Origin of the sequence: Novosphingobium sp. 1529, from assembly GCF_040544855.1 — a bacterium.
GTDB classification, from domain to species: Bacteria; Pseudomonadota; Alphaproteobacteria; order Sphingomonadales; family Sphingomonadaceae; genus Novosphingobium; species Novosphingobium capsulatum.
This window is the reverse complement of the sequence record NZ_JBEPKW010000002.1, coordinates 227165-283050: the sequence shown is the minus strand read 5'-3', so window position 1 is coordinate 283050 and position 55886 is coordinate 227165. Positions and strand designations below refer to the sequence as shown.

Below are 55886 nucleotides of genomic sequence, written 5' to 3'. Positions count from 1 at the left end.
AGCCAGTGGCTGGTGCTGCCGGCCGGAGAAGCGACCAAATCCTGGGACAGCCTAGTGCGCGTGGTCGATTGGCTGCTGGGCCTGGAGATCGAGCGCAAGGACAACGTGGTGGCGCTGGGCGGCGGCGTGATCGGCGATCTGACCGGCTTTGCCGCCTCGATGGTCAAGCGCGGTTGCGGCTTTATCCAGATGCCCACCACGCTGCTGGCCCAAGTCGATTCCAGCGTTGGCGGCAAGACCGCGATCAACACGGCCATGGGCAAGAACCTGGTGGGCGCGTTCCACCAGCCCAGCCTGGTGCTGGCCGATCCCCTCAGCCTCGATACCCTGCCCCTGCGCGATGTGCGCGCCGGCTATGCCGAAGTGGTGAAGTACGGGCTGATCGACGATCCCGAATTCTTCTTCTGGTGTGAAGCCAACGCTGCCCGCCTGCTGGCCGGCGAGGCTGAGGCGCGCGAGCACGCCATTGCGCGCAGCGTGGCAGCCAAGGCGCGGATCGTGGCCGCCGACGAAAAGGAAACCACCGGCGTGCGCGCCCTGCTCAACCTGGGGCACACGTTCGGCCACGCGCTCGAGGCGCAGACCGGCTTTTCCGATCGCCTGCTGCACGGCGAAGGCGTGGCGCTGGGCATGATCCTGGCCGCGCGCTATTCCGCGCGGATCGGCCTGATGAGCGGACAGGATGCTGAGCGCGTGGCCGCGCATATCGCTGCCGTGGGCCTGCCGGCTTCACTCAAGGCGCTGGACATGAATTGCGACGGGCAGACGCTCAAGAACCACATGCTCCACGACAAGAAGATGGACGCCGGCACCCTGCCCTTCCTGCTGATGCGTGGGCTGGGGCAGACGTTCCTGGCCAAGGATGTGGACCTGGCGGATGTGGCAGCTTTCCTTGACGAGGAACTGGCGCGCTAGGTGCCCCGCCACCACCGGCTTCGCTGGCGGTTCCCCTCCCCACTTGTGGGGAGGATTTTGAAGGTCCTCCCCACTTGTGGGGAGGGGAACCAGCCGCAGGCTGGTGGAGGGGCGATGCCTCAGACTGTGTCGGGCACCAGATCGACCGCGGCAAACTCAGGCAGCATGGCTTTGCGCAGCAAGGTGCGGTGGCATTCGTGCGCGGCGCGTTCATAGCATAGCAGCGCGACGCGCTTTTCCTTGGCCAGGGCGTGCAGTTGCGCCCCGGCAGCCATCGCCTCGGGCAATTCAAGCTGGCCGGCATAGATGCGTTCGAGCGCCGCGTGATCATGCGCGCGGGCAGCGGCGCGGCCATCGGCGGGCGTGCCCAGCGCCTTGAAATGGACGTATTGGATGCCGGCCTGAGCCAGCGCTCCGGCCAGCGCGGTCTTGGAAAAGCCGGGCCGGCGCGACAGCGGCAGGGCGCGCACGTCGGCCAGCACGTCGACGCCGGCGGCTTTGAGCGTGCCGATCACGGCATCGAGCGTCGCCTGCTCGTAGCCAATGGTCCAGATCGTGGGCGCGGTCATAGCAGGCGGGCGCCGTTCGGCACGGGCCGTTCGGGACTTGCGAGCACCACGCGGCCTTCGGGATCGGCGAAGCCGAGCGTGAGCACTTCGGAAATTGCCTTGCCCACCTGGCGCGGCGGGAAGTTGACCACGGCGGCGACCTGGCGGCCGACCAGGCTGGCCGGATCATACAGCGCGGCCACTTGCGCGCAGCTTTTCTTGTGGCCCACGCCGGGGCCAAAATCGATCACCAGCTTGATCGAGGGCTTGCGTGCGCCAACCAGGTCTTCAGCGGACAGCACGGTGCCGATGCGAATGTCCACTTTCAGGAAATCGCTGAAGGCAACCGTTTCTTCGGGCTCGCTGGCGGGATCGTGAATAACATGCATGGGCCAATTGTGCCCCGGCCGCCCCGCTTGTGCAAGGCGGCCGGTGGCCCGATCAGTCCTTGTTGGCCTGGGCAAAGGCAGCAGCTGCGCCAAACAGGCCCGGCTGCGGATGGGTGATCAGCTTGACCGGCATCTGCGCCATGATCTGCTCGAACCGTCCCTTGGCGCGGAACCGCTCGGCAAAGCCCGAACGCACCAGGCAATCCTTGATGCGCAGGCCCAGCCCGCCGGCCATGACCACGGCCGAGGCACCATGGGCCAGCGCCAGGTCGCCTGCTACGCTGCCCAGGCTCAGGCAGAAGCGGTCGATCGCGGCGGCGGCCAGGCTGTCTTCGCCGCTGCTGCCCAGCGTCCAGATCGCCTTGTCGTCACGCGGGATGAACGGCGCGCCCTCGATCAGCGCCAGCGTTTCATAGATATCGACGATGCCAGGCCCGGCCACCACGCGCTCTACCGAAACGCGGCGATGACGCTTGCGCAGGCGGGCGAGCACCGCGTCCTCTATCCCGTCAAGCGGGGCATAATCGATATGTCCGCCTTCGGTGGGCTGCACCTGATAGCCATGCGCATGGCGCCACAACTGGGCCACGCCCAGCCCGGTGCCCGGCCCGACGACGCTGAATACGCCATGATCGGGCAGCGACACGTCGGGGCCAGACAGATGGATGAAGTGTTCTTCGCCGGCCTGGGCCACGGCATGGGCGACGGCGGCGAAATCGTTGACCACCACATAGCGTTCGGCGCCCAGCTTTTCCGGGATCAGCGCCGGCCGGATGATCCACGGGTTGTTGGTGAACTTGATCACCTCGCCCCCTACCGGCCCCGCCACGGCTATGGCGCAGGCCTTGGGCACGGTGCCACCGTTCTGGCGGGCGAATTCCTCCCACGCCAGCTGGAAGCTGGCATGTTCGGCCGTCTTGAGTGTGACGGCCTCGCCCAGATGCGTAACCCGGCCATCTTCCACAGTGGCCAAGGCAAAGCGCGCGTGCGTACCGCCGATGTCTACGGCTACGAGTTCCATGATATCCTCTCCCCCGAATGCCGAACGTTACAGGCCTGCTGCGGCCAACATGGCCGATCCGCCGCGCTCGGCCGGATCGGAATAGTGGCGCATCAGGGCAAACAGCTCGCGGCCCACGCCCATCGCCTCGGGCGGGGCCACCATATCTTCACGCGCAGCCCATTCATCAGCATCGACCAGCGCCACCAGTTCGCCGGTCTGCGCGCAGACGCGCACGATATCGCCATCGCGCAGCTTGGCGAGCGGGCCGCCCAGCTTGGCTTCGGGCGAGACGTGGATTGCCGCTGGCACCTTGCCCGATGCGCCCGACATGCGCCCATCGGTGACCAATGCCACGCGGAAACCGCGATCCTGCAACACGCCGAGCGGCGGCGTCAGCTTGTGCAGTTCGGGCATGCCATTGGCGGCCGGACCCTGGAAGCGCACGACCACGATCACATCGCGTTCGAGTTCGCCGGCCTTGAACGCCTTGAGCACGTCGTTCTGATCGGCAAAGACGCGCGCGGGCGCCTCGATCGTCCAGCGCGATGCATCCACCGCGCTGACCTTGATCGTGCCACGGCCCAGGTTCCCCTGCAGCAGGCGCAGGCCGCCTTCGGGCTGGAACGGCGCGGTGACGGGGCGCAGCATGCTGTCATCCCCGCTCTTCACCGGGGCGGGGTTCCACGTCAGCGTGTCGCCATCCATGACCGGTTCCTGCGCGCCATCGGCCAGCGAAGCGCCATAGACAGTGCGGATGTCGGCATGGGCCAGTCCGTTGTCGAGCAGTTCGCGGATGACATAGGGCATGCCGCCAGCGGCGTGGAAATAGTTCACGTCGCCCGCACCATTGGGATAGACGCTGGCGATCAGCGGCACCACGCGCGACAGCTCGTCCATGTCGTCCCAATCGATCTGCACACCAGCGGCGCGCGCCATGGCCGGAATGTGGATGACGTGATTGGTCGAACCACCCGTGGCGAGCAGGCCGACCACCGCATTGACGATGGCCTTCTCATCCACGCAATGGCCCAGCGGGCGATAGTCATCGCCATCCCAGCTGATCTGCGCGGCGCGGTGCACGGCGGCGCGGGTCAATTCCTGGCGCAGCTTGGTGCCGGGCAGGACGAAGCTGGAACCGGGCATGTGCAGGCCCATCATTTCCATCATCATCTGGTTGGAATTGGCCGTGCCATAGAACGTGCAGGTGCCGGCCGAGTGATAGCTTGCGCTTTCAGATTCGAGCAGTTCGTCGCGGCCAACCTTGCCTTCGGCATAGAGCTGGCGAATGCGCACCTTTTCCTTGTTGGCCAGGCCCGTGGGCATCGGGCCCGACGGGACCAGGATCGTGGGCAGATGGCCAAAGCGCAGGCCGCCGATGATCAGGCCAGGCACGATCTTGTCGCAGATGCCCAAGAACAGCGCCGCCTCGAACATGCCGTGCGACAGCCCCACCGCGGTGCTCATCGCGATGGTGTCGCGGCTGAACAGCGACAGTTCCATCGAATCCTGGCCCTGCGTCACCCCGTCGCACATCGCCGGAACGCCGCCCGCCACCTGCGCCGTAGCGCCCACTTCGCGGGCGAAAACCTTGATCTGTTCGGGATAACGACCATAGGGCTGGTGCGCCGAAAGCATGTCGTTGAACGCGGTGACGATGCCGATGTTCAGCGCCTTGCCATCGCGCAGCGCCAGCTTGTCATCCCCGGCGGCGGCAAAGCCATGGGCCAGGTTGCCGCAGGTCAGCTTGGGGCGGTTGACGCCTGCCTCACGCGCGCGATCGATGAGATCGAGATAGGCGGCGCGGGTATCGCGGCTGCGTGCCACGATACGATCTGTGACCTTGGCCACGGTAGGATGAAGGGCCATCATTCGCTCCAGTAGATGGTAACCGGCGGGCCATCGCTGCCGCGCAGGAAGTCGGAAACAGGGTAATCGGCGTTGCCGGCCAGCACGTCTTCGATCAGCGCCTTCTTCGATGCGCCGGTGACGACCAGGATCACTTCGCGCGTAGCCTTGAGCGCACGCGCGGTCAGCGTCAGCCGATCGAACGGTGCCTCGGGCGGCAGCGGGATGGGCGTGGTGGCAATCACCGTGGCGCCGGGTCGGACCAGCGCCTGCATGGTCGGAAACAGCGAGGCGACGTGGCCATCCTCGCCCATGCCCAGCCATACCAGATCGAACGGCGCCACTGCGGCGCCCTCTTCCAGGCGCTCGAACCTGGCACCGCTGTCACCCAGTGCCGCGTAAAGCTTGCCGAAATTGCTGGCGGGATGATCATCGGGCACGCGGCGATCGTCGGTCAGTGCCAAAGTGGTGCCCGACCAATCGAGCCCGCGATCCTTGAGCAGGGCAAAGACCTTGAGCGGGGTGGAGCCGCCGGTCATCGCCAGGCGCTTTTCACCCGGACGCGCCAGTTCAGTGGCGATGCGATCGGCCACGGCGGCAGCATCGCCGGGCGTGGCCCAGAGCACGCGCGGGTTGGCGGTCTCAGTCATTCCAGCTTCTCCCATCGCGCTCGGTCAGGGCAATGGCCGCGTTGGGGCCCCAGCTGCCGGCGGCATAGGGCTTGCACTCCATGTCACCACCGGCCCAGACCGCGCGGATCGCATCGACCCAGCGCCACTGCGCTTCCACCTCGTCACGGCGCACGAACAGCGTCTGTTCGCCCTCGATCAGATCGAGCAGCAGGCGTTCATAGGCAATGCGGCGGCGCGCCTTGGCAAAGGCCTGGGTCAGCGAGAGATCGAGGTTGACCTCGCGCAACACCACGCCGCCGCGATCGAGGCCCGGCTCCTTGGCCATGACCTGAAGCCGCACGTATTCTTCTGGCTGCAGGCGGATGACCATGCGGTTGGCCTGAAGCTTGCCGCCCCGGCCCGAGAAGATGTTGTGCGGCACCTGCTTGAACTGCACCACGATTTCCGAGCGCCGCTCGGCCAGGCGCTTTCCGGTGCGCAGGTAGAACGGCACGCCCTGCCAGCGCCAGTTGTCGACATGCGCCTTGATCGCCACGAAGGTTTCGGTGTCCGAAGGCTCGCCCAGGTCTTCCTGGTAGCCGGCCACCCCGCCGCCCTTCACCGCCCCGGCACGATACTGCCCGCGCACCATTTCCTCGGCCTTCACCGTGCGCAGTGCGCGCAGCACCTTGACCTTTTCATCGCGGATCGAGGTGGCATCGAAATCGCGCGGCGGCTCCATCGCGATCAGCGCGAGCAGCTGGAGCATGTGGTTCTGCACCATGTCGCGCAGGGCGCCAGTATCGTCGTAGAAACCCTTGCGCCCTTCCAGGCCCACGGTTTCGCTGACGGTGATCTGCACGTGATCGATATTGCCGGCGTTCCACTGCGGCTCGAACATCATGTTGGCAAAGCGCAGCGCCATCAGGTTCTGCACGGTTTCCTTGCCCAGATAATGGTCGATGCGGAAGATCTGGTCTTCGGCAAAGGCCCCGGCAACGGCATCGTTGATCCGGCGGCTGGAAGCCAGATCGTTGCCCAGCGGCTTTTCCAGGCCGATGCGCACGTTGTCATGCGCCAGGCCAGCGCGACGCAGGCCCTCGATCGTCGGCTCGAACAACGCGGGCGCGGTCGACAGGAAGATCGACAGGCCGCAGCTGGTATCGCCCAGCTTGGTGGCGAGATCGGCAAAGCCATCGACGTTCGATGCATCGAGCGTCTGGTATTCCAGGCGCGCCAGAAAACTGGCCAGCTTGGTCTCGTCCTTGCGGTCTTCCGGCAGGAATTCATCGAGCGCAGCGTGGGCAAAATCGCGGAAATCAGCGTCGGTGTGTTCCGAGCGTGCGGTGCCGACAATGCGCAGGCCCGGATCGATCAACCCGTCTTCATGCAGGGCATAGAGCGAGGGCAACAGCATCCGGCGGGAAAGGTCGCCGGTTGCGCCAAAGAGCAAAAGCGCAGAACAACTGCTGTCGGCCATCGGCGGATCTCCTTATCTTTCGCAACACGAATGCCGTGCGCGCTTGCATGGCAACGTGCGACCCCTTGGGTTGGGTCCTTGTCGATGCCTGCCCTAGTCGCTCATGCGGCGCGATGCACGTCGCATAAGTATGCAAGCGGGGTGGGCACTGCCAAGCACGTTTCCATGCCTGGCCATGGTAGCGCGCGCAATTTCCTGCCGCGCGCATGATCGCGCCGTTTTCGTGATAATTCGATTGCAAAGAGGTTGACCATACTGGCATCACGCCTTCAAGGACCGTCCGATTTGTCCGATCCAAAGGGAGAAATAATGCCTGCTGCCCCGCTCAACGGTGCCCCCCTGATCGGTGCGATCGAGGCAGGCGGAACCAAGTTCATCGCCGCACTCGCCACCCCGGAAGGCGAAATCCTGGCGCGCACGCGCATTCCCACGCAAACGCCCGAAACATGCTTCCCCGCGCTGGCCGATTTCTTTGCCGCCGCGCAGGAAGAGCATGGCCCCGTCGCCGCCTTTGGCGTTGCCAGCTTCGGCCCGATCGACATCGATCCCACCTCGCCCACTTATGGCACGTTCACCACCACGCCCAAGCCGGGCTGGCAGGGCGCGCGTTTCCACGATGTGCTGGGCAGCTTCGGCGCGCCGATCGTGGTCGATACCGATGTGAACGGGGCCTGCCTGAGCGAATGGATGAAGGGCGCGGGCCAGGGTTGCCGCACGCTGGCCTATACCACTATCGGCACCGGCGTGGGCACCGGCGTGGTCAGCCATGGCCGCTCGCTGATGGGCATTTCCCACTTTGAAAGCGGGCATATCCTGCCCCCGCACGACCGCACGCTTGATCCGTTCGCAGGATCGTGCCCCTACCACGGTGATTGCCTGGAAGGCCTGGCATCGGGTCCGGCGATCGAAAAGCGCTGGGGCAAGAGCCTGGACCAGCTGGCCGGTGACAGCGCGGCGATCGATCTGATCGGCGGCTATATCGCGCACCTCGCGGCAAGCCTGGTGCTGCTGCACATGCCCGATCGCCTGATTTTCGGCGGCGGCGTGATGAAGGCGCCGGGCCTGGTGGAATCGGTTCGCCGCCAGACCGAAGCCAAGCTCAACGGCTATGTCAGCCAACCGCGCCTCGATGCTGGGCTGGAAACCTACATCGTCACGCCAGGCCTGGGCGACGATGCCGGCATCACCGGCGCGATCGCGCTGGGCTGCCAGGCGCTGGACGTGGCCCTGCCGGGCTGATCTCGCCCACCATAAAGCGCGCACAAAAAGCCCGGCAAGGTCTGACCTTGCCGGGCTTTTTGCTGTTTATCTGTCACAAAAAAGGCGACCGGGAATGCCCCGGCCGCCCTCCCGTGGATCAGAACTTGTAACGAACCGAAGCGCTCATCGTGCGGCCCAGCATAGCGCTGTTGTCGAAGATCGCCTGGTTGGCAGACAGGCCGGCCGTGCCCGGACCCACCGCGATCGAACCGTTGTTTGCGCGATAGCCCAGCGTGTTGAACAGGTTGTTTACGTTGAAGCTCACTTCCAGCTTGTCGGCCGGGCGAACCTTGACGAAGCCGTTCACAAACGTGCGGCCCGGCGCGGTGTAGCCACCCGAAACCAGGAAGTTGGACTGGCCGCTGGCCGAGAAGCCGATGGCGGCAACACCCGCGTCATAGCTGGGCGAAACCAGCCAGGTCCACTTCGGCATGGCGACCGGGGTAGTCTTGGTGCCGACGTTTTCGGCATGGGTATAGACCACATAGCCGTCGAGCGAGAAGTGACCCGCCGACACGCCGCCCGAGGCTTCCACGCCATAGGAGTGGTAGATCGCGTCGATGAACGGGCTTTCCCCGCGCGAGGGAGCGGTGAAGTCGTAATTGCTTTCCTTCACCTGCGCCCGATAGAGCGTGACTTCGGCGTGGTAGCGACCGCCACCCACATTGCCGCGCTGCTTGAGGCCCAGTTCCTGCTGGCTGACATAGTTGACCGACAGGTGATCGCCACCGGCCGTCAGCTTGCCATCGGCAGTGAAATTGGCGTTGTTGTACAGCAGGCGATCGGCGTTGAAGCGACCACCGCGGCTGACGCGGACGAACACGCTGGTATCGTTGCTCACTTCATAGAGCGCGCCGAACGACCAGCTGACATAGCTCTTGGTGTAGTTCAGCACGTTGTCCGGGGTGGACTTGGTGTTGTAGGCCGGGATCGAGGCCGAGCCGAGCGCGTCGGTAACCGTCACGTTGCCCACGGCCTGCGGCGCATAGGCCGCACCCGATGCCTTCACGCTGTCATAGCGCACGCTGCCATCGAGGTTGAGGTGGCCAACCTGGCCTTCGAGCTGACCGTAGAGCGCATCGTCGGTGTAGCTGACGTCATACGAACGCCCGCCGCAGCAGCCGCCCCACTGGTTGTTGAAGCCGGTCAGGCCCTGCGCAGTCAGCTGGTTGCCGGCAGCATCGAACAGGTCGAGCGGCACGGGGTTGCTCGAACCGTTGAGGGTCTGCGTGGCGTTGTTGATGCGCCAATCCATCGCCACGGTCTGGCGCATATGGAACCAACCGGCGTTGGCCTTGACCTTGGCGCCGTCACCCACGTCGAACTTGCCGCTGAACGTCAGGTCGTTCACCAGGCTGCCGACATCCTTCATGTCGACATAGGCCTGCGCGCCGTTGCTGACGAAACGGCCGTTATAGACCTGGCCGGCGTTGGGGCCGGCAGCATAGCGCAGCGTGCCCAGACCCGCGAGCGAGGCAGCGGTGGCTTCACCGGTCCACTGGTTGGCAAAGGTGCCGCTCATCGAGGTCCAGCGGGCCTTGTCGGTCACGGTGAAGGCCGGGGTGAATTCGTAGTGGAATTCGCCGCCCAGCGCGGTGGCGACCGGGTGAATGCCTTCCATCGCCACGGTGCGCACGTTGCCGTTGGCATCGAGGATCTGGAAGTTCTGGTTGTAGATGCCGGTGGAGGCATACTTGCGCGCGTCGACACCATCGAACGTGCTGTAGCCGGTGATCTTGTTGCCCGAGAGCGTCACCAGGCTGGGCATCGAGGTGAACGTCGGCTCCTTGTCATCCAACCGCTTGAAGTTGAAACGGATGTAGCCCTTGCCGTCGTCAAAGTCCTTGGTGATGTTGCCCTTGATCTGATAGCCACTCTGCGCCTTGTACGGCAGGTGCGTCGGGCCGTTGCCATCGATCGCATAGCCGCCCAGGTGGAAGCGCACGCTGTCGGACAGGTGGCCGCCGTAATCGAAATCGACGCGGGTTTCGCGATAGTTGAGCGCCTGGCTCAGGCCGATTTCGCCGCCGTCATGCTCGCCGGTCTTGGACACGTAGTTGATGACCGCGCCGGGCGCCTGGCTGGAGAAGGTGGAGGCCGAACCACCGCGCACCGCTTCCACGCGGTTCACGTTGTTGTCAAAGCGCACCCAGTAGTCGTTGTTGCCGAACTGGATATCGCCGAACAGGGTGACCGGCAGGCCATCTTCCTGAAGGCCGACATATTCCGAACCGCCGGTGGAAACCGGGATGCCGCGCACGCCGATGTTGGCGTTGCCACCCGGGCCGGCGGTGTCCTGCACGTTGAGGCCGGGGATCGTGCGCAGCACTTCGGCCTGCGAACGCGGGGTGAAGTTGGTGACCGCTTCCTGGTTGATCTGCGACACCGAGATCGACGAAAGCTGGGCAGACTTGCCGCCGGCAGCGGCGGTCACCACGATCGGGGCGACATCGGCGGCGTCATCGGCGGGGGTCGCGGCCGGCTGGGCATCCTGCGCCAGGGCGGGCGTGGCAATCAGCGCACCGGCAACGGCGGCGAGCGACGCGCACGACAGAAAAGCGGACGGCTTCATCAGGTACTCTCCCATGAACACGTTCCCACATGCGGAGCGGGAATCGATAAATAGCCTGATACGCACCACTACAATCGTTTGCAATGCGCATTTGCACGCTATGCAATGGATTGCATCTTCAGCTATCACTTTGCCTCGGGCTGTGGCATCGCTGCATCACCCACCGCCTCGAAGCCCGGCGTTGCAGGGCTTTAAGTTGCCTGCTCCACCTTGCTTTCAGGGTTCCCCCAGCTAAAAGCGTGGCCATGACCGAAACGTCCAACGAAAAGACCGTAAGAGAGGCAAGCAAACCCAGGATCCGCAACATTGCGGAACTTGCGCGCATGGCCGGCGTTTCGGCCGGCACTGTTTCGCGCGCGCTGGCCGGCAAGAGCCTGGTCAACGCCGAAACGCGCGAGCGCATCCAGGCCATCGCCCGCGAGCACGGGTTCCGGCCCAACCAGATGGCCCGCCGCCTGCGCACGCAGCGCACCGGCGTGATCGGCGTGGTCATCCCGCTCGGCCACGAGCGCCGCCAACACATTTCCGATCCCTTTTTCATGACGCTATTCGGGCACTTGGCCGATGCGCTGACGGAAAGCGGGCACGACCTGATGCTGTCGCGCGTGATCCCGGGCGATGACGAGTGGTTGGACCGCATCGTCGATTCCGGTATGCTCGATGGTGCCCTGGTGATCGGCCAGTCCAACCAGATGGAGGCGATCGAGCGGGTGGCAGAGCGCTATCTGCCGATGGTGGTGTGGGGCAGCCACCGTGACGGGCAGATCCATTGCACCGTGGGCACCGACAATCGCCTGGGCGGCCGCCTCGCGGCGCAGCGCCTGCTCGACCAGGGCAAGCGCAAGCTCGTGTTCTTTGGCGATACCGGCGCGCCGGAAATCGCCGATCGCCTGGCCGGGGCACAGGATGCCGTGGCAGCGTGCGGCGGCGCCACGCCGCTCGTGGCCTGTTCCACCCATCTGTCCAACGAGGAAATCCCCGAACAGGTTGCCGGGCACCTTGAGCAGTTCGCCGGCCAGATCGACGGCATTGTCTGCGCGTCTGACGTGATCGCGATGACCACGCTGCGTCTGTTGCACGAACGCGGCGTGCGCGTGCCCCACGATGTGGCCGTGACCGGGTTTGACGATGTGCCGATCGCCACGCAGACCGTGCCGCAGCTTACCACCGTGCGCCAGGATATCGCTGGCGGGGCGCGCGCGATGGTCGACCTTTTGACCCAGCGCATCGCCGGCGTGGAAACCCCATCAACGATCATGGCCCCCGAACTGGTCGTGCGCGAAAGCGCCTGACCAGCACGGGAGGCCAAGCCGCCAGGTTCAGGCCGCGACGGTGACGCGATCCCCGTCGAACGCCAGTTGGAACACCGGCGCCGGCGTGCCACCGAACTGCGCGCGCAGCAGTTCGGGGTGATCGGCCAGCTTGCGTCCGTTCATGCCCCAATAGTCGATGAAGCTCCACACCGCGCCTTCGCCCGTCACCCACCAGCTATAGGTCTGGCCGGGCTCCCCGGCCGGATTGGGGGCAACCAGGCCGCTGCCGTTGATCTGGCGCCACGGGCCGGTGAGGCTGTCGGCCACCATGCCATAAAGGCCGTTCGGCCCATCGACCGCGCCGGGGGCGAAGGTGTGCCGCTGGGTGGACCAGAACAGGTAATAGCGCCCGTCGCGCCATAGCACGCAGGGGCGCTCCATTTCGTTGTTGGTGCCGATCGCCTCGACCAGCGGATCTTCCAGCAGCCAGCCGGCATCGCTCAGAGTGGCCAGGCCCACCAGCCCGTTGTGCGGGTTGTCGGTCCAGGCTGCGCTGCCGGTAAAGACGATGTGACGCTGGCCGGTGGCCGGATCACGGAACCACGCCGGATCGCGGAACGCCTTGATCGAACCAGGCGCGGGATTGGTGATTTCCTGGCGATCGGCAATATAGCGGAGGCCATCGGCGGCAACGATTTCCTGCGGGGCCTGCCATTGCCCCGGGCCATCCGCGGCCAGCGTGCCCGGCACGGCGAACAGGCGCTGCTCATAGGAAAAGGCCCCGCCCTGGCGACCGGCCACGGTGTAGAACAGCGTCACCGAAACGCCGTCGTCCATCACCACGGCGCAGCCGGCCCATTCGCGGGTGCCGGGGTTGAGCCCATCGGGCAAGGCGTTGCCATGATCGCGCCAGCCATCGGCACCGTGCGACAGCAGGCGGATGCGCGCCACATCGTGCCGCTGCACCGGATCGGGGAAGCACGGCGCGCTGAGGAAGAACCACCAGGTGCGCCCGGCATGCACCGCCGTGCGCCCATCTTCGTGCGCCAGCGGCCAGCAGTCCCACAGATCGAGGCCGGGCATGATCGGCGCGACATCCGCCGCCGTCACCAGCGGAATTTCGGGCACGGCGTCGTAGCCATGCGGCTCCCAACGGCTCGGCTGCCGGGTGACCGGGTGAGCAATCGTTTGCGCATCGGGCTGGAAAGAAGGACGATCGGCGGACATGCGACCTCGTGCTGGTTGGCGCGTCAGGCGCGCGAGGAAGGGTGGAGGGTGTAAAGCGGCCAGGTCATTCACCCGGCCTCGATATGAAAGATCGCCACGGTCTGGGCATTCATCGGCGGCATCGGCAAACCGGCATGGGCCAGCCAGTTGCCCGCCAGCGTTACCGGCGCATCCACCATGGCACGATGGAGCGGCGTGGTTGGGGCGGCGTGGCCACCAGTGCCACCGGCCAGGCGCAGCAGGCGCACCTTGCATGCCCCCTGCCCGGCCAGATGCGGCAGGCGCAGCGGCTGTGGCCGCCGATCAGCGGCCGGCGCGCGGCGAATGGCAAACAGCAGTTGCGCCTGTGCGTTGCCCTGGGCCTGCCACACCAGGCCATCGGGGCCTTCGCCCAGCCACACCTGCCCGCCATGCAGAAGATCGCGCCACGTGCGGTGAAACGCGATCCAGCCGGCCAGTTCATCCCACTGTGCCACGTCAAGCGTGCGCGGGTCCATCTCTACGCCGAAATGCCCCGGCATGGCCACGGCAGCGCGAAACGCCAGGGCCTGCGCCCGGCCCGTGGCATGGGCGGGGCTGGCACCGACGTGGCTGCCCATCATCTCGGGTGGAAGGAAAGCCAGGAACCCGCGCTGGATATCCACGCGGCTGACGGCATCGATATTGTCGCTGGTCCAATAGCGGTGGACATAGGGCGCCATACCGGCGTCGCTGCGCCCGCCACCACCTGCACAGGCCTCTATCTCGACGCCGGGATGGGCGGCGCGCAAGCGGGCCAGCAAGTCATACAGCCCGCGCACCTGTGCCGCGCCACCGGCCGGGGCCAGATCGCGATTGTGGTCCCATTTCAGATAGCTGATCGGCACCTCGCGCAGCAGATGGTCGAGGCAATCGAACAGATAGTCACGCACCGCTGCCTGCGACAGATCCAGCACCAGCTGGTTGCGGGCGGTGGGCTCCGCACGATCAGGCAAAGCCAGTGCCCAGTCGGGATGGGCGCGATAGAGATCGCTGTCGGGGTTGACCATTTCCGGCTCGACCCACAGCCCGAATTCCATGCCCGTGGCGATGATCCGGTGCGCCAGCGGCGCCAGCCCCTGCGGATACTTGGCTGGATCGGGCGTCCAGTCGCCCAGCCCGGCCGTATCGTCGTTGCGCCCCACGAACCAGCCATCGTCGAGCACGAAGCGCTCTATGCCGATCTGCGCGGCGGCTTCGGCCAGGGCGAGGATGCGTGCCTCGTCATGATCGAAATAACAGGCTTCCCACGAATTGAGATGGACCTTGCGCGGCGGCATCGCCCCGCCCGGCCAACGCACCATGGCCCGCACCGCTGCATGGAAAATCGCCGTGGCGCCGTTGCGCCCGTGGCTGGACCAGGCTGCCATCAGATCGGGCGCGCGCCAGCTGGCGCTGGGGGCCAGAACCACCTCGCCCGGTGCCAGGCGCGCGCCAGCCATGGCGATGAAGAACCCTTCGTCATCGCGCTCCACCCGGATCAGGCTGTCGCCCGACCAGCACAGTTGCAGCGCGTGAACCGGGCCGGTGGCATGCCCTGCCCCCTCGCCCAGCACGAACAGCCCGGCCGGGCCACCATGGCCGGCAATGCCGCGCCGCCCTTCGCGCTGCCAGGCATGGGCAGGCAAGGGCTCGATCCTTTCGACCAATTCGGCATTGTGCCGCCCGCGCCAGGACACCAGCTGCGCGGCATCGCCCGGCAACGGCAGCACGGCGCTGGCCAGCCAATCGAGCTGGATCGGCGCAGGGCCGGTATTGGTCAGCGTGGCACCGATGCGAAAGCCGCCATGACCATCGGCGGCGATGGTCTGCACCAGGCGCACGCCCTGCACCGTATCATCGAGGCAGATCACCAGCCCGTCGTCGGTGCGGGCAACATCACTGTTGGTCCAGGAAACGACCATGCCGGCGCCGGTGGCATCACGCAGTTCCACCGCAGCCGGGCCGAACCAGCCCAGCCCGCCCACCGGGGCGCTATCGAGCGGGACGTCTTCGTCAAACGAAAACGATGCCGCGCCGCGCGCGTCGGCCAGCGGCGGCAGGCCAGCAACATCCACCGCCGCGCCCCAATGGCGCCACACGGGAGCGCGGCCCTCGCGCGGCTCCAGCACGATTGCCGCATCGCCGCTGTTCAAGGCAAACATGCCGCTCATGCCAGGGCTTGCGCCTGGGCCACGGCATGGGCGCGCCCTTCGCGCACCCACAGGACCGACAGCGCCGCCGCGATCAACAGCGCGCCGCACAGCGACAGCATATTGCCCGGATCGCCACGCAGCACATGGGAATAGACACCCAGCCCCAGCTTGATGAAGCCCAGGTCCAACTCGCTCATCACCACCGCGAACAGCAACATGGGGATCACGATCATCATGTTGAAAATGCCCATGTAGACCCCGGTGCGGGCCGGCGGAATGGAATTGGTGAGGATGGCATAGGGGTTGCCCATGATGCTGCCCCAGGCAAGACCCACGCCCACCGCCGGCAAGAACAGCAGCGCCTTGTCGGTAATGTGCGGCAGCGCCAGCATGCCGAGGCCTCCCGCCAGCAGGCACAGCGCGTGCAGCGGCCCCGGCCCGATCCGGCGCACCAATGGCACCATGGCAAACGCGGTGACGAACGAAATGCCGTTATAGAACGCGGCCATCTCGCCATTGGTCAGCACCGCGCTGTGGAATGCCGAGCTATGTGCATCGGCGGTATGATAGACCGTCCGCGCAATCGAATAAGTGACATAGAGCCAATAGCCTGACATCGCCGACCACTGGAACAGGCTCATCAGCCCAAGCTTGCGCATGGCGACCGGCATGGTGCGGATGGCATCGGCAATCTCAGCCAGTGCCGCGCCAAAGCCCTTGGGCGCGGCCTCGATGTGCGCGCGTTCCTGCGGTGTCAGCGGCAATTCCGGCACGCGCCAGACCGACCACAGAATGGTCACCAGCGACAGGACGGCGCCGAGCGTGAACACCACCCGCACGGTATAGGGAATGCCATGGGCATCGACCCAGTCCTGGTTCATGCCCAGGCCGACCAGGATCGAGGGCGTCAGAAACGCCAGCATCTGCGCCAGGCCGGTGAACGCGCTCTGCGACAGGAACCCAGTCTGCCGCTGGTTGGGGTTGAGCCGGTCGGAGACATAGGCCCGATAGGGCTCCATCGTGATGTTGTTGCCAGCGTCGAGCAGCCACAGCAGCGAAGCAGCCATCAGCACCGACGAGGACAGCGGCATGATAAACAGCCCGAGGGCGCACAGCACAGCCCCGACCAGGAAATAAGGCGTACGGCGGCCCCAGCGGCTGGCGGTGCGATCAGACAGCGCGCCGATCAGCGGCTGCACCAGCAGGCCGGTGATCGGCCCGGCCAGGCCAAGCAGCGGAAGCTGCGCTTCGTTGGCGCCAAGATAGCTGTAGATCGGGCCCATGTTGCCCTGCTGCAGGCCGAAGCTGAATTGCAGACCCAGGAAGCCCAGGTTCATTTCCAGGATGCGCGCCAGGGACAGATGTGGCCGCGCAGATCCCGATGCCACGCAACCGCTGCCCGGCACCGTGCTGCCTGGCGGAGTTTCGGCCTGATTGCGGGCAAATTCCATGACGCTCTCCCAAGGTGCTTCACCGGCCCTTCGCGTGCACCATGGCACAGACAATGCGTCCTTACAACAATCGATTGCAAAATGGGCTCGTCGATCTTCGGCACGAAAACCGCGCGAACCGCAAGAAAAAGAAACTTGCCGCGAAGGGTTTTGCCACGCCCCTCGTTAAGCCGGTGTCCCTCATCCCTCCCCTCCCACTGATGGACCCTGACGAATGCCCCTTGCACACTCCGAACTCCGCCCAAATCCCGCCGGTGCCATGCGCTTTGCCCGCAACGACGCGATGATCACCGCACCCGCTCCGGCCAACGGTTATGAGCCCGCCATGCGCCGCACCCATGATGCCCGCATCGCCCTGCTCGATGAAGATCAGCAGACCCGCGACATGCTGCGTGAATACCTGGAAGGCCAGGGCATGCACGTGGTGCCCGTCGCCAATGGCACCGAACTGCGCCATCTGGTGTCGCAGGAACCGATCGATGCGGTGATCCTCGATGTCATGGCCCGTGGCGAGGATTCGCTCGGCCTGCTGCGCGAAATGGCCGAACAGCCCGGCACGCCGCCGGTCATGCTGCTGTCGGCCGTGGCCAGCGATATCGATCGCATCGTCGGCCTGGAACTGGGCGCAGACGATTATCTCGCCAAGCCGTTCAATCCGCGCGAACTGCTTGCCCGCCTTCGCGTGGTGCTGCGCCGTGGTAACGCCGCCACCGCGCGCGCCGCTGCCACTCCGGTGCTGACCTTTGCCGGCTGGGTGCTCGATCCCACGTTCTATGTGGTGCGCGATGCGGCTGGCCGCGACGTTGACCTGACCAGCGGCGAATTCAAGCTGCTCCATGCCCTGGCCGTCCACGCCGGCCAGGTCGTCAGCCGCGAAGCGCTGCTGCGCCTGGTTCATGGCGACGAAGCCGAAGCGTTTGACCGCGCCATCGATGTCGCCGTTTCGCGCCTGCGTGCCAAGCTGGTGCGCCACGGCGGCGGCGCCCTGATCCGCACGGTACGCGGCGAAGGCTATCTGTTCGCGGCCCGCATCTGACCGCAAACTGACGCAACACCCCAAGACCTGGCGCCGCGTCCCTCCGCGCTGCTGAGTCCTGGAAGGCTTGGAACGGGGCTGCATCGCCAGGCGGTGCAGCCCCGTTCGCGTTTGCGCATGTCGCCAGCAAGCGCGCGTTAACCATTCCTTGGCCTCCGTCCTTTTATTCCCGCCCTAGCCATAGCGACGGACAAAAAGGGGCAGACGGGGCATGACGCAGATCCACGGCGGCGACACGATCGCACCCTGGCTTTGCGCGCGGGCGCCGCTGTTGGCGCGGGTGCTGGCCTGGATAGCCCGCACGACCTTGGCGCTGGATCGCGCCGTCAACGCAGCCTTGGCCACAACCGTTGCGTGGACCGGCGCGATTTGCGCGGTCATCGCCCTGCAAATCCTGCTGATCATCACGCACAAACCCTGGTTGGACGAATGGCAGGCCGTGTTGATCGCGGTGCAGACGCCAACGTGGCCCGATCTGCTTGCCGCGCTGCGTTATGAAGGCCATCCCCCGCTGTGGTACGCGATCCTGCGCAGTCTGGCGCACTTTCTATCTGCGCCATTGCTGACCCTGCCGGTCGCAGCCGCCCTGATTGCGGTTCCGGGCCAGCTTGCCATCCTGCTAGGTGCACCCTTTGCGCGCAGCCAGCGGTTGTGCCTGGCCCTGTCGGAATTCGTGCTTTTCGAATTCCTGACCGTGTCGCGCAGCCTCACCCTGGGCGCGGTGTGCGTGTTCCTTGCCTTGGCGCTGTGGCGACGCGGCCACTGGGCCTGGCCACTCATCATCTTGTTGCCGCAGTGCGATTTCCTGTTCGGAGTGCTGTCGTTCATATTCGTCGGTTGGCGCTGGGCCGAACGACGCGCGCCGCTGGGCTGGCTAGGCGGGTGGATCGCCTCGGGCCTGTTGGCAGCATGGTGGGTGCGCCCCGCACCCGACGTGGCGCCCGCCATCACCCAACATGGCCCGTTTGCCCGCCTGGTCGATTGGCTGGCAGGGATGAGCGCACAGGGCCTGCCGCTGCAGTGGCATGGCCTGCGCCCCGAATGGGACCAGCCGCCCCCGGCGCTGCTCGGCGCGGTTGCGCTGTTCGCGCTGGCGGCGATGGCCTGGACGCAATTGCGCGGCCGCTGGGCCGACCGCGTGGTGCTGGCCGCTTTCGTTGGCTTCACCCTGGTGTTCAGTTTGGCGGTCTATGCTCTGTCGATCCGCCATCTCATGCTGTGCACGCTGCTGCTCGTGGCGATGGTCTGGCGCGATACCCTGCGCGGTGGCGCCGGGCCGGGCGTGTGGATGCGCGGCTGGCTGTGGCTCGCGGCCGGGTGCGGCGTGTTCATGGCGGTGGTCGCCCTGATCATGCCGTTCAACAACAGCGATCGCGCCTCCGCCTGGATCGCGTCTCATAACCTGAGCCAGGAACGCTGGCTGGCTTTTCCGGAAAGCGCGGGCGAGGGAATTTCGGGGCTGAGCGGCATGCCATTTCAACGCCTGGGCAAGCGCTGCACGCAAAGTTTTACCCGCTGGAACAATCCCGAACCGCAAAAGCTGGTCAATGGCGCGCAGTTCTATCGCGTACTGGCGGCCACGGCGAAACACGAAGGCGGCTTTTATCTCCTGAGTGACTTTTCCCTGCCCGACATGCCGCCGCTGATTCGGCGGATCGGAGACGTCCCGGCCGGATTGGATGGCCAAGCCTTTCATTTCTATAGAGTTGGTGAAGGATTGCCGCCGCGCGGCCAGGCAACACCGCCATGTACGGCGCCATTGCGGCCTTTTGTCCGTTTTTAGGGAATCCTGAAGGTTTCCCTCGTATTCACTACGTCTGAAATGCCGTTCCTGACCATTGTCGGGCTACGGCCCCGGAAGAACGAGTTGACAGGAAAAGACGCATGAGCGCTTTTGGCCGGAAGACAGGTTTGGGTGGAGCCACCGCCGCGCGCCCCTCGTTCGGCGTTGCCCGGCCGATGAAAACTGGCGAAGCCGCAACGGCCGTGCCCGCTGGCTTTGTCGAAGCAAGCCCTCTGCCCGGCGCCAACGATGACATGGGCGGCAAGCATGCCGATGCGATGAGCCGCCTGGCCGAACGCATCAACGGCGTGGTGGACAACACCTACCAGGCCGAAGGCTTCGAGGCGTCGGTCCACAAGATCAAGGAACAGGTGCTGCCGCGCCTGCTCGAACGTGTCGATCCCGAAGCCGCCGCAACGCTGACCAAGGATGAACTGTCGGAAGAATTCCGCCCGATCATCATGGAAGTGCTGGCCGAACTGAAAGTGACGCTGAACCGGCGCGAGCAATTTGCGCTGGAAAAGGTGCTGATCGACGAACTGCTCGGGTTCGGTCCGCTCGAAGAACTGCTCAACGATCCCGACGTGTCGGACATCATGGTCAACGGGCCAGAGCAGACCTACATCGAAAAGAAGGGCAAGCTCCAGCTCGCACCGATCCGCTTCCGCGATGAAAGCCATCTGTTCCAGATCGCGCAGCGCATCGTCAACCAGGTCGGCCGCCGTGTCGACCAGACCACCCCGCTGGCCGACGCCCGCCTCAAGGACGGCAGCCGCGTCAACGTCATCGTGCCGCCGCTCTCGCTGCGCGGCACGGCGATCTCCATTCGTAAGTTTTCCGAAAAGCCGATCACGCTCGATATGCTGCGCGATTTCGGCTCGATGAGCGACAAGATGTGCACGGCGCTGAAAATCGCCGGCGCGTGCCGCATGAACATCGTGATTTCCGGGGGCACGGGCTCGGGGAAAACCACGATGCTCAACGCCTTGTCCAAGATGATCGACCCGGGCGAGCGCGTGCTGACGATCGAAGACGCGGCCGAACTGCGCCTGCAACAACCGCACTGGCTGCCGCTGGAAACCCGCCCACCGAACCTGGAAGGCCAGGGCGCGATCACCATCGGCGATCTGGTCAAGAACGCGCTGCGTATGCGCCCTGACCGCATTATCCTGGGCGAAATTCGCGGCGCGGAATGCTTTGACCTGCTGGCGGCGATGAACACCGGCCACGATGGTTCGATGTGTACGCTGCACGCCAACAGCCCGCGCGAATGCCTGGGCCGTATGGAAAACATGATCCTGATGGGTGACATCAAGATCCCCAAGGAAGCGATCAGCCGCCAGATCGCCGAGAGCGTCGATCTGATCGTTCAGGTCAAGCGCCTGCGCGACGGTTCGCGCCGCACCACCAACATCACCGAGGTGATTGGGATGGAAGGCGACGTGATCGTGACGCAGGAACTGTTCAAGTTCGAATACCTCGACGAAACCGAAGAGGGCAAGATCATCGGCGAGTTTCGCCCGTCGGGCCTGCGCCCCTATACCTTGGAAAAGGCGCGCCAGTTCGGCTTTGACCAGGCGTTCCTGGAAGCCTGCCTCTGATCCTCAGCTTGCCAGGGCGGTGCGCAAGGCGCCGCCCAGCAGCACGCAGGCCATGAAAAAACACAGGGCATAGATCATCGTCCAGGGCATGCAGCCCACGCGATCGAGATCGGCACGCCTGCTGCGCCGCCGTTCGGCCACTAGCGCCACGATCGCCACCGCCAGCAGCACGCTGCCAACGGCCGCCACGGCTTGCCACGGCCCCTGCCACACCTGCTGCCAGTCTATCGTGCGCCACCGTTCGATCATGGCGGCGCCATGGCCGCAGCGCCGGCACGATGCAACCCCGCGATCGACAAGCCTTGCACTCGCATCGCCCTGCGCCTAGGCGCGCGGGCCATGCCGTCTCGTGAAAGACCCTTTCTGGCCCTGGGCCTGCGCCTGGTGGCAATGGCCATGCTGTCGACCATGCTGGTGCTGGTCAAGCTGACCGGCGAGCGCGGCATGCCGCTGCCCGAAACCATGTTCTGGCGACAGACGCTGCCGGCACTCATGCTGCTGGGCTGGCTTGGTGCGCGTGGGCAACTGCATCGCCTGCGCACGGCGCGGCCGTGGGTTCATTTCCGCCGCGCGATGATCGGCACGGCCGGCATGTTCCTTACGCTCGGCGTCGTGCAGATCCTGCCCCTGGCCGAGGCGACCGTGCTGGGCTTTACCGCCCCCGTCTTTGCCGTGATCCTCTCTGCGTTCCTGCTCAAGGAACGGGTGGGTCCGTGGCGCTGGACGGCGGTGGCCATGGGCCTGCTGGGCATCGTGATCATTGCCGGCCCGAACCAGACCCATCTGCCCGCGCTGGGCGTGGCGGTTGGCGTCGGCGCGGCGTTCATGGTGGCGCTGGTCTCGATCCAGCTGCGCGACCTTGGCCGCACGGAAGAGCCACTGACAGTGGTCTTCTATTTTTCCGCGATGAGCGCGCCGTTCCTGGCGCTGTTCCTGTTCCGCACCGGGGTGCACCATGATGCCCTCGGCTGGCTCATGCTCGGGGGCATTGGCCTGGCCGGCCTAGGCGCGCAGTTGCTGATGACAGCCGCGCTGCGGTTCGGCCCGGTGTCCAGCGTGATCGTGATGGATTACTCGCAATTTGGCTGGGCCACGCTGTGGGGCTGGCTGGTCTTTGCCCACCTGCCGCCTGCCACCACCTGGATCGGTGCGCCGATCGTGATTGCGGCAGGGCTGATCATCGCCTGGCGCGAACATGTGCGGCACCGACAGCAGCAACCTAGCCCGCCTACCGCCTCTGCCATGGCGTGAACGCAGGGTCCTTAGGGCAAGGAACCGCATGCGGATTGGCTCGTTCTGTGCGCGTTCGGAAGGGCATGTTTCAAGCCTTTCGTCCCACAAGGAAGGGAGCCAATCTCATGATGCGCAAGATCATCGTCGCGGCCGCCATGGGCGGCCTGCTGCTGGGCACGGCTGCGTGCAACACCGTCAAGGGCGCCGGCAAGGACATTCAGTCTGCTGGCCAGGCCGGTTCGGACGCGATCAACGGCAAGTAAGTACGCCGCGATCTGAAATAATAAAGGCGCCGCGAGATCAGTATCTTGCGGCGCCTTTTTACGTTTGGCCATCAAATTCCTAGGCGCACCTCAGGCACTCCACACCAGGCGCGGCTTGCGCGCAGCGCGGGTTTCATCAACGCGGCGGCGCGGGGCAAAGTGCGGGGCAGACTTGAGCGCGGGATCGCCGGCCTTGGCGCGCGCGCCCAGGCTTTCCATCGCCATGATGAACTGATCGAGGCCGGCCTTGCTTTCCGTCTCGGTCGGCTCAACCAGCATCGCTCCGTGCACGACCAGCGGGAAGTAGACCGTCATCGGGTGATAGCCCTCGTCGATCAGGCCCTTGGCGAGGTCCAGCGTGGCAAAGCCATCGGCAAAGCCATCATCGCTGAACAGCGCCTCGTGCATGCACGGGCCGGCTGCGGCGAATGGCGCGTGGAGCACGTGCTCCAAGCGGCGCAGCACATAGTTGGCGTTGAGCACGGCATCGCCCGATGCCTGGGCGAGGCCATCTGCGCCGTGGCTCAGGATATAGGCCAGAGCGCGGCTGAACATGCCCATCTGGCCATGGAACGCGCACATGCGACCAAACGCCTCGGGCGCCTCAGCGGCGCTATCGGCCTCTTCCACCAGGCGCAGCATGCCATCGCTGCCAGGCTTGACGAACGGCAGCGGCGCGAATGGCGCCAGCGCGTCTGACAGCACCACCGGACCGGCACCCGGACCGCCCCCGCCGTGCGGCGTGGAGAAGGTCTTGTGCAGGTTGATGTGCATGGCATCCACGCCCAGATCGCCCGGGCGCACCCGGCCGACGATGGCGTTGAAGTTGGCGCCATCGCAATAGACATAGCCGCCAGCGGCATGCACCGCATCGGCAATGGTCTTGAGATCGCGCTCGAACAGGCCGCAGGTGTTGGGGTTGGTGATCATCACCCCGGCCACATGCGGGCCGAGCTTGCCGATCAGCGCGGCGGTATCGACGCGGCCATCGTCGGTGGCGGGGATCGCCTCCACCTGGAAGCCGGCAAAGGCGGCGGTGGCCGGGTTGGTGCCATGCGCGCTTTCGGGCACCAGGATCACCTCGCGCTTGTCCCCCCGCGCATCGAGCGCGGCGCGGATCGCTAGCAAGCCGCACAGTTCGCCATGCGCACCGGCCTTGGGCGTCATCGCCACGGCGGCCATCCCGGTCAGCTTGACCAGCCAGTCAGCCAGTTCGTCGATCACCTTGAGCGCGCCCTGCACCGTGCCTACCGGTTGCAGCGGGTGCACATCGGCAAAACCGGGCATCCGCGCGACCTTTTCGTCCAGGCGCGGGTTGTGCTTCATCGTGCAACTGCCGAGCGGGAACGGCCCGAGGTCGATCGCATAGTTCTGGCGCGAGAGGCGGGTGTAGTGGCGCACCGCCTCCGGCTCGCTCAGGCCCGGCAGGTCCACCGGCGCCGCGCGCAGGGCGAGGCCAGCGAGCGGCGATCCGGGTACGTCGTCGAAATCAACGCCGCAGTGGTCCATCCGCCCCACTTCGAACAGCAGCGGTTCTTCCAGGTGCAGCGCGCGGTTGCCGGTCACGGTTTCGGGCGCTTCCAGCGCGGCAGGAATGCGGTCACCCAGTTCGGGGCGCCAGCCGGCGGGGTTCAGAACAGTCATGCCAGTACCTCCGCAAGCGCGGCGCACAGAGCCGCGATGTCTTCATCGGTCGTGAGTTCGCTGGTGGCGACGAGCAGCACGTGGGTGAGATCAGCCTGCCCCGGCACCAGCCGCGACAGGGCAACGCCGCCCAACACGCGACGGGCCGCCAGCGCATCCACCACCTCGGCCGCCGGGCGCGGCAGCGTGATGGCAAACTCGTTGACATAGCTGGCGTTGACCACGGCCACGCCCGGCAGCGCCGCCAGCGCGGTGGCCGCCTGGACCGCGCGCAAATGGCTGGCGCGGGCCATGCGGGCCAGGCCTTCACCACCCAGCAAGCTCAGGTGAATGCTGAAAGCCAGGGCGCAAAGCCCTGAATTGGTGCAGATATTGCTCGTCGCCTTTTCGCGCCGGATATGCTGCTCACGCGTGGACAACGTCAGCACAAAAGCGCGCTTGCCATCGGCGTCCACCGTTTCGCCGCAGAGGCGGCCCGGCATCTGGCGCACATACTTTTCGCGGCAACCGAACAGGCCCAGGTAAGGCCCGCCGAACTGCAGGCCAACGCCGAGCGACTGACCTTCGCCGACGACGATATCCGCGCCCAGCGTGCCCGGGCTTTCGATCAGGCCCAGCGCAACCGGCTCGGTCACCACCGCGATCAACAGCGCGCCCTGGGCCTGCGCGGCCGCGGCAATGCGCTTGAGATCGGGAATGCGGCCCAGCACATCAGGATACTGCACCAGCACGCACGATGTTTCAGCGTCGATCGCGGCGATCAGCGCTTCGTCATCGGCCTGTGCCGACACTTCAGGCTTGGTCGTCACCAGCGTATCACCGGTAAAGCGCGCCATGGTCTGCGCCGTGCCGACATAGTGCGGGTGCAGGCCGCCCGAGAGCACGGCCTTGCTGCGGCGGGTGATGCGGCCCGCCATGGCGATGGCTTCCCAGCACGCGGTCGAGCCATCATAGAGCGAGGCATTGGCCACATCAGTGCCGAACAGGCGCGCCACCTGGGTCTGGAATTCGAACAGCACCTGCAGGGTGCCTTGGGCGATTTCCGGCTGATAGGGGGTGTAGGCGGTCAGGAACTCACCGCGCTGGATCAGGTGATCGACCGTGGCGGGAACATGGTGGCGATAGGCCCCTGCCCCCAGGAAGAACGGTACCTGGCCGGCGGTGAGGCTTTCGGCCGAAAGCCGCGCCATGTGGCGTTCCACCGCCATTTCGCTGGCATGGCCCGGCAGGCCCGCGATTGGGCCAGAAAGCCGCGCCGCTGCCGGAACATCGGCAAACAGCGCATCGATATCCGGCGCCCCGATCGTGGCGAGCATTTCGCCACGATCACGGTCACTCAAGGGAAGATAGCGCATCGTGTCAAAGCCCCGCGACATGGGCGGCATAGGCCGCCTCGTCCATCAACCCATCAAGCTGAGCGGCATCGGCCAGCGTCATGCGCCACAGCCAGCCCTCGCCTTCCGGCGCGGAATTGACCAGTTCGGGGGCGCCTTCCAGGGCCGGGTTCACTTCGGTCACGGCGCCCGAAACCGGGGCATAGACATCCGAAGCGGCCTTGACCGAATCCACGACAGACGCGCTGTCGCCCTTGGCCAGGGCAGCGCCCACGGCGGGCAGTTCGACAAAGGTAATGTCGCCCAGTTGGCTCTGCGCATAGTCGGTGATGCCGACAGTTGCAGCATCGCCTTCAACCACAAGCCATTCGTGATCAGCGGTGAAATAGCGGGTCATCAGGCGGCTCCTTTGCGCACGTAACGATGGGGATGGAAGGGAAGCGAAACGACAGTGGCGGCAAGGCTCTTGCCGCGCACGGAAAGGGTCAGCGCGGTGCCGGGTGTGGCCAGCGCGGTTTCGACGAAGGCCATGGCAATCGGCCGCTCCAGGCTGGGGGCAAAGCCGCCAGAAGTGACGGTGCCAACGGTGCGGCCATCTGACACCACCTCGGCGCCTTCGCGTGCGGCCATGCGGCCTTCAATCAGCAGGCCCACGCGGCGCCGCGCAGTGCCTTCGGCAAAAGCCTTGGCCAGTTGTGCGGCACCGGGGAAACCGGCATCGGCCACGCGGCGGCGGGCAGGAATGGCAAAGCCAAGATCGGCCTCTACCGGATCGATATCGGGCGAAAGATCATGGCCATAGAGCGGCAGGCCGGCTTCCAGGCGCAGCGAATCCCGCGCGCCCAGGCCAATCGGCTTGACCTGCGGCTGGGCCAGCAGGGCATCGGCCAGCGCCGTTGCATGATCGGCGTGAACCGAAATCTCAAAGCCATCTTCGCCGGTATAACCCGACCGGCTGACGCCCAGCGCCACACCGTTCCACACGAACGGCGCAGCTTCCATGAACACCAGGCTGTCGAGCGTTCGGGCCGGATCGGCCGCCGGCACCAGGCCCAGCGCGCCGAGCGCCAGGGTGGCTTCCGGTCCTTGCAGCGCCAGCAGCGCGTGGTCTGCCAAGTGGTCCAGCGTCACGCCGTGCGGCAGGCGCGCGGTGATGTGGGCGATATCGGCATGCTTGGTGGCGCCGTTGACCACCACGTAGAAATCCGGGCCGCGATTGGTCACGATCAGATCGTCAAGGACGCCGCCGTCGTCCGCCAACAGCAGCGAATAGCGCTGCTTGCCGGGCTTGAGCGTGGTGAACGCGCCGGGCAGCAAGGCCTCCAGCGCCTGCCCGGCATGGTCACCGCGCAGCACCAACTGGCCCATGTGCGACACATCAAACAGCCCGGCATGGGCGCGGGTCCACTGGTGTTCGGCCAGAATGCCTTCGTACTGCACCGGCATGTGATAGCCGGCGAATTCCACCATCCGGCCGCCGCGTGCGCGGTGCCAGGCATCGAGAGGCAGGGTGAGGATAAGCGGCTTTTCGCCCGCAATCGGGGCGAGATCGTATGTGTCACTCACAAGTTTCAACTCCGCACAGAGGTGCACCCAACGGTGCCCCCTCTGTCACGGAAACCTGAGAGCTTTCCCCCGCGCCCCTAGTTGTGGCGCATCGCGGGGTTACCCCTTCGGCGGCCCCATTTCCCTGCGGAAATGCAGCACTTTCCAGAGTGTCGCTATAGACCCCGTGCGGTCCTTTAGCCTGAGAGATTCCGGGGCGGTTGCTCCTTCGGCGTCACTGCTTTTTCACATATGCGAATCAGCAGCAAACTCTCCCGCGCGGGTCAGCGACAGGCCCGCCCTTTCGCGCAGGCACCCCGTGCAAGTCAACTGCCTGGATAAGCAGTCCCGCGCGCAGCGCTGTGGATGGAGCGAAAATGGTGGACGAACCGCCCATCTGCCTGGACGCTGGCCAGGTTTATAATCGCCTGGCCCACCGTGCTGGCGGTGATCGAGCGATAGCGGGAAAGCGAGCCCCTCAGCGCCCAATCGACCAGCGGCGCCACCGCCATGCCCAAGCGCTCTGCCGGGCGGACCGCGCCTTGGCGGGCGCCGCGCAGCAGGCCGGGTCGAAATATATCGCACCGGGCGAAGCCCAGCGCTGCCACGTCGCGCTCCACCTCACCCTTGGTGGCGAGATAGAACGTGCGCGCAGCCGGATCAGCGCCAACCGATGAAACTAGGATGGCATGGGCAACGCCCGTCTGGCGCGCCGCCGTCGCACAGCGCAGCGTGAGGTCATGGTCCACCGCCCGAAAGGCGGCGCGATCGCCACCCACCGCCGCGATCGTCGTGCCCAAGGCCAGCACGATCACATCAGGGCGCACCTGCGCCACGGCATCGGCCCAGTATTCGGGCGCGATCACCAATTGGTCCATCTGCGCGCCGGCGGGCAAGGTCGCCGCACGGCGCCCCAAGGCAACCATGCGCAAGCCGGGCCGGCCGGCGGCGGCAGCCAGCACGGCTTGACCCACCAGCCCCGTCGCGCCGACCAGCAGCACGCGGACGGGATCAGACATTGCTAAGTCCCTCAGGCACTTGCCCGACGATCTTCGCGTAACAGTCGATTGCATAGCGGTCGGTCATGCCCGCAATGAAATCGGCGATAACGCGGCTGCGCGCCGGCTCTGCCGCCGGCAAGCGCGGCTGCCAGGCGGCCGGCATGTGTCCGGCATCGGCGCGATAGGCAGCAAACAGCGTTTCCACCACATGCCGCGCACGATCGGCCGCCTCCACCTGCTCGGGATGAAGGTAGAGCCGCGCGTACATGAACTGCTTGAGCGTGCGTTCTTCCCGCCGCACCTCTTCGGAAAACCCACAAAGCGCGCGCCCGGCCGCGCGCACAGCCGCCACGCTGTCAACGCCGCTATCATCCAGGCGCCGCTGCGTTTCGCTGATCACGTCGTTGACCATCCGGCCGATCTGCCCCCGCACCAATTCGCGCAGCAGCCGCTCGCGCGGGGCATGGGGATGGCGCGCCTCGATCGCGTACCATTGATCGGCCACGAAAGGCAGTTCCAGCAGATCGTCCAGCGTCAGGAAACCGCCGCGTAGTCCGTCGTCGATATCGTGGTTGTCATAGGCAATGTCGTCGGAAATCGCGGCGATCTGCGCCTCGATCGAGGCGTGGCTGGCGAGATCGAGCGGAAAGGCCTGGTCGAGTTCGGCCAGCGCCCAGGTGGGCTTCTTCACGGGGCCGTTGTGCTTGGCCAAGCCTTCGAGCATTTCCCACGTCAGGTTGAGGCCATCATGCTCCACATAAGGGCTTTCCAGGCGCATCAGCACGCGCAAGGTATTGGCGTTGTGATCAAACCCACCGCAATTGGACAGCGCCGCCTCCAGCGCATCCTCGCCGGCGTGACCGAACGGCGGATGGCCGATATCGTGGGCCAGGCACAGTGCTTCGGTCAGGTCTTCATCCGCGCCCAGGGCACGGGCAATCACGCGCCCGATCTGCGCCACTTCCAGGCTGTGCGTCAGCCGCACGCGATAGTGATCGCCATCGGGCGCGATGAACACCTGCGTCTTGTGGCGCAGCCGGCGAAACGCGATCGAATGGATGATCCGGTCGCGATCGCGCTGGAATTCGCTGCGCGGGCCGCGCACCCCGCCCTGCTCCAGCGAAAACTCTCGCCCGCGCGAGGCAGCGGGATCGCAGGCCCAGGGCGCGCGCATATCTGTCACCCCGCGCCCAGAATCCAGTCTGCCGCCGCCTCGGCATGGATGCGCGTGCCGTCATAGATCGGCAGCACGTTGGCATCGACATCGATGACCATGTCGAGTTCGGTGCAGCCGAGCACCACGCCTTGCGCGCCGGCCTGGCCCATCGTGGTCAACAAGGTCTTGAACGTGCGCTCGGCCGAGCGCGTGGCGCGACCCTGCATCAGCTCTTCATAGATGATCCGGTCGATCTCATCGACATTGTCCATCACCGGCGGCAGCAGTGTCACCCCATGGGCCACTAGGCGCTTGCGGTAAAAGCTTTCGACCATGACATTGCGCGAGCCGATCAGGGCAGCGGTCTTCACGCCGTTGGCCTGCATCCGCGCGCCCACGGCATCGGCAATGTGGATCACCGGCACGCCCACCGACGCGGCAACCTGGTCATAGACCTTGTGCATCGAGTTGGCGCCGATCAGAAGCGCGGTGGCACCAGCCTGCTCCAGCCGCTTGGCGCTCTGCACCAGCACGGTTGCGGCGTGGGCCCACTCGTCCGCCGTCGAAAGCCGGGCCAAGCCTGCAAAATCCAGGCTTTCGATCAGCAATGGCGCACTCGACAACGTGCTTGTGCGCGCCTGAACCAGCTTGTTGAGATGCTCGTAATAGGTGCGGGTCGAAACCCAGCTCATGCCGCCGATAAGGCCAATCTTGCGCAAACCACTATCTCCCACCGGCGGCCCCCGCCGGTCAGTCCCGTTTCGATGGCCTCCAGCCTTAGGCAAGACCACTGCCCAGGTCCAGCGGCCCACGGCAGCGATCCACCGTGTGCGCGCACGCGGTTCACCGCTTTTCGGGGGCCAATCCCATGGCGCAGAGCGCAGCGGCGCTGACCGTCACTTGCACCAGTTGCGGATCATCGAGCCGGCGCACGGTCCACACGTAATCAGCCAGGCTGCGCTTGGGCGCCTGCAGTGCCTCCAACCGGCGCAACTGGCCCAGCGAGAGACGATCGGTCATGCGCTCGGCCATGCAGGCGGCATTGGCGTGGGACAGGCCGGCATCGACCAAGGCCGTGCGCACGCGGCCCTCGGCCAGTTTGGAGACGCAGCCGGTAGAAACGAGCGACAGCGCGGCGACGACGGCGACAAGAACGATGGGCTTCATGCCCGCCTTCTCGCCCCGCCGCGCCGACGCTGTCAACCAGGGGTTATCCTCAATGCTGGAGCGCCTTAACGATCTCCTCCACCATCTTCTTGGCGTCGGCCAGCAGCATCATCGTCTGGTCCATATAGAACACATCGTTGTCGACGCCCGAATAGCCGACCCCGCCCATGGAGCGCTTGACGAAGAAGATGGTCTTGGCCTTGTCCACGTCGAACACCGGCATGCCATAGATCGGGCTGGATTTGTCGGTCTTGGCCGCGGGGTTGACCACGTCGTTGGCGCCGATCACGAAGGCCACGTCGGCCTGGGCGAAATCGCCCTGGATGTCTTCCAGTTCAAAGACTTCGTCATAGGGGACGTTGGCTTCGGCCAGCAGCACGTTCATGTGCCCGGGCATGCGCCCCGCCACCGGGTGAATGGCATATTTCACGTTGACGCCATTGGCCTTGAGCACGTCACCCATCTCGCGCAGCACGTGCTGTGCCTGGCTGACAGCCATGCCATAGCCGGGGATGATGATGACGTTTTCGGCTTCCTTCATCAGGAACGCCGCGTCTTCGGCAGAACCGCGCTTCCACGGGCGCTGCTCCTTGGCCGCGCCGCCGCTGACGGCTGCTTCGGCGCCAAAGCCCCCGGCGATCACCGACAGGAACGAGCGATTCATCGCCTTGCACATGATGTACGACAGGATCGCACCCGAAGAGCCGACCAGCGCGCCAGTGATGATCATGGCGGTGTTGTGCAGGGTGAAACCCATCGCCGCCGCGGCCCAGCCGGAATAGCTGTTGAGCATCGAGACCACCACCGGCATGTCTGCCCCGCCGATCGGGATGATCAGCAGGAAGCCGATCACGAAAGACAGCGCGGTAATCGTGGCGATCACCCAGGCACTTTGATCCTGGGTGAACCAGCCGACGAGCCCAAGGATCGCCAGCAGCGTACCGAGGTTGATCACATGGCGCCCCGGCAGCAGGATCGCCGCGCCGCTCATCTTGCCAGCCAGCTTGAGGAACGCGATGACCGAGCCGGAGAAGGTGATCGCGCCGATGGCAATGCCCAGGCCCATTTCCACCCGGCTTTGCGGTTCGATCAGCCCTTGCGCATCAAGAATGCCGAAAGCCTCGGGATTGGCATAGGCCGCCAGCCCCACCAGCACAGCCGCCAGGCCCACCAGCGAGTGGAACGCGGCCACCAGTTGCGGCATCGCCGTCATCTGGATGCGCCGCGCGATGATGAAGCCGATGCCGCCACCAATGGCGATGGCCACCGCGATTTCCGGCAGGCTGGCGATCGAATGGGTAACCAGCGTTGTCGCCACGGCAATCGTCATGCCGATCATGCCATAGCGGTTGCCCGCCCGGCTCGTGCCCGGCGAAGACAAGCCCCGCAGCGCCATGATGAACAGCACGCCGGCGACGAGGTAGGCCAGGCCCACCCAAGGAGAGGAAGCGTGCTCCATCACTTCTTCTCCTTCTTCTTGTACATCGCCAGCATGCGCTGGGTAACGGCAAAGCCGCCAAAGATATTGACCGACGCCAGGACCACCGCGCCGAGCCCCAGCACCTTGGCCAGCGGCGACCCCGCCGCTGCCGAAGCGACCAGCGCCCCCACGATGATGACCGAGGAAATGGCATTGGTCACTGCCATCAACGGCGTATGCAAGGCCGGCGTGACCGACCAGACGACGTAATAGCCGACAAAGCAAGCGAGCACGAAAATGCTCAGGATCGATATGAAGTCCATAGATCAGGTACCTTCAGATCCTCCCCCTGCGGGGGAGGTGGCAGCGCCTAGCGCTGACGGAGGGGGTGCTGCTTGGCACGCGGTTATAATGGCTTGGGCCGTGGCATCAGGGTCGCGGAGAACGTCGGCGGCGGGAATGCGGATCACGCGAAGCCCGTGGCGTTTCATCCACGCCGAACGCCGGGCATCAGCAAGCGGGCGAGCGCCCATGTCATGCGAAATCCCGTCGATCTCGAAGACAGTTCTAGACGCAGCGCAATAGAAATCAGCGACAAAGCCGCCCACCGGGTGCTGTCGGCGCAGCTTGATTCCCGCAGGCCGCTGCCGAAAGCGCTGCCATAGCAGAACCTCGGGCAAGCTCATGGCTTTGCGCAGCTTTCTCGCGCTTGTCAGTGCTTGCACGCTATGATCGCGCATCGCTACCCCCTCCACCGCCCTGTGGGCGGTTCCCCTCCCCCGCAGGGGAAGGATCACTCGTCCACACTCACCCCTTGAGCCTTTCATGCACGACCTGCCCGCCTTGCGTCAGGCGGATGGCGTTGCCGATTTCCTCGTCCAGCACCGGGCGGCCTTGTTCCTTGTCCCAGAAGGCGGAGAGAAAATTGAACAGGTTGCGCGAGAACAGCGCCGAAGCATCGGCCGGCAAGAGCGCGGGCGTGTTGGCATAGCCGACGATTTTCACGCCGTGGCGTTCCACCACTTGGTCGGCCACGCTGCCTTCCACGTTGCCGCCTTGCGCCACGGCGAGGTCATAGATGACCGATCCCGGGCGCATCGTAGCGATCTGGGCATCGCTGATCAGGCGCGGCGCGGCGCGGCCGGGGATCAGCGCGGTGGTGATGACGATGTCCTGCTTGGCGATGTGGCTCGATACCAGTTCGGCCTGGGCCTTCTGGTATTCGGGGCTCATTTCGGTGGCATAGCCGCCCGCGCCTTCGCCCTCGATCCCCGCCACGTTCTCCACGAAGATCGGCTTGGCGCCGAGCGACTGGATCTGCTCCTTGGTGGCAGAGCGCACGTCGGTGGCGGAAACCTGCGCACCGAGGCGGCGCGCAGTGGCGATGGCCTGGAGGCCGGCCACGCCCACTCCCATGATGAAGGCCTTGGCCGCACTGACCGTGCCGGCCGCTGTCATCATCATTGGAAAGGCCCGGCCATAGAGATTGGCCGCCACCAGCACGGCCTTGTAGCCAGCCAGATTGGCCTGCGACGACAGGATATCCATCGATTGCGCGCGGGTGATGCGCGGCATGAATTCCATCGCCAGTGCCTCAAGCCCGGCAGCGGCATAGGCATCGACCCGGGCGCGCTGGCCAAAGGGATCGAGCCCTGCCACGATCCACGCACCAGGCGCGGCGCCAGCCAACAGCGCCGGATCGGGCCCCTGCACGCCCAGCACGATCTGCGCGCCGGCGGCGACATCGGCGCTGGCAATCGCCGCACCGGCGGCCTGAAAATCATCGTCGGAAATACCGGCGCCCTTCCCCGCGCCGCTTTCCACCACCAGTTTGGCCCCCAAAGCCGAGAGCTTGCGCACCGTTTCCGGTGTCGCCGCCACCCGGCTCTCCCCCGTCGCGCGTTCCCGAAGGACGGCGATCGTTATGTCATGTGACATTCTTTATTGTATGATCAGGATCACGAAAGCGACGATGAGCGCGATCACCGGCACGGAGACCTTGATCATCGAGATAAAGCCTTCGTAGGTTTCGCGTGCAGCCTTCATATCATTGGCAGACGTCATGCTCACTCATCCCTCGTTATTATCCTTGGGCGCACCTTAAACCGCTGCCCCGCGTCTCTCAAGGGCGATTGAATGGCCTGATTGTTTAATCAGGTTTTTACCAGAAATGCGTAATAGGGTGTTGTTTCAACCACGGGAAAATCATGGCCGAAGCCGACGACCGCCTGCTGATGCTGATCGATGATGAGCCTGCGCAATGCCGGCTGATCACGGCACTGGCCGCACGCGAAGGGTGGCGCACGCTCGTGGCCCGCGATTCCGAAACCGCGATTGCCACGCTCGGCACGCGCCAGGGCATGCAACTGGGCGCCATCATCCTGGATCAATGGGTTCCGGGCGACGATGCCTGTGCGCTGATCGCCGAACTCAAGGCGCGGCGCCCGGCCCTGCCGATCCTGATGCTCACCACCAGTGCCTCGCCGCTGCTGGCCGTAGAAGCCATGCGCGCTGGCGCGACCGATTACCTGATCAAGCCCGTGGCACCCGATCGCCTGCTCCAGGCCCTGCGCAGCGCAACCACGCGCGAGGCGCCCGCGGCAGAGCTTCAGCCGCTGACCGAAAAGATCGGCACGACGCTCGACTTTGATTCGATGATCGGCGCCGCGCCGGCATTCCGCGCCGCACTGGCCGTGGCGGCCAAGGCGGCGCGGACCCAGCAGACGGTGCTGATCGAGGGCGAAAGCGGCACCGGCAAGGAAATGCTGGTGCGCGCGATGCACGCCGCCAGCCCGCGCGCCAAGGCGCCGCTGCGCATCGTCAACGCTGGCGGCATTCCCGCCAACCAGATCGAAAGCGTGCTGTTCGGCCACGAAAAGGGCGCGTTTCCCGGGGCCTTCGATCGGCATATCGGTGCGCTGCAACACGCTGACGGCGGCACGCTGGTGATCGACGAGGTCGATCGCCTGCCCCTTCATGTGCAGGAACGGCTGACCCAGTTCGTCGAACGCGGCGATGTACAACCGATTGGCGCGCGCCACTCGTTCCGCATCGACGTACGCCTGTTCGCGTGCAGCAATGCGCCGTTGCGCGATCTGGCCGAGGCGGGTTTCTATCATGCGCCCCTGGTCGATGCGCTCAGCACGGTGCACGTGCATCTGCCCGCGCTGCGCCAGCGGTCGGGCGATATCGCCGCGCTGGCCCGCTATTTCCTTACGCGGATCGGGGAGCAGCCGGGCCTGCGCCCGCTTGGCATCACCGATAGCGCGCTGGCCCTGCTCAAGGCCTATGACTGGCCGGGCAACGTGCGGCAATTGCAGGCCACGCTGTTTCGCGCCGCCGTGTTCTGCGATGCAGAAACGCTGACCGCGCAAGACTTCCCCAATCTCTCGACGATGGTGGGCGAAACCCCGCGCAGCCCGGCGCCGATCAGCGACGGTGCCGGCGTGATGCTGTTCACCGCCGACGGCAACCTGCGCCCGCTGGAAGAGATCGAGGCCGATGTCATCCGCCTGGCGATCGGCCACTATCGCGGACGGATGACCGAAGTGGCGCGGCGCCTGGGGATCGGCCGCTCGACGCTCTACCGCAAGCTGTCGGAACTGGGCATCGACAACGCGGCCTGACGGGGGCGTGCGCGGCTGGGGGCTTCGACAGGCTCAGCCCGAACGGATTAAAGAGCAGTTTGTGAATACCGTTCGGGCTGAGCTTGTCGAAGCCCCAGCCGTCTCAACCTACCTGCGAAAAATCAGTCAGCGCCGCATCGCGCAGGCCGCGCCACACGCGCATGGCCTGCACCGTTTCGGCCACATCGTGCACGCGCACCATGTGGCAGCCCGCCTCCAGCGCCTTGATCGCGAGCATGACCGAGCCACCCAGGCGCTGGTCTGCCGGTGCCTCGCCGGCCAGGGCGCCGATCATGCGCTTGCGGCTGGCGGCAAACAGCACGGGTTGGCCCAGCGCGTGGAACAGCGGCAGGGCGTTGATCAGCGCCAGGTTTTCGGCCAGCGTTTTGCCAAAGCCGATGCCGGGATCGAGCATGATCTTGTCAGCGGCAATGCCAGCGGCCAGCGCGGCATCACGCCGGGCGCGCAGGTCATCGAACACATCGAGCACGACATCGCGATAATGCCCATCGGCGTGGAGGTCGTCCGCACCGCCCGGCGCATGCATCAGCACGACCGGCGCGCCGCTGGCAGCGACAATCTCCATGCTGCGCGGATCGTGGCGCAGGGCGGACACATCGTTGACGATATGCGCCCCGGCGGCGAGCGCCGCGGCGATCACGCTGGAGCGGCGGCTGTCGATCGAAATGGCCGCGCCGGTGGCGGCAAGGCGCTCGATCACCGGCACCACGCGCTTGATTTCGTCCCCCTCCCACACCGCGGCGGCATTGGGCCGGGTGGATTCCCCACCCACGTCGATCACCGCCGCGCCCGCCGCCAGCATGGCCGAGGCATGGTCTAGCGCGACATCGGGCTTGTCGAGGAACTGGCCGCCATCGGAAAAGCTGTCGGGCGTGACGTTGAGAATGCCCATGACCAGCGGCTGATCGAGACGCAGCACCCGTTCGCCACAGCCGATCGGGCCATGACTCTTGCGCAGGTTGGCCCATTGCGCGCTGGCGTCGGCGGCCAGCGCATCGGGCAAGGCAGCAATGGCAGCAGCTACGTCGCCCGCGCTGACAACCTGGCGCGAGACCACCTTGCCGTCACCCCGCACCAGCAGGGCAAAGCGGCTGGCACAGGCGAGCCCGCCGGCCAGGCGCACGGCCTGGCCATCGTCAGCCTGCGGGCTTTCGGTCAAGGCGATGGGGCGAAGGTAAACCGTCTCGTTCATGCCAAAGCCTTTGCCCTCAAACACCACAGATTCGTCACCCCGGACTTGATCCGGGGTCCAGCTTCCTTTGGACACCTTGCGCCGCTTGCAAAGAAAAGCGGGCCCCCGGGTCAAGCCCGGGGTGACGGTTGAAATACTTCCCTTAGTCTTCCACGGCCAACAGGTAGCGCTGGCGCAGCACGTCGATCGGCTTCATCTCGCCCTTGTCCATGAAGTGCCAGAACGTCCAGCCGTTGCACGAGGCGGCGTTCTGCACCTTGGAGCCCATACCATGGATCGACCCGGTATCCTCGCCCACGGCCAGGCTGCCATCGGCGCGCACCACCGCCTGCCAGCGGCGCTTCTTGTCAGCGAGCACGGTGCCCGGCGTCAGCCAGCCGCTTTCCACCAGCGAGCCGAACGGCACCTTGGGCGCGGCACGCTTGGACTGCATGGTCTTAAGCGCGCTTTCATCGAGCGGCAGAGCCAGGTCGATACGCTCCTGCGCCACTTCGATATAATCGTCCTCGCGCTCGCACCCGATCCAGTTGCGGCCCAGACGCTTGGCCACAGCGCCGGTAGTGCCGGTGCCAAAGAATGGATCGAGCACCACGTCACCCTTGTTGGTGGTGGCCAGGATCACCCGATAGAGCAGCGATTCCGGCTTTTGCGTGGGGTGCGCCTTGGTGCCGTTGCGCTTGAGGCGTTCCTTGCCCGAACAGATCGGCAGCACCCAGTCAGAGCGCATCTGCAGTTCATCGTTCAAGGTCTTCATCGCCCGGTAGTTGAAGGTGTACTTCGCCTTCTCGCTCTTGGCTGCCCAGATCAGGGTTTCGTGGGCATTGGTGAACCGCGTGCCCTTGAAATTGGGCATGGGGTTGGTCTTGCGCCAGATGATGTCGTTCAAGATCCAAAAGCCCATGTCCTGCAGCATGGTGCCCAGGCGGAAGATGTTGTGATAGCTGCCGATCACCCAGATCGAGCCATTGGGCTTGAGCAGGCGATAGGCTTCGCTCAACCATTCGCGGGTAAAGCGGTCATAGACGGCAAAGCTGTCGAACTTGTCCCAGTGATCGGTCACGGCGTCGACATGGCTGCCATCGGGACGGGCCAGGTCGCCGCCAAGCTGCAGGTTGTAGGGCGGATCGGCAAAGATCATGTCGATCGAACCGGTGGGCAGCGAACGCATCATGTCGATGCAATCGCCCTTGAGGATGCGGTTGACGGGCAGCGCGGGCGCCTGGACCCCATTGGCCAGAGTGGCAGTGGCCACTTTGGCCCGCAAGGCGCGGGTGCGCGTTTTCACTGCCGTAACCATGATACTTCCTTCCACTGTCGCTTGTTGACGTGGAATCTGAATCATCGCGACTCGCAGGTCAAGGCGCGACTCGCCGATTTGCGGCGAGTCGCAGCGCTGCAAAAGCGGAACGGAACGAGTCCGCCAACCACATCTAGAGTCTCGGTGGGGGTGTGCGACTCAAGATATGGTGTGCGCAACTGTGGAAAATTTATTCGCAGGCCTTGCGCCGAGTCGCAGCTAGAGAAGCAACAGTTGCGCCACGGGGGCAAAACTGCGCCGATGCAACGGCGTGGGGCCATGCGTGCGCAGGGCGGCAAGGTGCTGCGCCGTGCCATAGCCGGCGTTGCGCTCCCAGCCGTAGTGCGGATGGAGTTCGGCCGCCGCCCGCATCATGCGGTCACGGTGTTCCTTGGCGATGATCGAGGCCGCAGAAATGCACGGCTCGATCGCGTCGCCACCGACAATCGGCCGCGCCGGCCAGCACCAATCGGCATGGCGCCCGTGCGGCGTGAGATTGCCATCGACACGCACCTCGCCCACATCGCCCTGCAATTGCGCCACGAGTTCCTGCACGGCGAGGGTCATCGCCAGCATGGTGGCGCCAAAGATGTTGAGGCGGTCGATCTCGGCCGGATCCACCACACCCACGCCCCAGTGGCACGACGCCTTGATCTGCTCTTCCAGCACCGCGCGGCGCTTGGCCGAAAGTTTCTTGGAATCGGCCAGCCCTTCGGGCGGTCGGCGCCCCAGCACAACGGCGGCGGCCACCACCGGGCCTGCCAGGGGGCCGCGCCCGGCTTCGTCCACGCCGATCACATGCCCGGAAACACGGGCGATTTTGGTGGCACGAGTGCGGGTTTCAGGCATTGTAGCGGGCATGACGAAAAAGATCCTTTGCCTCCTATCGCCGCTCGCGTTCCTGGCTGCAAGCTGTGGATCGCAGGCCCAGCCCGACAATGCCGCCGCTGCGCCGGAACAGCGCGATGGGTTTGTCATCACCGATCTGGCGCGTTTCGACAGCCCTTGGGCCATGGTGTTCCTGCCCGATGATGGCCAAGGCAAGATGGCCGTGCTGGTGACCGAACGCACCGGCGCGCTCAAGCTGTGGCGCGAAGGGGGCAAGGCCGTCGCCGTCACCGGCACCCCCAAGGTGGACGCCGGCGGCCAGGGGGGCCTCGGCGATGTTGCCCTCGCCCCCGATTTTGCCACCAGCGGGCTGGTCTATCTCACCTGGGTGGAAGCGGGCGCGGGGGATACGCGCGGCGCCGTGCTGGGCCGCGCGCGGCTGGTGCGCGATCAGGGCTCGCCCCGCCTTGAAGGCCTCACGGTGATCTGGCGGCAGGTACCCAAGGTTTCCGGGCGCGGTCATTTTGGCCATCGCATCGCCTTTGCGCCGGATGGCCAAAGCCTGTTCCTGTCTTCGGGCGAGCGGCAGAAGTTCACCCCGGCGCAGGACATGAACACCAACCTGGGCAAGATCCTCCACCTCACGCTCGATGGCCAGCCCGCGCCGGGCAATCCCTTTGCAGCGCAAGGCGCCATTGCCGCGCAGATCTGGACGCTTGGGCATCGCAACCCGCTGGGGCTGCAGTTCGATGCCCAGGGCCGCCTGTGGGATCTCGAACATGGCCCGGCCGGCGGGGACGAGCTTAACCTGCTTTCACCCGGGAAGAACTATGGCTGGCCGCTGGTTTCCGATGGGGACAACTATGATGGCACGCCGATCCCGCGCAACGCAACGCGGCCAGACCTGGCCGCGCCGGCGATCAGCTGGAATCCGGTGATCGCACCGGGGGACTTCGTGTTCTATTCGGGCAAGGCGTTTCCGCAGTGGCGCGGGCAGGCGCTAATCGCGGCGCTGGGCGCGGCCGGGATCGTGCGCGTGGGCCTGGAACCGGGGCCAGACGGCCGCCCCGTGGGCAAGGAACTGGAGAGGATCGACTTGGGGACGCGGATACGCGAGATTCGCGAAGCACGTGATGGTACGCTATGGATTCTCGAAGACGGCGAAAACGCCCGGCTGAGAAGGCTTGCCCCGCGCTGATTTTGCGGGCAGGCGGCGGCACCATGCTCTAAAGGCAGAGCCACGCTCATGAGGCCAGAGCCAAGCTCGCAAGGATGACGGATGCCCTTTGACCCATCGCGTGTCGATTGCTGGATCTTCGATCTGGATAACACGCTGTACCCGGCCGAAACCTGCCTGTTCGACCAGATCGACGTGCGCATGGGCGCCTATATTGCCGATCTGCTGGGTTGCGACCATGCCGAGGCGCGCCGCGTGCAGAAGATGTATTTCCACGACCATGGCACCACGCTCGCTGGCCTGATGCATTTCCACGGCGTCGATCCCTATGAATTCCTTGGCTATGTGCACCATGTCGACATGGCCCCGCTGAACCGTGCGCCGCGCCTGGAAGAACGCCTGATGCGCCTGCCCGGGCGCCGCCTGGTATTTACCAATGGCGATGCCGCCTATGCCACGCGGGTGCTCGATGCCCTGGGCATCACCCACTGCTTTGAAGGGCTGTGGGACATTCACGCCATGGAATACAAGCCCAAGCCCGAGCCATCGGCCTATCGCGGCTTTGTCTCCGCCTTTGGCATCGACCCTACCCGCTCGGTATTCTTCGAGGATTCGGCGCGCAACCTCACCCCGGCCAAGGCCATGGGTATGCAGACGGTCTGGCTCGATTTCGGCACGGATTGGGGCGCCCGCGCCCGTGACGAGACCGCGATCGATGAGACGATCGACGATCTTGCTGCCTGGCTCGACGCGCTTGCCGCCGACGGTCACCTCGGCTAGGCGCCCTGCCCAAGCAGACTGTCCAGACCCCCAAGGCCAGACCATCTCAGTATTGCCCGGAGAAACACACATGACCGCACAGCTTGAAGCCGCCATCGAAGCCGCCTGGGACAACCGCGCGGACGTGACGCCGGCCAGCAACGATGTGCGCGTGGTGGTGGAACAGGCCCTCGCCCTGCTCGATGCCGGCGAAGCGCGTGTGGCGGAAAAGGTCGATGGCGCGTGGCGCGTGAACCAGTGGCTGAAGAAGGCCGTGCTGCTCTCGTTCCGCCTCAACGACAATGTCGTGGTAGAGGGTGGCGCCGGTGGCGCCCCGGCGTTTGACAAGGTGCCGAGCAAGTTTGCCGGCTGGGACGAAGCCGCCTTTCGCGCCGCCGGGTTCCGCGTGGTGCCGGGCGCCGTAGCGCGGCGTGGCGCGCACATTGCCAAGAACGTCGTGCTGATGCCCAGCTTCGTCAACATCGGCGCGTTCGTCGATGAAGGTACCATGGTCGATACCTGGGCCACGGTGGGTTCGTGCGCGCAGATCGGCAAGAACGTGCATATCTCGGGCGGCGTCGGCATCGGCGGCGTGCTCGAACCGCTGCAGGCCGGCCCGGTGATCATCGAAGACGGCGCGTTCATCGGCGCGCGTTCGGAAGTGGCCGAAGGTGTGATCGTGGGCGAAGGCGCGGTGCTGTCGATGGGCGTGTTCCTGGGCGCCAGCACCAAGATCATCGACCGCGCCACCGGCGAAGTGCATATCGGCCGCGTGCCCCCTTACGCCGTGGTCGTGCCCGGCTCGCTGCCCGGCAAGCCGCTGCCCGATGGCACGCCTGGCCCGTCGCTCTATTGCGCCGTGATCGTCAAGACGGTGGACGCGCAAACCCGCAGCAAGACCGGTATCAACGAGCTGCTGCGCGACTGACGCGGAACCACGCGGGCTCTCCGCGCGTAGAATCAGGCAAAAGGGGCGCGCCACCCGTGCGCCCCGCCGATGAAACGCAGGAGAGTCGTCATGCAGAACGACCATACCCAACGACAGGAGCCGCCGGCGCGGCTGTCCACCGACGAAGCGCGTAGCGCCGTCGGCTTGAACGTGGTGCGCTGGGTACTTCTGATCAGCCTCGTGCTGGCAATCCTGGCCTTGTCTGCCATCTGGATCACCGGTGCGCTCACGACACCACAGGCCGATCACAACGGCGTCGTCAGTGGCCAGGCCACGCCATCTTCCTGATCTGCCGGAAACCGCGCGATGCCCAGCGGCTGGAAGCTCGAACCCGATAGCCGCGACCGCCTGATGGCGCTGTTCCCGCCACGCTATCCGCACACTGTGGCAGACCATGTGACGCGCACGGTTCATGCCGGCCCCGGTGATCCCTTGCCACCAGCGATCCGCCACGCCCGCGTTGTCGGCCATATCGATGACGGCGCGGGCGTGGAGGCGCTGGTGGTGGCGCTCGAAGGCTCCACCCGCAGGCCCGACGGTGGTATCTGGCACATCACATGGTCTCTAGCTGAAGACCGCGCGGCCCGGGAAAGCAATGTTGCCCTGGCCATGCGCGCCTGGAAACCCCGCGACGGTGGCGCAATCGTGCTCGTCCCGGCGGTGTGGTAAGACAAGTTCCCGCAAGGGCTGGCGCCCGTGCCCCCAACCTGCCATGGCCCCACCGGGACCACAGCATAAAGGGGCGGGACATGAGCGACGACGAATACGTTTACGATGATGAAAGCGGCGAATGGATGACGGCCGCGGAACTGGCCACGCGGCGCGCGGCGGCCAACGCCGTGGAAGTGCGCGACGCCGTGGGCAACGTGCTGCAGGACGGTGACCAGGTTACGCTGATCAAGGATCTTGATGTCAAAGGCGCCGGGCAGACGCTCAAGCGCGGCACGCTGATCAAGTCGATCCGCCTCACCGGCGACGCACAGGAAATCGACTGCAAGTTCGATGGGATCAAGGGCCTCGTGCTCCGCGCAGAGTTCGTGCGCAAGCGCTGAACCGGATGGAACGCACCGCTGGCCAGGGCGTTCAACGGGCAAACCCCATCAAGGAGATGCCCCAATGCCCACCAGCACCGCTTCTGCCCGTTATGAAGGGCTCGGCAAGCCCGGCAAGGGATCGATCAGCACGGCCTCGGGCGTGCTGTCGGACCAGCCCTATGGCTTTGGCTCGCGGTTCGAAGGCAAGCCGGGCACCAACCCGGAGGAACTGATCGCCGCCGCGCATGCGGCGTGCTTCACCATGGCCACCAGCTTTGCCCTCGCCAAGGCCGGTTATGCCGATGGCACGCTCGACACGACCGCCAAGGTTACGTTGGAGGCCGATGGCGACGGCTTCAAGGTGACGCGCAGCGCACTTGCACTCAAGGCGGCAATCCCCGGTATCGCCGAATCGGATTTCGCCAAAATTGCCGATGAGGCCAAGGCCAACTGCCCGATTTCGCGCCTGCTGAACTGCGAAGTCACGCTGGAGCGTACGCTCGAAGCCTAAGCGTTCCGGCACTTTCCCGTGTTTTCGTATGCGCCCGGCCACCTCCCCCGTGGCTGGGCGTATATTGTTATGCATGAAAACAAACGCTTTTCAAAACCGAGCGCTCGTCACTTGCAAATCATGCAAGCGGGCGGGCAACCTAAGCAATTGCTCGCAGGCGCAGCATGGGTGAAACGCGCTGCAACAAGAACACAACAGACGGGTGTCCGAAGGCAATCTCGCCTTTATGATCAGGGGAAATTGCCATGCTTCGTTCTTTCATTTCGACCGCCGCCGCCGCTCTCGTGCTTGCCGCCCCCGCCGTGGCCTCGGCCGAAACCCAGCCTGACAGCTTCGCCTACAAGGGCGTGAGCTATTCCTACACCACCGAAACCAAGGGCGAAGAAAAGATCGTCCGTGGCACCGCCTACGCCGGCAAGGTGCCCTTCGAACTGCACATCCGCAAGAAGTCGGTGGAAGGCACGTTCAACGATCGCCCGGTCGCCTTCACGCTCAACGACGTGAAGAAGCTCGGCATCGCGGTCGACGCTGCCAAGTAAGCCTGTTGAGGCCTGACGCGGGATTGTCCCGCGCTAGGCCGACATGAAAAAGGCCCTTTCGCCAGGCGGCGAAAGGGCCTTTTTCATGTGTGCCGATGCCCGGTTGGGGATCAGCGGCAACGCACGTTGTTGCTGTCGATCGCCGCACCGGCGGCAGCGCCACCGATAGCACCGAGGATCGCGCCGAGCGGACGGGAATCGCCCTGGGCAATCACCGAGCCGAGCAGCGCGCCCGATACACCACCGACTATCAGGCCCGTCGAGCCATCGGAACGGCGGCAATAATAGCGACCATCATTGCCGCGATAAATCCGCTCGTTGGCGCTCAGGCGGTGTTCGCCATAGCGCGGATCGTCGCGGTAATAGCGATCGGCATAATAGCCGCCGTAGCTGGGATCGGGACGGTTGTAGTCATAATTGCCATAGCGGCGATAATAGCCATCGTCGCGATAGCCCCAGCCGCCGCCGCTGGCATAGCCGCCTTCGATGCCGCCATAGCCGCCGCGATGGCGGTGATAGCCGTTGTCATAGCCGGGGCGGCCATCATAACCATCGGTACAAGCGGCGGTCAGGCCCGACGCTGCAAGTGCCACTGCCAGCAAAGCCTTCTTCATGGCGCGATCTCCATCGTGAGAGGAGCGGAGCGCCACCCCATGGCGACGCGACCTTCCAGATGGACAGGCAATGATCGGAAACCGCGCTGGTTCCTGCGCTGGTTACCGACATGGCAACCAGCGCAGGACGCACCGCCTTATTGCGCGGCCGGCAGATAGAGTTCGCTACCGGCCTCGCGATACTTGTCGCTCATAGCCTGCATCCCCGCCTCGGCCTCTTCAGCGGCGATGAAGGTATCGGCGGCCTGGTTCTGTTTCGATGCAAATTCACGCACTTCCTGCGTGATCTTCATCGAGCAGAACTTGGGCCCGCACATCGAGCAGAAGTGCGCGGTCTTGGCCCCTTCGGCCGGCAGGGTCTGGTCGTGGTATTGCTCGGCCGTTTCGGGATCGAGGCTGAGGTTGAACTGGTCGCGCCAGCGAAATTCGAAGCGCGCGCGGCTCAACGCATCGTCGCGCAGCTTGGCCGCCGGATGTCCCTTGGCCAGATCGGCGGCATGGGCGGCGAGCTTGTAGGTGACGACGCCAACCTTGACGTCATCGCGATCGGGCAGGCCCAGATGTTCCTTGGGCGTGACATAGCACAGCATGGCGGTGCCGAACCAACCGATCATCGCCGCGCCGATGCCGCTGGTGATATGATCATAACCCGGCGCGATATCGGTGACGAGCGGCCCGAGCGTATAGAACGGCGCCTCGCCACAGGCGGCCAGCTGCTTGTCCATGTTCTCCTTGACCTTGTGCATCGGCACATGGCCCGGCCCCTCGATCATCACCTGCACGTCCTGCGCCCAGGCACGCTTGGTCAGTTCACCCAAAGTGTAAAGCTCGGCAAACTGTGCCTCGTCATTGGCGTCGGCCACGCTGCCCGGGCGCAGGCCATCGCCCAGCGAATAGGCGATGTCATAGGCCTTCATGATCTCGGTGATCTCGTCAAAATGCTCGTAGAGGAAGCTTTCGCGGTGGTGCGCCAGGCACCACTTGGCCATGATCGAGCCGCCCCGGCTGACGATCCCGGTCACGCGCTTGGCGGTGAGCGGAATATAGGGCAGGCGCACCCCGGCGTGGATGGTGAAATAGTCCACGCCCTGTTCGGCCTGCTCGATCAAGGTATCGCGGAAGATGTCCCAGGTCAGGTCTTCGGCAATGCCGCCGACCTTTTCCAGCGCCTGATAGATCGGCACGGTGCCGATCGGCACCGGGCTGTTGCGCAGGATCCATTCGCGCGTGTCGTGGATGTTGCGCCCGGTCGACAGGTCCATCACCGTGTCGGCGCCCCAGCGGATCGCCCAGACCATCTTGTCCACTTCGTTGGCCACATCAGACGCGACCGCAGAATTGCCGATGTTGGCATTGATCTTGACCAGGAAATTGCGCCCGATCGCCATCGGTTCGCTTTCCGGATGATTGATGTTGTTGGGGATGATCGCGCGGCCGCGCGCCACTTCGTCGCGCACGAATTCGGCCGTGACGTAGTCGGGGATGCTGGCGCCCCAATCCTGGCCGTCGCGCACCAAGGCTTCCTTCAACTGGCGGCGGCCCAGGTTTTCACGGATCGCCACGTATTCCATCTCGGGCGTGACGATACCCTGGCGGGCATAGTGCATCTGCGTGACATTGGCGCCGGCCTTGGCCCGCAGCGGCGCGGGATTGACGTTGGGAAACGCCGGCACGCCGCCCGAACGGTCCGGCCCCTTGAGGCCATTATCCTCGGGCTTCACCTCACGCGCGGCATAGGTTTCCACGTCGCCACGCGCCATGATCCACTCGTGCCGCAGGCGCGGCAGGCCGGCGCGAATGTCGATCGCCTGCTTGGGATCGCTATAGAGGCCTGAGGTGTCATAGACGCGCAGCGGCGGCTCGCCACAGCCCGGTTCCAACGCGATTTCGCGCATTGCCACGGTCATGCCGGGGAAACGCGGCGATTCCACGTGGATCTTGCGGCTGCCGCGGATAGGGCCGGTGGTGACACCGATTTCCAGCGGGGAATTGAGATCGGCCATACACGAGGTTCCTTTCGTGTGGACGAACGAAAGGCTGTGGCACGCACGTGTAACGCTGGGCCGGCCCTCCCTCCGCCCGTGCTAACGGGTTCAGGTTCGACGGGTCGGGCTGCGTGACCAGCCCCTCTCAGCCTTTGCTCAACCCGGCAACGCAGGCGCGTTGCCCAGGCCACTGGCTCCCCGGGGTGCCCGCATCCTAGGGCCAAGGGCGCAACGCTGCAAGCCGGGCGGACTCCATCGTCGGTCGAGTTGAGACAAGCGCTATTTTTTGAAAATGATTATCACTCTCCTTGACTCATGATAACCATTCGCATTAGCGGGCGGTGAGAAATCATTGTTCAGGAAGGATTGAGACCATGGCCCCCACGCATTTGCGCCACGCGATGCTGGCCTGCGGCGTTTCGCTGGGTGTGCTGGCGGCGGCGCCCGCCCATGCCGACAGCACTGCGGACGCCGCGAGTGCCAGCGCCAGTGATGCCGACGCTGGCCGCACCATTGTGGTCAACGGCGAAAAGGGGGAGACGGTGGCAAGCGGCGCTACCGGCCTGGCGCTATCCTTGATGGATACGCCGCAATCGGTCAGCGTGGTCGATCGAAAGTTCCTGGATGACTTTGCGCTGGACGAAACCAACCAGCTGCTGCGCTACGTTACGGGCGTCAATGTCGACCAGGTCGAAACCGAGCGCACGTACTACAACGCGCGGGGGTTCGACATCGTCGACGCGATGATCGACGGGATCAGCCTGCCCAATATCTGGGGCCCGACGATCGGCGCCCAGGATTCGGTGATGTGGGACAACGTGGAAGTGGTGCGCGGGGCCAACGCGCTGCTCACCGGCGCAGGCAATCCTTCGGGCACGATCAATTATCACCGCCGCCATCCCACCGGCCAGCGCCATATGTCGGCCGAGCTGTCCTATGGCTCATGGAACAAAAAGCGCGCCGAGGTGGACCTTGACCTGCCGCTGACCGCCGATGGCAAATGGGCCGTGCGCGTAACCGGCGCGGCGCAGGACGGCGATTCCTACCTGCGCAGCTATCACCACAGCCGCACCGCGATTTCCGGCGTTCTGGATGGCGAAATCACCCCCAACCTGCATCTCTCGGCCGGCTATATGCGCCAGGATGGCAAGTCCACCGGGGTGATGTGGGGCGCCCTGCCCTTGCAGGACAGCAAGGGCAACCAGCTGGAGTTTGACCGCAGCGCCTCTACCACGATGGACTGGACCTATTGGAATACGCATGACCAGACCGCCTATGGCCAGCTGACCTGGGATTTCGCCCCGGGCTGGAGCGTGCGCGCCCATGTCACGCGCAAGTACCACAACGAAGATTCGCGGTTGTTCTATGTCTATGGCACGCCAAAGCACGACAGCCAGACCGGCGCCTGGGGCGGGCTCTTTGGCAATCCCGGCGCCTATGCCCCCGTCGCCAAAGGCTGGATCTATGACGGCACGGTACAGGGCAGCTATCGCCTGTTCGGCCGCGACCAGCAGCTGACGCTGGGCGTGCAGCGCACGGTGGGAACCTATGAATACTATGGCCGCGCCGTGCCTGACAGCGATCCTGCCTGGGGTCAGATTCGCGGCCTGCCCGGCAGCTGGACCGGACAGGAAGTCGCCCTCCCCGCCTATGGCGCCAGCGTGCAGCAGGAGCATACCGAAGATCGCCAGTGGCGCCTGCGCGGGGCATCGGATGTATCGCTGACCCAAAAGCTCAGCGTGCTGCTGGGCGCCAGTTACCTTGTCGAAAAGACGCGTGGGATCAGCTTTGGCGCCAGCACCGATAAGAATGAAAAGGCGCTGAGCCCATTCGTCGGCGTGACCTACAAGGCCCTGCCCGGCGTCAATCTCTATGCCAGCTATTCCAGCATCTTTGCCCCGCAGGCCAATCTCGACATCGACCGCAGGCCCTTGGGCGCGGCCAAAGGCAAGAGCTATGAAGCCGGGCTCAAGGCGCAGACACCGGGCGGCGGGCTGTTTGGATCGGTCGCCTGGTTCCGCGCCGAACAAAGCAACCTGGCCGATGCGGGCGCTTACGACACGGCCACCGGCCAGACCCTGTACAACGGCATCCGCGCCGTCAGCCGCGGGGTAGAGGCAGAAGTGGGTGGCAAGCTGACCTCCACGCTCACGATCCAGGCCGGCGCTACCACGCTCAAGATGGACGATGGCGCGGGCAGGCAAGTGCGTACGTATGTGCCGCGCAACACCGCCAACCTGGCGCTGCGCTGGAATCCCATCGCGCCGCTGCAACTGGGCGCGGCGGTCAAGTGGCAGGACACGATCTATTCCGGCACCGTGCGCCAGGGCGATTATGCCACGCTGCAATTGCAGGCCGGGTATAAATTGAACGAGAACGTTCAGTTCAATTTCAACGTCGCCAATGTGACCAACCACAAGTACCTGACCAGCCTCTATTGGACGCAGGCCTATTACGCCGCGCCGCGCAATGTCACCGGCTCTGTCCGTGTGACGTTCTGACCGTCATGGCGCTTCCCGGCCGTCCGTTCTGGGTGATCCTCCATCGCTGGGCGGGGCTGACTCTTGCCCTGTTCCTGGCGGTGGCGGGGCTCACCGGATCGCTGCTGCCGTGGTTCGAGGAACTCGACGCGGCCACGGCGCCAGCAATGCAGAACGCCGCCCCGCCCCGGCCTGGCATGGCAGCGCTTGATCCGCTGGCGGTGCGCGCCGGGCTGCTTGCGCGCCATCCCGCGGCGCGGGTCGATTTCGTCTATCTCACCCGCCTGCCCGGCCGGGCCGATCGGCTTTATGCCACCTGGCCCGACCCCGGGACCGGCCTGGAACGGCGCGATCGGCCGGATTGGGACGATGTCTTCCTCAATCCCTGGACCGGCGCCGAGCAGGGCCATCGCCGCAATGGGGACGTGCGCCAGGGCATCAAGAACCTGATGCCGTTCCTCTATCGCCTGCACTATTCCCTGGCGCTGGGCCCGTGGGGCCTGTTCGCCATGGGCGTGGCAGCGCTGGTCTGGACGGCGGATTGCTTTGTCGGGTTCTATCTCACCCTGCCTCCCGGCGCGTTGGGCAAAGGCGGCCTGTGGCGTCGCTGGCGGCCCAGCTGGAAAGTGCGCCGGCCCACCAGCAACTACAAGCTGACGTTCGACCTGCACCGCGCCGGTGGGCTGTGGCTCTGGCCGATCCTGCTGGTCTTTGCGCTGTCCAGCGTGTCGTTCAACCTGCCCCAGATATATCGCCCGGTGCTTGGCCTGTTGGGCGGGCAGGATGACGAGGCCCTGCTGGAAGCGTCTGCCCTGCCCAGCCCGCGCTGGAACCCCGCACTCGATTTCCCCGCCGCCGCGCGGCACGGGGCGGCGCTGGCGCAGCAAGAGACAGCGCGGCGCGGGCTGTCCTTGCGCCCGGATGGGCGAGCCTGGCTCTGGTATATTCCGGCAACCGGCCTCTATGTCTATGGCGTCAAGTCTTCGGCCGACATCACGCCGGAAGGCGGCGGCACGCGGATCGCGTTTGACGGCAACAGCGGCGCGCTGCGCCACGTCTCCGTGCCCACCGGAGACCAAGGCGCGACGACGTTCACCACCTGGATTGTCGCGCTGCACATGGCCCATGTCGGTGGGCTGGCATGGCGCATTGCCGTCAGCGTGATCGGCCTTGGCGTCACAGTGCTGTCGGTCACCGGCGTGTTGATCTGGCTGCGCAAGCGATCGGCCCGCGCCGGCCGCCGCTTCAAGGCTGCGGCCCGGCCGGTTCCGGCATGACGCCAACACTTCGCCGCGGAAAAGCGCCGTGCGTTGCTGACAGGCCCTTAGGGGCGGTTGCATGGTCGCGCCGCCTGGCCTAACGCCATGGCAATGAGCATACGCCATGCCGACATCGCGATCCTGGGCGGGGGCCTTGCCGGGGGATTGATCGCGCTCGCCCTGCGCAAAGCCCGCCCGGATTGCACCCTGCTGCTTGTCGAACAGGACCATGTGCTGGGCGGCAACCACGTGTGGTCCTTCTTCGGATCAGACGTGGGCAAGGCCGGGCGCGAGTTGCTGGCGCCGATGGTCGATGGGGCGTGGTCGGGCTATTCCGTGCGCTTTCCGCAGTATCGTCGCGATCTCTCGACCAGCTATTATTCAATGACCTCGGCCCGCTTTGACGCGACGATCCGCGCTGCCTTGCCGGCTGACGCGATCGTCACCGGCGCACGCGTACTCGCCGCCGGCACCGGCGCGGTGACCCTGGCCGATGGCACCCGGATCGAAGCCGGCGCAGTGGTCGATGCGCGCGGCATTCGCCTGCAGGGGCAGCTTTCGGGCGGCTGGCAGAAATTCCTCGGCCAACGGGTCAAGCTGGCGCAGCCCCATGGCCTGATCAAGCCGATCGTCATGGATGCCACGGTCGAACAGGTCGATGGCTATCGCTTTGTCTATTGCCTGCCGTTTGGCGATGACGAGATCTTCATCGAAGACACCTATTACGCCGACAGCCCGGCGATCGATCACCCTGCCCTTGTCGCCCGCATCGCCGACTATGCCCGCAGCCAGGGCTGGTCGATCGTGGAGGTGTTGCACGAGGAACAGGGTGTGCTGCCCGTGGTTTCCGCCGGCGATTGGGACGCGTTCTGGCGCTCCTCTGGTGGACAGATCGCCCGCGCCGGCACGCGCGCCGGACTGTTCCATCCTGTGACCAGCTATTCCGTGCCCGAAGCGGTGCGTTTTGCCCTGGCCCTGGCGCAGCAGCCTGATCTGACGCACGAGGCCCTCGCCAGCTTCAGCGAAAGCTGGGCCAAGCGCCACTGGCAGCGCAACAGCTTTGGCCGCCTGCTGTCGGCCATGCTGTTCCAGGCGGCAGAGCCGTTGGCACGCTATCGCATGATGGAACATTTCTATCGGCTGGATACTAGGCTGATCGAACGCTTTTATGCCGGACGCAGCAGCTTGCTGGATCGCGCCCGGATTTTTGTGGGGCGGCCCCCGGTACCGATTTCGCGCGCCCTGGCGGTGCTCGCCGGATCGGGCGCCCGGCCGCGGCCTCTCACTTTGGCAGGGATGCGCAAGTAAATGAAAAGAGCATGCGTCATCGGCGCCGGTTTTGGCGGCTTGGCCCTGGCTATCCGCCTGCAGTCTGGCGGCATCCAGACCACCCTGATCGAAGCGCGCGACAAGCCCGGTGGCCGCGCCTATCACTGGCAGCGTGATGGCTTTACCTTTGATGCCGGGCCCACGGTGATCACCGATCCGGCCTGCCTGGAAGAGCTGTGGGGCCTGAGCGGGCACAAGCTGTCGGAAGATGTCGAACTGATGCCGGTGATGCCGTTCTATCGGCTGAACTGGCCCGATGGCACCAACTTCGATTATTCCAACGATGAATCCAGCCTGCGCGCCGAAATCGCCAAGATTTCCCCGCGTGACGTTGCCGGCTACGAAGAGTTCCTGGGCTATTCCGCCGGCGTCTTCGAAGAAGGCTACGTCAAGCTGGGCGCGGTGCCGTTCCTGGATTTTGCCAGCATGATCAAGGCTGCGCCGGCTCTGGCGAAGTACCAGGCCTGGCGCTCGGTCTATTCGATGGTGTCAAAGTTCATCGAAAGCGAAAAGCTGCGCGAGGCGTTCAGCTTTCACACGCTGCTGGTCGGTGGCAACCCGATGAACACCAGCGCGATCTATGCCCTGATCCACAAGCTGGAAAAGGATGGCGGCGTGTGGTGGGCCAAGGGCGGCACCAACCGCCTGATCGCCGGCATGCTCACCCATTTCCAGCGCATCGGCGGCGAAGTGCGCATGGGCGATCCGGTGGTGCGGGTCGAAACGCTGGGTAACCGCGTGACCGGCGTGCACACCGCCAGTGGCTGGCACGGCAATTTCGATGCCGTCGCCTCCAACGGCGATATCATGCACACCTATCGCGATCTGCTGGGCGACAGCGCCACGGGCAAGAAGCGGTCGCGCGCGCTCAAGCGCAAGAAGTTCTCGCCCAGCCTGTTCGTGGTGCACTTCGGCATCGAGGGCACGTGGCCGGGCATCCCGCACCACATGATCCTGTTCGGCCCGCGCTATAAGGGCCTGCTCGACGATATCTATCAGCACGGCGTGCTGCCGCAGGATTTCTCGATCTACCTGCACCATCCCACCGTGACCGACCCTTCGGTCGCGCCCGAGGGGATGAGCACGTTCTATGCCCTGGTCCCTGTCGCCAACATGGGCAAGCTGCCGGTGGACTGGGCCGAAGTTGGGCCGCTGCTGGAAAAGCGCATCCTCGATGAAGTGGGCCGCCGCCTGATCCCCGACATCCACAGCCGCATCGTCACCAAGTTCCACTATGCGCCTACCGATTTCGCGGCCGATCTTTCCGCCTATCAGGGCGCCGCGTTCAGCCTCGAGCCGTTGCTCACGCAAAGCGCGTGGTTCCGCGCGCACAACCGCGATGACGATATCGCCAATTTCTATCTGGTGGGTGCCGGCACGCATCCAGGCGCAGGCATTCCCGGCGTGGTCGGCAGCGCCAAGGCCACGGCGCGGCTGATGCTGGAGGACCTGCAGTGAAACGTATCGCCGTCTATTGTGGATCGGCCAGCCCGGCCGACCCGCGCTATGTCGCGCTGGCCGCCGATGTCGGCCGCCAACTGGCCGAACGCGGCATCGGCGTGGTCTATGGCGGTGGTCGCCTGGGCCTGATGGGCGCCGTGGCCGATGGCGCACTGGCCGCCGGTGGCGAAGTGATCGGGGTGATCCCCCAGGCGCTGGTCGGTGCCGAGGTGGCGCACCATGGGCTGACCCGGCTCGACGTGGTGCCCGGCATGCATGCGCGCAAGCAGGCTTTCGTCGATCTGGCCGATGGCTTCCTCACCCTGCCCGGCGGCGTGGGCACGATGGACGAATTGTGGGAAGCGGTCAGTTGGGCGCAGCTTGGCTATCATGCCAAGCCGGTGGGCGTGCTCAACGCGTTCGGGTTCTATGATCACCTGCTGGCGTTCAACCGCCACATGATCGAAGTGGGTTTCATCCGCCCGGTCCACGCCGGGATCATGGTGGCCGAGCACGAGCTTGACCTGCTGCTGCAGCGCATGGCCGCGCACGAGCCGCACCGCCCGATCATCGCGATGCAGGCCTCGGACCTCTGATCCCATGACGCCGGCTGTTCCCGATCGCGCCGCGCTGGTGGCTGCCGCGCGCGACACGATCCGGCGCGGCTCGAAAAGCTTTGCCGCCGCATCCACTCTGTTTGACCGTGTCACGCGCGAGCGGGTCTGGCTGCTCTATGCCTGGTGCCGTGCGTGCGACGATATCGTCGATGCGCAGGACATGGGCGGCGCGCTGGGCGACCAATCCGGCGCGGCGGAGCGGCTGGCGCTGGTGCGTAATCTGACCGCACGGGCCATGGCGGGCGAGGCTACCGGCAATCCCGCGTTTGATGCGCTGGGCCTGGTCGCACGCGAAACCGGCCTCACCATGGCCATGGCCGAGGCGGTGATCGACGGCTTTGCCCTCGATGCCGCCGATTGGCAGCCGCGCACCGAAGCAGATCTCATGCGCTATTGCTGGCACGTGGCGGGCGCGGTGGGCGTGATGATGGCGGTGGTCATGGGGGTTTCGCCCGATGACGATGATACCCTCGATCGCGCGGCGGACCTGGGTCTCGCGTTCCAGCTGGCCAATATTGCCCGCGACCTGGCCGAAGACGATGCCGCCGGTCGTTGCTATTTGCCGGCCGAATGGCTGGCCGAGGTTGACCTGCCACCGGGCGAGCAGCTCAAGCCGCAGTACCGCGCCACGCTGGCCATCCTGGCCCAGCGGATGTGCGCCATGGCCCAAGCCCACGAATGCTCTGCCCGGATCGGTGCCGGCCGGCTGCAACCGCGCCAGCGCTGGGCGATCCTGGCCGCCGCCGGCATCTATGGCGACATTGCCCGCAAGGTGGCCGCGCGTGGCGATCGCGCCTGGCACAGCCGCACCGTGGTGTCGGGCAAGGCCAAGCTGGCGTGGATTTTCCGCGCCGGATGGCAGGCGCTGCGCCCGGTGCCGCCGACATGCCGAGAGCGCGCGCTGGCCCGCCGCCACAGCCGGCAAAGCCTAATCGCGCTGGCGCAGGCCCGCCCCTGGGGTTGAAGCCTCGCGCGTCATTCATCGATCAGGGGATGACCCCGGCCGCGATTCAGGGCATGGTATCGGGCATGGAGCCATCCCCTCTTGTCCTGCGCATTCGCTGGCCCGTGCGGCTGTGGCACTGGATCAACGCGCTGACCGTGTTCATCATGCTGATGAGCGGGATGATGATCTTCAATGCCCATCCGCGGCTCTATTGGGGCAAGTTCGGCGCCAACTTCGACAAGGCCTGGCTGGAAATCGGCAACCATGGCGCGCGCGGTTTTCTCGCGCTGGGCGGCCATGAATGGCCCACCACCGGGGTGATCGGCTATGCCCAGGATACCGCGCTGGCGTTTCCGCCCCTGGTAACGCTGCCCACGCATTACAACCTGTCGCTGGCGCGCGGATGGCATTTCCTGGGCGCGTGGATGCTGGTGATCAGTCTGCTGGGCTTCCTCGCCTATGCGCTGCTTTCCGGCCATTTGCGCCGCGATCTTGGCCTTTCGCGGGAAGAGCGGCGGCCACGGGCGCTGCTGCACGACGTTACCGAGCATCTGCGCCTGCGCCTGCCGCGCGGAGAGGCGGCGCGGCATTACAACCCCTTGCAGAAGATCGCCTATCTTTCGGTGCTGCTGGGCGTCTTGCCGCTGATCATCGCCACGGGTCTGGCCATGTCGCCGACGATGAACGCTGCGTGCCCATGGCTGCTGACGCTGCTGGGTGGCCGACAGTCTGCCCGGTCGATCCATTTCCTCTGCGCGCTGGCGATGGCGCTGTTCATTGCCGTGCACCTCGCCATGGTGGTGCTGGCCGGGCCATTCAACGAGTTGCGCGCGATGATTACCGGCTGGTATCGCCTGCCACCGGAGCGCCAGCCATGAGCGGGTTTTCGCGGCGCGGCCTGCTGGTCGGATCGGGTGGGCTGCTGCTGTCGGGGTGCGATCGCATCACCACCTCGCCCACGGCCAGGTCGCTGCTGTCGCTGGGCGAAAAGGCCAGCCGCAGCGCACAGCGGCTGGTCGCCGGCAATGCCCTGGCGCCGGAGTTTTCCGCAGCCGATATCTCCCCGGTGTTTCGCGTCAACGGCAATACCCGGCCCACCGCCGCAGCCTATCTTGCGCAGGTCGAACGCGGCTTTGCCGATTGGCGACTGACGGTTGATGGCCTGGTGGCCAAGCCGATGGCGATGAGCCTGGCACAGCTGCGCGCCCTGCCGCAGCGCACCCAGATCACCCGCCACGATTGCGTAGAGGGCTGGAGCGCCATCGCGCAATGGACCGGCGTTCCGCTCGCCCTGCTGCTGCACGGTGCCGGCGCCCTGCCTCAGGCGCGCTATGCCGTGTTCCACTGTGCCGACGATTTCTCGGGCAAGCCCTATTACGAATCGATCGACCTG

The 55886-nt window shown here is 65.5% G+C and carries 54 protein-coding genes and 2 riboswitches (2 of these 56 running past the window's edge); of the genes, 25 read left to right on the top strand and 29 right to left on the bottom strand.

Going from position 1 to position 55886, the window contains the following annotated elements:
- Positions 1 to 915: the 3' portion of a 3-dehydroquinate synthase gene (gene aroB, locus ABIC78_RS06600; RefSeq protein WP_354488421.1), read on the top strand. Its footprint begins 192 nt before the window's first position; 915 of the gene's 1107 nt are visible here — the last part of the coding sequence; its start codon lies beyond the left edge, outside the window; its stop codon occupies positions 913 to 915.
- A 119-nt stretch (positions 916 to 1034) separates the two neighbouring features.
- Here the strand turns inward: aroB and ABIC78_RS06595 are convergent, their stop codons facing one another.
- From ABIC78_RS06595 to zwf, 6 genes are read right to left on the bottom strand one after another with little or no spacing between them, the layout of a single operon-like run.
- Positions 1035 to 1484 carry a DUF488 domain-containing protein gene (locus ABIC78_RS06595; protein WP_354488419.1) on the bottom strand — a complete coding sequence of 150 codons (450 nt, stop codon included), beginning with the start codon at positions 1482 to 1484 and terminating at the stop codon, positions 1035 to 1037.
- Positions 1481 to 1852 carry a tRNA-binding protein gene (locus tag ABIC78_RS06590; protein ID WP_354488417.1) on the bottom strand — a complete coding sequence of 124 codons (372 nt, stop codon included), beginning with the start codon at positions 1850 to 1852 and terminating at the stop codon, positions 1481 to 1483. Before ABIC78_RS06590 ends, ABIC78_RS06595 begins: the two co-directional genes overlap by 4 nt.
- Before the next feature lie 52 nt (positions 1853 to 1904).
- Complete coding sequence (locus ABIC78_RS06585; protein ID WP_354488415.1) at positions 1905 to 2873, bottom strand: glucokinase; 969 nt, start codon at positions 2871 to 2873, stop codon at positions 1905 to 1907.
- Positions 2874 to 2900: 27 nt separating this feature from the next.
- Positions 2901 to 4724, bottom strand: a complete 1824-nt coding sequence (gene edd / locus ABIC78_RS06580) for a phosphogluconate dehydratase (RefSeq protein ID WP_354488413.1) — start codon at positions 4722 to 4724, stop codon at positions 2901 to 2903.
- Positions 4721 to 5350 (bottom strand): 6-phosphogluconolactonase, encoded by a 630-nt coding sequence (locus tag ABIC78_RS06575; protein WP_354488411.1) that lies wholly within the window; start codon positions 5348 to 5350, stop codon positions 4721 to 4723. Before ABIC78_RS06575 ends, edd begins: the two co-directional genes overlap by 4 nt.
- A complete protein-coding gene (zwf, locus tag ABIC78_RS06570; protein ID WP_022676386.1) occupies positions 5343 to 6791 on the bottom strand; it encodes a glucose-6-phosphate dehydrogenase in 1449 nt (482 codons plus the stop codon). The genes ABIC78_RS06575 and zwf overlap by 8 nt, the downstream gene beginning before the upstream one ends.
- A gap of 309 nt (positions 6792 to 7100) precedes the next feature.
- Here zwf and ABIC78_RS06565 point away from each other — a divergent pair, with 309 nt between their 5' ends.
- Positions 7101 to 8030: an ROK family protein gene (locus tag ABIC78_RS06565; RefSeq protein WP_354488408.1), complete on the top strand. Its 930-nt coding sequence runs from the start codon at positions 7101 to 7103 to the stop codon at positions 8028 to 8030.
- A 118-nt stretch (positions 8031 to 8148) separates the two neighbouring features.
- On the opposite strand, the gene ABIC78_RS06560 is transcribed toward ABIC78_RS06565, so the two are convergent.
- Entirely contained in the window at positions 8149 to 10623 is a 2475-nt protein-coding gene (locus tag ABIC78_RS06560; protein WP_354488406.1) for a TonB-dependent receptor domain-containing protein, read from the bottom strand.
- Between the two features lie 245 nt (positions 10624 to 10868).
- On the opposite strand from ABIC78_RS06560, the gene ABIC78_RS06555 reads away from it, so the two are divergent.
- Positions 10869 to 11915: a LacI family DNA-binding transcriptional regulator gene (locus ABIC78_RS06555; RefSeq protein ID WP_354488404.1), complete on the top strand. Its 1047-nt coding sequence runs from the start codon at positions 10869 to 10871 to the stop codon at positions 11913 to 11915.
- Between the two features lie 27 nt (positions 11916 to 11942).
- Here ABIC78_RS06555 and ABIC78_RS06550 read toward each other — a convergent pair whose 3' ends face one another.
- The 3 genes from ABIC78_RS06550 to ABIC78_RS06540 form a co-directional block, all read right to left on the bottom strand.
- Positions 11943 to 13103, bottom strand: coding sequence for a glycoside hydrolase family 68 protein (locus ABIC78_RS06550; RefSeq protein WP_168351089.1), 1161 nt, complete (start codon positions 13101 to 13103; stop codon positions 11943 to 11945).
- Between the two features lie 68 nt (positions 13104 to 13171).
- Entirely contained in the window at positions 13172 to 15274 is a 2103-nt protein-coding gene (locus ABIC78_RS06545; RefSeq protein WP_354488401.1) for an alpha-galactosidase, read from the bottom strand.
- Positions 15271 to 16593, bottom strand: a complete 1323-nt coding sequence (locus ABIC78_RS06540; protein ID WP_354488826.1) for an MFS transporter — start codon at positions 16591 to 16593, stop codon at positions 15271 to 15273. The genes ABIC78_RS06545 and ABIC78_RS06540 overlap by 4 nt, the downstream gene beginning before the upstream one ends.
- Before the next feature lie 328 nt (positions 16594 to 16921).
- Between ABIC78_RS06540 and ABIC78_RS06535 the strand changes: the two genes are divergently transcribed.
- The 3 genes from ABIC78_RS06535 (at position 16922) to ABIC78_RS06525 (ending at position 21127) form a co-directional block, all read left to right on the top strand.
- Positions 16922 to 17743, top strand: coding sequence for a winged helix-turn-helix domain-containing protein (locus tag ABIC78_RS06535; RefSeq protein ID WP_221198087.1), 822 nt, complete (start codon positions 16922 to 16924; stop codon positions 17741 to 17743).
- Between the two features lie 211 nt (positions 17744 to 17954).
- Positions 17955 to 19526 (top strand): hypothetical protein, encoded by a 1572-nt coding sequence (locus tag ABIC78_RS06530; RefSeq protein WP_354488399.1) that lies wholly within the window; start codon positions 17955 to 17957, stop codon positions 19524 to 19526.
- A 101-nt stretch (positions 19527 to 19627) separates the two neighbouring features.
- The gene (locus tag ABIC78_RS06525) at positions 19628 to 21127 is read left to right on the top strand and encodes a TadA family conjugal transfer-associated ATPase (protein ID WP_028657883.1); all 1500 of its coding nucleotides are present in this window, start codon (positions 19628 to 19630) and stop codon (positions 21125 to 21127) included.
- Between the two features lie 3 nt (positions 21128 to 21130).
- Here the strand turns inward: ABIC78_RS06525 and ABIC78_RS06520 are convergent, their stop codons facing one another.
- Entirely contained in the window at positions 21131 to 21376 is a 246-nt protein-coding gene (locus ABIC78_RS06520) for a hypothetical protein (protein WP_354488397.1), read from the bottom strand.
- Between the two features lie 90 nt (positions 21377 to 21466).
- Here ABIC78_RS06520 and ABIC78_RS06515 point away from each other — a divergent pair, with 90 nt between their 5' ends.
- Together ABIC78_RS06515 and ABIC78_RS06510 are read left to right on the top strand one after the other, a co-directional pair.
- Entirely contained in the window at positions 21467 to 22378 is a 912-nt protein-coding gene (locus ABIC78_RS06515; protein ID WP_354488395.1) for a DMT family transporter, read from the top strand.
- Positions 22379 to 22485: 107 nt separating this feature from the next.
- Positions 22486 to 22623 carry an entericidin A/B family lipoprotein gene (locus ABIC78_RS06510; protein WP_022676376.1) on the top strand — a complete coding sequence of 46 codons (138 nt, stop codon included), beginning with the start codon at positions 22486 to 22488 and terminating at the stop codon, positions 22621 to 22623.
- Between the two features lie 90 nt (positions 22624 to 22713).
- Here the strand turns inward: ABIC78_RS06510 and gcvPB are convergent, their stop codons facing one another.
- From gcvPB to ABIC78_RS06445, 13 genes are all read right to left on the bottom strand, one after another.
- The gene (gcvPB, locus tag ABIC78_RS06505; protein ID WP_354488393.1) at positions 22714 to 24267 is read right to left on the bottom strand and encodes an aminomethyl-transferring glycine dehydrogenase subunit GcvPB; all 1554 of its coding nucleotides are present in this window, start codon (positions 24265 to 24267) and stop codon (positions 22714 to 22716) included.
- A complete protein-coding gene (gene gcvPA / locus ABIC78_RS06500; protein ID WP_354488824.1) occupies positions 24264 to 25622 on the bottom strand; it encodes an aminomethyl-transferring glycine dehydrogenase subunit GcvPA in 1359 nt (452 codons plus the stop codon). The genes gcvPB and gcvPA overlap by 4 nt, the downstream gene beginning before the upstream one ends.
- Before the next feature lie 4 nt (positions 25623 to 25626).
- Positions 25627 to 25998, bottom strand: coding sequence for a glycine cleavage system protein GcvH (gene gcvH, locus ABIC78_RS06495; RefSeq protein WP_169047895.1), 372 nt, complete (start codon positions 25996 to 25998; stop codon positions 25627 to 25629).
- A complete protein-coding gene (gene gcvT / locus ABIC78_RS06490) occupies positions 25998 to 27167 on the bottom strand; it encodes a glycine cleavage system aminomethyltransferase GcvT (protein WP_354488390.1) in 1170 nt (389 codons plus the stop codon). Before gcvT ends, gcvH begins: the two co-directional genes overlap by 1 nt.
- Before the next feature lie 32 nt (positions 27168 to 27199).
- Positions 27200 to 27325: riboswitch (glycine riboswitch) on the bottom strand.
- Between the two features lies 1 nt (position 27326).
- Positions 27327 to 27434: riboswitch (glycine riboswitch) on the bottom strand.
- A gap of 38 nt (positions 27435 to 27472) precedes the next feature.
- Positions 27473 to 28165 (bottom strand): NAD(P)H-binding protein, encoded by a 693-nt coding sequence (locus tag ABIC78_RS06485; protein ID WP_354488388.1) that lies wholly within the window; start codon positions 28163 to 28165, stop codon positions 27473 to 27475.
- Positions 28158 to 29321, bottom strand: a complete 1164-nt coding sequence (locus ABIC78_RS06480) for a deoxyguanosinetriphosphate triphosphohydrolase (protein WP_354488386.1) — start codon at positions 29319 to 29321, stop codon at positions 28158 to 28160. The genes ABIC78_RS06485 and ABIC78_RS06480 overlap by 8 nt, the downstream gene beginning before the upstream one ends.
- A gap of 5 nt (positions 29322 to 29326) precedes the next feature.
- Entirely contained in the window at positions 29327 to 30022 is a 696-nt protein-coding gene (locus tag ABIC78_RS06475) for an aspartate/glutamate racemase family protein (RefSeq protein WP_022676369.1), read from the bottom strand.
- A 124-nt stretch (positions 30023 to 30146) separates the two neighbouring features.
- On the bottom strand, positions 30147 to 30470 hold the full coding sequence (locus tag ABIC78_RS06470; protein WP_171798514.1) for a hypothetical protein: 324 nt from the start codon (positions 30468 to 30470) through the stop codon (positions 30147 to 30149).
- Positions 30471 to 30519: 49 nt separating this feature from the next.
- The gene (locus tag ABIC78_RS06465) at positions 30520 to 31929 is read right to left on the bottom strand and encodes an NAD(P)(+) transhydrogenase (Re/Si-specific) subunit beta (RefSeq protein ID WP_354488384.1); all 1410 of its coding nucleotides are present in this window, start codon (positions 31927 to 31929) and stop codon (positions 30520 to 30522) included.
- On the bottom strand, positions 31929 to 32213 hold the full coding sequence (locus ABIC78_RS06460; RefSeq protein ID WP_022676366.1) for a proton-translocating transhydrogenase family protein: 285 nt from the start codon (positions 32211 to 32213) through the stop codon (positions 31929 to 31931). The genes ABIC78_RS06465 and ABIC78_RS06460 overlap by 1 nt, the downstream gene beginning before the upstream one ends.
- Before the next feature lie 3 nt (positions 32214 to 32216).
- Positions 32217 to 32576, bottom strand: coding sequence for an endonuclease domain-containing protein (locus ABIC78_RS06455; protein ID WP_309804498.1), 360 nt, complete (start codon positions 32574 to 32576; stop codon positions 32217 to 32219).
- A 121-nt stretch (positions 32577 to 32697) separates the two neighbouring features.
- Positions 32698 to 33816: an NAD(P) transhydrogenase subunit alpha gene (locus ABIC78_RS06450; protein ID WP_354488822.1), complete on the bottom strand. Its 1119-nt coding sequence runs from the start codon at positions 33814 to 33816 to the stop codon at positions 32698 to 32700.
- Between the two features lie 15 nt (positions 33817 to 33831).
- Positions 33832 to 33954, bottom strand: coding sequence for an aa3-type cytochrome c oxidase subunit IV (locus ABIC78_RS06445; protein WP_022676364.1), 123 nt, complete (start codon positions 33952 to 33954; stop codon positions 33832 to 33834).
- Positions 33955 to 34097: 143 nt separating this feature from the next.
- Between ABIC78_RS06445 and ABIC78_RS06440 the strand changes: the two genes are divergently transcribed.
- Complete coding sequence (locus ABIC78_RS06440) at positions 34098 to 35516, top strand: sigma-54-dependent transcriptional regulator (protein WP_062782799.1); 1419 nt, start codon at positions 34098 to 34100, stop codon at positions 35514 to 35516.
- A 103-nt stretch (positions 35517 to 35619) separates the two neighbouring features.
- Here ABIC78_RS06440 and folP read toward each other — a convergent pair whose 3' ends face one another.
- From folP to rnhB, 3 genes are all read right to left on the bottom strand, one after another.
- Positions 35620 to 36729 carry a dihydropteroate synthase gene (folP, locus tag ABIC78_RS06435; protein WP_354488380.1) on the bottom strand — a complete coding sequence of 370 codons (1110 nt, stop codon included), beginning with the start codon at positions 36727 to 36729 and terminating at the stop codon, positions 35620 to 35622.
- A 142-nt stretch (positions 36730 to 36871) separates the two neighbouring features.
- Positions 36872 to 38026: a site-specific DNA-methyltransferase gene (locus ABIC78_RS06430; RefSeq protein ID WP_168351102.1), complete on the bottom strand. Its 1155-nt coding sequence runs from the start codon at positions 38024 to 38026 to the stop codon at positions 36872 to 36874.
- Positions 38027 to 38245: 219 nt separating this feature from the next.
- Positions 38246 to 38875 carry a ribonuclease HII gene (rnhB, locus tag ABIC78_RS06425; RefSeq protein WP_354488820.1) on the bottom strand — a complete coding sequence of 210 codons (630 nt, stop codon included), beginning with the start codon at positions 38873 to 38875 and terminating at the stop codon, positions 38246 to 38248.
- Between the two features lie 10 nt (positions 38876 to 38885).
- Between rnhB and ABIC78_RS06420 the strand changes: the two genes are divergently transcribed.
- The 8 genes from ABIC78_RS06420 to ABIC78_RS06385 all read left to right on the top strand — a co-directional run bounded on the left by ABIC78_RS06420 (position 38886) and on the right by ABIC78_RS06385 (position 43823).
- Positions 38886 to 40052, top strand: coding sequence for a PQQ-dependent sugar dehydrogenase (locus ABIC78_RS06420; RefSeq protein ID WP_354488378.1), 1167 nt, complete (start codon positions 38886 to 38888; stop codon positions 40050 to 40052).
- A gap of 81 nt (positions 40053 to 40133) precedes the next feature.
- Positions 40134 to 40811 (top strand): pyrimidine 5'-nucleotidase, encoded by a 678-nt coding sequence (locus ABIC78_RS06415; RefSeq protein ID WP_354488376.1) that lies wholly within the window; start codon positions 40134 to 40136, stop codon positions 40809 to 40811.
- A gap of 70 nt (positions 40812 to 40881) precedes the next feature.
- On the top strand, positions 40882 to 41718 hold the full coding sequence (gene dapD, locus ABIC78_RS06410) for a 2,3,4,5-tetrahydropyridine-2,6-dicarboxylate N-succinyltransferase (protein ID WP_168351104.1): 837 nt from the start codon (positions 40882 to 40884) through the stop codon (positions 41716 to 41718).
- Between the two features lie 90 nt (positions 41719 to 41808).
- The gene (locus tag ABIC78_RS06405) at positions 41809 to 42027 is read left to right on the top strand and encodes a hypothetical protein (RefSeq protein ID WP_022676356.1); all 219 of its coding nucleotides are present in this window, start codon (positions 41809 to 41811) and stop codon (positions 42025 to 42027) included.
- Between the two features lie 18 nt (positions 42028 to 42045).
- Positions 42046 to 42408, top strand: a complete 363-nt coding sequence (locus ABIC78_RS06400; protein WP_022676355.1) for a hypothetical protein — start codon at positions 42046 to 42048, stop codon at positions 42406 to 42408.
- Positions 42409 to 42488: 80 nt separating this feature from the next.
- Positions 42489 to 42791 carry an alkylphosphonate utilization protein gene (locus tag ABIC78_RS06395; protein WP_022676354.1) on the top strand — a complete coding sequence of 101 codons (303 nt, stop codon included), beginning with the start codon at positions 42489 to 42491 and terminating at the stop codon, positions 42789 to 42791.
- Positions 42792 to 42855: 64 nt separating this feature from the next.
- Positions 42856 to 43284 carry an OsmC family protein gene (locus ABIC78_RS06390; protein WP_022676353.1) on the top strand — a complete coding sequence of 143 codons (429 nt, stop codon included), beginning with the start codon at positions 42856 to 42858 and terminating at the stop codon, positions 43282 to 43284.
- Between the two features lie 245 nt (positions 43285 to 43529).
- Positions 43530 to 43823, top strand: coding sequence for a hypothetical protein (locus ABIC78_RS06385; RefSeq protein WP_022676352.1), 294 nt, complete (start codon positions 43530 to 43532; stop codon positions 43821 to 43823).
- Positions 43824 to 43933: 110 nt separating this feature from the next.
- Here the strand turns inward: ABIC78_RS06385 and ABIC78_RS06380 are convergent, their stop codons facing one another.
- Together ABIC78_RS06380 and thiC are read right to left on the bottom strand one after the other, a co-directional pair.
- Positions 43934 to 44437, bottom strand: coding sequence for a glycine zipper 2TM domain-containing protein (locus ABIC78_RS06380; protein ID WP_107716069.1), 504 nt, complete (start codon positions 44435 to 44437; stop codon positions 43934 to 43936).
- A gap of 137 nt (positions 44438 to 44574) precedes the next feature.
- On the bottom strand, positions 44575 to 46440 hold the full coding sequence (gene thiC / locus ABIC78_RS06375) for a phosphomethylpyrimidine synthase ThiC (RefSeq protein ID WP_354488372.1): 1866 nt from the start codon (positions 46438 to 46440) through the stop codon (positions 44575 to 44577).
- 356 nt (positions 46441 to 46796) lie between these two features.
- Here thiC and ABIC78_RS06370 point away from each other — a divergent pair, with 356 nt between their 5' ends.
- From ABIC78_RS06370 to ABIC78_RS06335, 8 genes are all read left to right on the top strand, one after another.
- Positions 46797 to 48923, top strand: coding sequence for a TonB-dependent siderophore receptor (locus ABIC78_RS06370; RefSeq protein WP_054131095.1), 2127 nt, complete (start codon positions 46797 to 46799; stop codon positions 48921 to 48923).
- A gap of 5 nt (positions 48924 to 48928) precedes the next feature.
- On the top strand, positions 48929 to 50179 hold the full coding sequence (locus tag ABIC78_RS06365; protein ID WP_354488370.1) for a PepSY-associated TM helix domain-containing protein: 1251 nt from the start codon (positions 48929 to 48931) through the stop codon (positions 50177 to 50179).
- A gap of 93 nt (positions 50180 to 50272) precedes the next feature.
- Positions 50273 to 51469, top strand: coding sequence for a lycopene beta-cyclase CrtY (crtY, locus tag ABIC78_RS06360; protein WP_169047908.1), 1197 nt, complete (start codon positions 50273 to 50275; stop codon positions 51467 to 51469).
- The gene (locus tag ABIC78_RS06355; protein ID WP_054131092.1) at positions 51470 to 52948 is read left to right on the top strand and encodes a phytoene desaturase; all 1479 of its coding nucleotides are present in this window, start codon (positions 51470 to 51472) and stop codon (positions 52946 to 52948) included.
- Positions 52945 to 53526 carry an LOG family protein gene (locus tag ABIC78_RS06350; RefSeq protein WP_107716063.1) on the top strand — a complete coding sequence of 194 codons (582 nt, stop codon included), beginning with the start codon at positions 52945 to 52947 and terminating at the stop codon, positions 53524 to 53526. The genes ABIC78_RS06355 and ABIC78_RS06350 overlap by 4 nt, the downstream gene beginning before the upstream one ends.
- 4 nt (positions 53527 to 53530) lie before the next feature.
- Positions 53531 to 54511: a phytoene/squalene synthase family protein gene (locus tag ABIC78_RS06345; protein ID WP_354488367.1), complete on the top strand. Its 981-nt coding sequence runs from the start codon at positions 53531 to 53533 to the stop codon at positions 54509 to 54511.
- Positions 54512 to 54576: 65 nt separating this feature from the next.
- Entirely contained in the window at positions 54577 to 55371 is a 795-nt protein-coding gene (locus tag ABIC78_RS06340) for a cytochrome b/b6 domain-containing protein (RefSeq protein ID WP_354488365.1), read from the top strand.
- A protein-coding gene (locus ABIC78_RS06335) for a molybdopterin-binding protein (protein WP_022676342.1) crosses the window boundary here: on the top strand, positions 55368 to 55886 show its 5' portion. The gene runs 228 nt beyond the window's last position; 519 of the gene's 747 nt are visible here — the first part of the coding sequence; it begins with the start codon at positions 55368 to 55370; its stop codon lies off the right edge, out of view. The genes ABIC78_RS06340 and ABIC78_RS06335 overlap by 4 nt, the downstream gene beginning before the upstream one ends.

Coding starts and splice junctions, on each gene's coding strand:
- ABIC78_RS06405 (WP_022676356.1), top strand. CDS start 41,809: ATGCAGAACGACCATACCCAACGACAGGAGCCGCCGGCGCGGCTGTCC.
- dapD (WP_168351104.1), top strand. CDS start 40,882: ATGACCGCACAGCTTGAAGCCGCCATCGAAGCCGCCTGGGACAACCGC.
- ABIC78_RS06340 (WP_354488365.1), top strand. CDS start 54,577: ATGGAGCCATCCCCTCTTGTCCTGCGCATTCGCTGGCCCGTGCGGCTG.
- ABIC78_RS06530 (WP_354488399.1), top strand. CDS start 17,955: ATGACGCAGATCCACGGCGGCGACACGATCGCACCCTGGCTTTGCGCG.
- ABIC78_RS06555 (WP_354488404.1), top strand. CDS start 10,869: ATGACCGAAACGTCCAACGAAAAGACCGTAAGAGAGGCAAGCAAACCC.
- ABIC78_RS06430 (WP_168351102.1), bottom strand. CDS start 38,026: ATGGTTACGGCAGTGAAAACGCGCACCCGCGCCTTGCGGGCCAAAGTG.
- ABIC78_RS06385 (WP_022676352.1), top strand. CDS start 43,530: ATGCTTCGTTCTTTCATTTCGACCGCCGCCGCCGCTCTCGTGCTTGCC.
- thiC (WP_354488372.1), bottom strand. CDS start 46,440: ATGGCCGATCTCAATTCCCCGCTGGAAATCGGTGTCACCACCGGCCCT.
- ABIC78_RS06460 (WP_022676366.1), bottom strand. CDS start 32,213: ATGGACTTCATATCGATCCTGAGCATTTTCGTGCTCGCTTGCTTTGTC.
- ABIC78_RS06355 (WP_054131092.1), top strand. CDS start 51,470: ATGAAAAGAGCATGCGTCATCGGCGCCGGTTTTGGCGGCTTGGCCCTG.
- ABIC78_RS06345 (WP_354488367.1), top strand. CDS start 53,531: ATGACGCCGGCTGTTCCCGATCGCGCCGCGCTGGTGGCTGCCGCGCGC.
- gcvPA (WP_354488824.1), bottom strand. CDS start 25,622: ATGCGCTATCTTCCCTTGAGTGACCGTGATCGTGGCGAAATGCTCGCC.
- ABIC78_RS06455 (WP_309804498.1), bottom strand. CDS start 32,576: ATGAGCTTGCCCGAGGTTCTGCTATGGCAGCGCTTTCGGCAGCGGCCT.
- ABIC78_RS06575 (WP_354488411.1), bottom strand. CDS start 5,350: ATGACTGAGACCGCCAACCCGCGCGTGCTCTGGGCCACGCCCGGCGAT.
- ABIC78_RS06485 (WP_354488388.1), bottom strand. CDS start 28,165: ATGTCTGATCCCGTCCGCGTGCTGCTGGTCGGCGCGACGGGGCTGGTG.
- ABIC78_RS06380 (WP_107716069.1), bottom strand. CDS start 44,437: ATGAAGAAGGCTTTGCTGGCAGTGGCACTTGCAGCGTCGGGCCTGACC.
- ABIC78_RS06515 (WP_354488395.1), top strand. CDS start 21,467: ATGCCGTCTCGTGAAAGACCCTTTCTGGCCCTGGGCCTGCGCCTGGTG.
- ABIC78_RS06565 (WP_354488408.1), top strand. CDS start 7,101: ATGCCTGCTGCCCCGCTCAACGGTGCCCCCCTGATCGGTGCGATCGAG.
- crtY (WP_169047908.1), top strand. CDS start 50,273: ATGAGCATACGCCATGCCGACATCGCGATCCTGGGCGGGGGCCTTGCC.
- ABIC78_RS06560 (WP_354488406.1), bottom strand. CDS start 10,623: ATGAAGCCGTCCGCTTTTCTGTCGTGCGCGTCGCTCGCCGCCGTTGCC.
- ABIC78_RS06445 (WP_022676364.1), bottom strand. CDS start 33,954: ATGACGTCTGCCAATGATATGAAGGCTGCACGCGAAACCTACGAAGGC.
- ABIC78_RS06390 (WP_022676353.1), top strand. CDS start 42,856: ATGCCCACCAGCACCGCTTCTGCCCGTTATGAAGGGCTCGGCAAGCCC.
- ABIC78_RS06480 (WP_354488386.1), bottom strand. CDS start 29,321: ATGCGCGCGCCCTGGGCCTGCGATCCCGCTGCCTCGCGCGGGCGAGAG.
- edd (WP_354488413.1), bottom strand. CDS start 4,724: ATGATGGCCCTTCATCCTACCGTGGCCAAGGTCACAGATCGTATCGTG.
- ABIC78_RS06595 (WP_354488419.1), bottom strand. CDS start 1,484: ATGACCGCGCCCACGATCTGGACCATTGGCTACGAGCAGGCGACGCTC.
- rnhB (WP_354488820.1), bottom strand. CDS start 38,875: ATGCCTGAAACCCGCACTCGTGCCACCAAAATCGCCCGTGTTTCCGGG.
- ABIC78_RS06420 (WP_354488378.1), top strand. CDS start 38,886: ATGACGAAAAAGATCCTTTGCCTCCTATCGCCGCTCGCGTTCCTGGCT.
- zwf (WP_022676386.1), bottom strand. CDS start 6,791: ATGGCCGACAGCAGTTGTTCTGCGCTTTTGCTCTTTGGCGCAACCGGC.
- ABIC78_RS06545 (WP_354488401.1), bottom strand. CDS start 15,274: ATGAGCGGCATGTTTGCCTTGAACAGCGGCGATGCGGCAATCGTGCTG.
- ABIC78_RS06510 (WP_022676376.1), top strand. CDS start 22,486: ATGATGCGCAAGATCATCGTCGCGGCCGCCATGGGCGGCCTGCTGCTG.
- ABIC78_RS06440 (WP_062782799.1), top strand. CDS start 34,098: ATGGCCGAAGCCGACGACCGCCTGCTGATGCTGATCGATGATGAGCCT.
- gcvH (WP_169047895.1), bottom strand. CDS start 25,998: ATGACCCGCTATTTCACCGCTGATCACGAATGGCTTGTGGTTGAAGGC.
- ABIC78_RS06365 (WP_354488370.1), top strand. CDS start 48,929: ATGGCGCTTCCCGGCCGTCCGTTCTGGGTGATCCTCCATCGCTGGGCG.
- folP (WP_354488380.1), bottom strand. CDS start 36,729: ATGAACGAGACGGTTTACCTTCGCCCCATCGCCTTGACCGAAAGCCCG.
- ABIC78_RS06395 (WP_022676354.1), top strand. CDS start 42,489: ATGAGCGACGACGAATACGTTTACGATGATGAAAGCGGCGAATGGATG.
- ABIC78_RS06465 (WP_354488384.1), bottom strand. CDS start 31,929: ATGGAGCACGCTTCCTCTCCTTGGGTGGGCCTGGCCTACCTCGTCGCC.
- ABIC78_RS06520 (WP_354488397.1), bottom strand. CDS start 21,376: ATGATCGAACGGTGGCGCACGATAGACTGGCAGCAGGTGTGGCAGGGG.
- ABIC78_RS06550 (WP_168351089.1), bottom strand. CDS start 13,103: ATGTCCGCCGATCGTCCTTCTTTCCAGCCCGATGCGCAAACGATTGCT.
- ABIC78_RS06525 (WP_028657883.1), top strand. CDS start 19,628: ATGAGCGCTTTTGGCCGGAAGACAGGTTTGGGTGGAGCCACCGCCGCG.
- ABIC78_RS06370 (WP_054131095.1), top strand. CDS start 46,797: ATGGCCCCCACGCATTTGCGCCACGCGATGCTGGCCTGCGGCGTTTCG.
- ABIC78_RS06540 (WP_354488826.1), bottom strand. CDS start 16,593: ATGAACCTGGGCTTCCTGGGTCTGCAATTCAGCTTCGGCCTGCAGCAG.
- ABIC78_RS06400 (WP_022676355.1), top strand. CDS start 42,046: ATGCCCAGCGGCTGGAAGCTCGAACCCGATAGCCGCGACCGCCTGATG.
- ABIC78_RS06535 (WP_221198087.1), top strand. CDS start 16,922: ATGCCCCTTGCACACTCCGAACTCCGCCCAAATCCCGCCGGTGCCATG.
- ABIC78_RS06585 (WP_354488415.1), bottom strand. CDS start 2,873: ATGGAACTCGTAGCCGTAGACATCGGCGGTACGCACGCGCGCTTTGCC.
- gcvPB (WP_354488393.1), bottom strand. CDS start 24,267: ATGACTGTTCTGAACCCCGCCGGCTGGCGCCCCGAACTGGGTGACCGC.
- ABIC78_RS06415 (WP_354488376.1), top strand. CDS start 40,134: ATGCCCTTTGACCCATCGCGTGTCGATTGCTGGATCTTCGATCTGGAT.
- ABIC78_RS06590 (WP_354488417.1), bottom strand. CDS start 1,852: ATGCATGTTATTCACGATCCCGCCAGCGAGCCCGAAGAAACGGTTGCC.
- ABIC78_RS06470 (WP_171798514.1), bottom strand. CDS start 30,470: ATGAAGCCCATCGTTCTTGTCGCCGTCGTCGCCGCGCTGTCGCTCGTT.